Raw genomic sequence first — 56,704 nt, 5'->3', positions numbered from 1 at the left:
CGCGCGAAAGCGACGGCGGCAAAAGCGGCCCGGCCGCGCGCCGGGCGCAGGGCCGGCCATGGACGGCGGTGCACGCGCCCGGCTGGGACTGGATCGAAGAAGCAACCGAAACGTGCCGAAGTCGAAGCGGGGCCGCACCGGCCGAGGTGCATACCCGAGTATAATTGTGCGGGCCGTCGGCGTTATTGGCGGGTTTGGTTTTGACGTGCACGCGAGGTTTCGCGTAATTGTTGGTTATTCACCCATCCATTGGTTCCATGTCTCCCTTGCCCATGATGCCGGACCCCAACCTCGCCGCACTGGCCGCTTCTTTGACCGGAAGTGACGACGGCGTGCCCGCGCCCGACATCCTGCTGCAGGTGATGGAGGCGATGCCGGTGATGGTCGGCCTGTTCGACACGCACCGGCGCCACGTCTATGCCAACCCGGCCTACCGCGCCTTCATGGGCAGCGAGATGGCCGACCTCAGCGGCCGCACCATCGCCGAGGTGCTGGGCGACGACCATTTCCGCCTGACCCAGGCGATGGCCGACCGCGCGCTGCGCGGCGAGGTGGTGCAGACCGAAGGCTGGATGCCGCACCCGAACGGCGGCCAGCACTACGTGATCCGCCTGCACGCGCCGCAGCGCCGGCCGGACGGCTCGGTCGCCGGCTACTTCGCGCTGCTCTATGACATCACCGAGCGGCGCAAGACGCAGGACGACCTGTTCCGCCTCGCCTACTACGACCCGGTGAGCGGGCTGGCGAACCGGTTGCTGCTCCTGAAGCACATGGGCGACTACCAGGCGGTGGGCGAGCCGTTCACGCTGGTGATCGTCGATATCGACCGCTTCGTCGAGATCCGCACCAGCCTGGGCCAGGCTTTCGCCAACGAGTTGCTGATCGACCTCGCCAACCGGCTGGGCCGCGACGGCGGGCCGGTGGACCTGCTGGCCCGCGTCAGCGACCACGCCTTCGCGCTGCTGGTCGCCGGCGAGTGCGATCCCCCCGCGGTCGAGCGCAAGATCGAGCGCGTCGCCGCCGTGGTGCGCGCCGCGCGCTCCTCCTCGGGCGCCGCGGTGTTCCTGTCGGCCAGCATCGGCGTGGCGACCTGGAGCGAGGCGCACGAGCGCGCCGAGGACGTGCTGCGCGACGCCGAGATCGCCACGGGGCGCGTGCGCGAGCAGGGCGGGGCGCGGCATGCCTGGTTCGACCCGGCGATGCACGCCCGCGTGGTCGAGCAGGTCCGCCTGGAGCACGACCTGCGCCGCGCCATGGAACGCGGCGACGAGCTGTGGGTCGCCTACCAGCCGATCATCGACATGGTCACCGGCGGCCTGGCCGGCTTCGAGGCGCTGATGCGCTGGAGCCATCCGGAGCGCGGCTCGATCCCGCCGGGCGTGTTCATCCCGATCGCCGAGAGCACCGGGCTGATCGTGCGCCTGGGCGAATGGGTGCTGCGCGAGGCGTGCCGGCAGGTCGCCGACTGGCAGGAGAAGCGGGTGCCGGGCTCGGCGCCGCTGTTCATGAGCGTCAACCTCTCCACCCGCCAGCTGCGCGAGCCGGACTTCGCCGACCGCGTGCGCACCGTCGTGCGCGAGACCGCGGTGGAGCCCTCGTGGATCAAGCTGGAGCTGACCGAGAGCGCCGTCATGGAGAAGGCGGAGCAGTCGATCCGCCTGCTGGAGACGCTGCGCGGCCTGGGCATCAAGCTGTCGATCGACGACTTCGGCACCGGCTATTCGTCGCTGAGCTACCTGCACAAGCTGCCCATCGACAGCCTGAAGGTGGACCGCTCCTTCGTCTCCGCCATGCACCAGAGCGAGGAGAACCGGGCCATCGTCCGCATCATCGTGGATCTGGCGCGGCTGCTGGGGTTCGACGTGATCGCCGAGGGCATCGAGACGACCGCCGACGCCAACCTGCTGCGGGCGCTGGCCTGCGACTACGGCCAGGGCTACCACTTCGCCAAGCCGCTCCCGGCGCGCGAGGCCGAGCCGCTGGTGGAAGGCAACCTGCCCTGGCGGCAGGAGTTGTAGGCCCCTGGCCCCTCCCCGCGCGGGGGAGGGGTTTTGCGCCGTCGCTACGCCCGCACCTTGGCGATGAAGCCGTCCACCTCGTGCCGCAGCGTCACCGACTGCTGCTGCAGCGCGCGCGATTCGGACAGCACCTGCTCGGCGGCCTTGCCGGCCTCGCCGGCGGCCTGGCTGACCCCGGCGATGTTGGTGGCGACCTCCTGCGTGCCGCGGGCGGCCTGCTCGACGTTGCGGGCGATCTCGTTGGTGGCGGACTGCTGCTGCTCCACCGCCGAGGCGATCGTCGTCGCGGTGCGGCTGATCTCGCCGATGGTCGCCAGGATGTCGTGAATGGCGCCCACCGCCTCCTGGGTGGCGCCCTGGACGCCACCGATCTGCGCGGCGATCTCCTCGGTCGCCTTGGCGGTCTGGGTGGCGAGGTGCTTGACCTCCGACGCCACCACGGCGAAGCCCTTGCCCATCTCGCCGGCGCGCGCCGCCTCGATGGTGGCGTTCAAGGCCAGCAGGTTGGTCTGGCCGGCGATGTCGTTGATGAGGCTGACCACTTCGCCGATCTTCTGCGCCGCCTGATCGAGTCCGCCGACGATCGTGTTGGTCCGTTCCGCCTGTCCGACGGCGCGGCTGGCGACGTCGCTGGACTGGCTGACCTGCCGGGCGATCTCGACGATCGAGGACGACAGCTCCTCCGCCGCCGAGGCCACCGTCTGCACGTTGGCCGAGGCCTCCTCCGCGGCGGCGGCGGCGGCGGCCGACTGGCGGGTCGCCTGCTCGGCGGCGGCCGACATGGCGGCGGCGGTGGAATTCATCTCGGCCGAGGCCGAGGAGACGCTGCCGACCACGGCGTCGACATGACTCTCGAAATCGTCCGCCAGCGCCAGCATCACCGTGCGGCGCTCCTCCTCGGCGCGGGCCTTCTGCGCCGTCTGCTCGGCGCGCATCCGGTCGGCCTCCCCAAGGCTGTTCTTGAAGACCTGGAGCGCGGCGGCGAGCTGGCCGACCTCGTCGCCACGGCCGATGCCCGGCACGGCGACGCCGAGGTCGCCGCCGGCCACCCGCGACATGGCCGAGGCCATCGCGGTCAGCGGCCGCGTGACGCCGAGCACCACCAGCGCGACGGCCAGCCCGCCCGCCAGCAGGATGCCCGCGGCCGACAGCACGATCTGCTGGGTGCGGCTGGAGGCGACGACCTTGTCGATGGCCGCGTCCTCCTTTTCGTACATGGCGTTGCTGCGGTCCTCCTCGGCGCGAAGCTGCGTGCGGATCTCCTCGATGGCCGAGGCGCCCTCGAACGCGGTCTTCGTCGCGCCATCGAGGTCGCCGGCGCGCGCCTGCCGCGCCACCGTGCGGTGGACGTCGCCGTAACGCTGCACCAGGGCGCGCGCCGTGGCGATGTTGCGGCGCCCGTCCTCGGTCAGGCCGGTCGCCTCCAGCTTGTCCAGACGGACGAGGAAGCGCTTCAACTCGTCGTCGGCGCCGTTCTCGAACGCCGTGCGCTGCGCCGGCGTCAGCTCCAGCGGCAGGAATTCCACGTTGCGCGCGTAGGCCAGCAGGTTGGCGGTCGCCCGGTTGGCGTGCTGGATGCGGGAAACCGAGGCGCCCTGCAGGGTGATGGCGTCGTGCACGCGTTCCATGGCGACCAGCGCCATCGCGACGAGCCCGACGGCGACGGTGGCCAGCATGGCGATGGAAATCAGCAACTTCGGAGCGAGCGTCAGGCGGGAGATGACTGTCATGCGTCCATCCTCAGTATGACGGAGCCCTCATTCTGTGTGAGGGTATCCGGCTTACAGAGGGAACTGCAGCCTTACCAACTCGTTAAGAAATCGGCCTTCGCCAAAAATTAGTACGATACCGAACTAATTGGCGCATTCTTGCGCGTTCTGGATTCAATAGAACGACTCGCAACCCTCGGCTGCGTAGACGGCCTGCACGCTGGGCCGCGCCTGGATGCGCGCCAGATAGGGGCCGAGGTGCGGCAGGTCGCGCGCCTTGCGCGGCATGTGGCGGGTCCAGCGCGCCACCATGAACAGGTAGGCGTCGGCCGCCGTGAAGTGGTGGCCCACCAGGAACTCGCGCCCCTCCAACTCATTGTCGAGCAGGCCGAACTGGCCCATCAGGCGGTCGACCGCCATGGCCTTGACGCGCTCCGCCACCTCGGCCGGGGCGAAGCGCTCGGGGTAGAAGTACAGCATCATGTCGGCCTGCACCGTGTTGGTCAGGTAGACGAGCCACTGGGTGAAGCGCGCCCGCTCCGGCGTGCCGGCCGGCGGGGCGAGCCGGGCGTGCCGGTGGGTGTCCACCAGGTGCAGGCAGATCGCCGCCGACTCGAAGATCACCAGGTCGCCGTCCACCAGCGTCGGCACCCGGCCGTTCGGGTTGAGCCTGAGGTATTCCGGCGACTGGTGTTCGCCGCGCGTCTTGTCGAGGACGACCAGCTCGAACGGCGCGCCGATCTCGCGCAGCAGGATGTGCGGCGCCATGGCGGCGCTGCTGGGGATCAGGTAGAGCGTGGGCATGGCCGGGCCTCTCGGATGCGGAGATCGCCATTGGAGCCCGGCCCCCCGTCCGGCGCAAGGCCGTGATGCGGGTGTGGCATCCCTCGCCGGGGGTGTTTAAGATCTCGAACGCTCGGGGACGAACCCCGAAGTCCAATGGGAGGCTCCATGACCACCGGCACCACCGCCATCGGCAACTCGGCCGCCAGCCGCGACAAGGCGCACTTTCTGCACCCGTACACCAACCTGAAGGTCCACGAGACCACCGGGCCGCTGATCGTCGAGCGCGGCAAGGGCGTGTACGTCTATGACGACTCCGGCAAGGAGTACATCGAGGGGCTGGCCAGCCTGTGGTGCGTGTCGCTGGGCTTCGACAACGAGCGTCTGGTCGAGGCGGCGGCGCGGCAGATGCGCAAGCTGCCGACCTACCACGTCTTCGGGCACAAGTCGCACGACCCCGGCATCGACCTCGCCGAGGCGCTGATCGCCCGGGCGCCGGTGCCGATGTCCAAGGTGTTCTTCGCCAACTCGGGCTCCGAGGCGAACGACACGGCGATCAAGCTGATCTGGTACTACAACAACGCGCTGGGCCGGCCGGAGAAGAAGAAGATCCTGTCGCGCAACAAGGCCTACCACGGCGTGACGGTGGCGACCGCCAGCCTGACCGGCCTGCCGAACAACCACCGCGACTTCGACCTGCCGATCGCCCGCATCCTGCACGCCGACTGCCCGCACCATTACCGCTTCGCGGAAGCGGGCGAGAGCGAGGAGGCGTTCGCCACCCGCCTGGCCGAGAGCCTGGAGGCCTTCATCCTGGCCGAGGGGCCGGACACCATCGCCGCCATGTTCGCCGAGCCGATCATGGGTGCCGGCGGCGTCATCGTGCCGCCGGCCACCTACTTCCAGAAGATCCAGCCGGTGTTGAAGAAATACGACATCCTGCTGGTCGCCGACGAGGTGATCTGCGGCTTCATGCGCACCGGCAACTACTGGGGCACGCAGACCTTCGGCATGCAGCCGGACATCCTGACCTGCGCCAAGGCGCTGTCGTCGGGCTACCTGCCGATCTCGGCGGTGATGGTGTCGGAGGCGGTCTACCAGGCCTGCGTCGTGGAGAGCGAGAAGATCGGCACCTTCGGCCACGGCTACACCTACTCCGCCCACCCGGTGTCGGCGGCGGTGGCGCTGGAGACGCTGGCGATCTACGACGAGCAGGACGTGCTGGGTCACGTCCGCTCGGTGGCGCCGGTGTTCCAGCGCCGGCTGCATGCGCTGTCGGACCACCCGCTGGTCGGCGAGACGCGCGGCACCGGCCTGATCGGCGCGCTGGAGCTGGTGGCCGACAAGGCGACCAAGCTGCCGTTCGAGCCGGTCGGCATGGCCGGCGCCCGGGTCAACGGGCTGTGCCAGGAGAACGGCCTGATCTCCCGCGCCATGGGCGACAGCCTGGCGCTCTGCCCGCCGCTGATCATCACCGAGGCGGAGGTCGGCGCCATGTTTGACCGCCTGGAGAAGGCGCTGGACGCCGCGGTGCCGGTGCTGAAGGGGTAGGGGGTGGACGCGGACCCAAAGCGCGACGCCATCCGGGTCGGCGTGGCCGACGCGGATGCGGGGCGTGTGGTTCCGCATGAGGTGGTGCGCCGCTGGCTGCTCGATCTGGCGGCCGGACGGCGCACGCCGCGCCCGCAATGCAGGAATGTGCCGACGCGGACCTGACGCTTTTTTCATTCGTCATGGCCGGGCCCGGACCCGGCCTCCACGCTCGGCGCTTGGCGACGTCTGCGTGGATGCCCGTGTCAAGCACGGGCATGACGGTCTTGGAAGAGTGTCCTTGTCCTGGAATTCCGAGTGCCGCTCCAGGCCTCGCGCGCCCATGATGCTCCGTTCCCCGGACGGTTGATTTCGGTCAATGCCGGGTAGCGTCCGGGAAACAATGATGCCATCCTACATACGGCGCACATCGTTTGGACGATCGCCGTTGGTGGCACCGACGCCCCGGCACTGTGAACGGATCCCGCGAGATGGACTACGAGAGCTTCTTCAAGAGCCAGATCGAGACTCTCAAGCAGGAGGGCCGCTACCGCGTGTTCGCCGACCTGGCGCGGCACGCCGGCACGTTCCCCCGGGCGACCTATCGCGACTCCGCCGGCCGGGAGCGCACCATCACCGTCTGGTGCTCCAACGACTACCTCGGCATGGGCCAGAACCCGGTGGTGCTGGAGGCCATGCACAAGGCGCTCGACGAGGTCGGCGCCGGCGCCGGCGGCACCCGCAACATCTCCGGCACCAACCACTACCACGTGCTGCTGGAGCGCGAGCTGGCCGACCTGCACGGCAAGGAGGGCGCGCTGCTCTTCACCTCGGGCTACGTGTCGAACGACGCGGCGCTGGGCACGCTGGGCAAGCTGCTGCCGAACTGCATCATCTATTCCGACGCGCTGAACCACAACTCGATGATCACCGGCATCCGCAACTCGGGCGCCGAGCGGCACGTCTTCCGCCACAACGACCCCGAGCACCTCGACGAGCTGATGAGCGCCGCCGACCCGCGCCGGCCGAAGCTGGTGGCGTTCGAGAGCGTCTATTCCATGGACGGCGACATCGCCCCGATCCACGCCATCGTCGATGTCGCCCAGAAGCACGGCGCGCTGACCTACATCGACGAGGTGCACGCGGTGGGCATGTACGGCCCGCGCGGCGCCGGCGTGGCGGAGCGCGACGGCGCCATGCAGCGCATCGACATCATCGAGGGCACGCTGGGCAAGGCGTTCGGCGTGCAGGGCGGCTACATCACCGGCTCGGCGGCGCTGATCGACTGCGTGCGCTCCTTCGCGCACGGCTTCATCTTCTCGACCTCGCTGGCCCCGGTGCTGGCGGCCGGCGCGCTCGCCTCGATCCGCCACCTGAAGTCCAGCCAGGCCGAGCGCACCCGCCACCAGGAGCGCGCCGCCACCCTGAAGCGCCTGTTCGCCGAGGCCGGCCTGCCGGTGATGGACAGCGTCAGCCACATCGTGCCGGTCATGGTGGGCGACGCCAAGCGCTGCAAGCGGGCGTCGGACCTGCTGATGGAGCGCCACAACATCTACGTCCAGCCGATCAACTACCCGACCGTGCCGCGCGGTGCCGAGCGGCTGCGCTTCACGCCGACGCCGCTGCACGACGACGCCATGATGGCGCACCTCGTCGCCTCGCTGCGCGACGTGTGGGACGAGCTGGAGCTGAAGCTGGCGGCCTGAACGACGGCCGTTCTCTGAACCGCAAAGGGCCCGGAGGCGATCCTCCGGGCCCTTTCGCGTTCCTACCGCTGCGGCTGGCCGGACGAGCCGGAGCTGCCCGGCGGCGGGGTGCGCCCGCCGGGGGCGACGCTGTACGAGTCGTCGGGGCCGACCGGCCGCTCGGCGGTGGCCGGGCGGCGGCGCTTGTCGCCCGTGTCCTCGCCCATGCTGCCGGCGCCGACGCCGGTCTTGGAACTGGTGGCGGCGGTGTCGCCCTTGCGTGCGGTCGGCGTCGTGCCGTCGGCCGGCGCCGCCGTGTTCGGGTCGGCCGGGCGCGCCAGCGCGTCGCCGGCCGGCCGGCCGTGCTGGTCGCCGATGCTGGTGGTGTCGCCGCGCCCGATGGTGCGGCCACTGGACACGTGCTCATCGGCTTTCGGGCGCTGGTCGTTGGGAAGCTGCGGGCGGGGCTGCGGCTGCGCCTTCCGCGCCTGTCCCTGCTGGTGCTGCTGATCCGGCTGCTGCGCGAGCGCGGTGCCGACGATGCCCAGAAGCAGGGCTGCGGCGAGCGGTGCGAGCTTGGTCACGGTCGTCTCCTCGTCTCCTCGGTGCCTCTTCCGGCAACAGGTCCGGCGCCCGGCCGTTCCGGACGGCACGGGGCGCGGTGACAAAGGGCCGGCTCCCGCTTGACCCCTGGACTTGCGAGGCGATCGCGATTAGCTTAGGCGAGTGGGCGACCCTTCGTCGCCCGCCGACGACCCGTGGAGGCCGCCATGTACCGCGACAATTCGCTGATGCCGAAGGAAGCCGTCCGGCTTGCCGTGCTCGGCACGCTCATCCAGGGCGGGGCGATGCGCTATGCGGACTTGGCCGGCTCGATCCGCCACTTCCTCGACCGCATCGTCGGCCCGTCGCTCGACCTCATGGGCACGTCGCTGGAGATGCTGCGCTACGAGGGCCTGATCGAGGCGCTGGACGGCACCGGCATGGAGGACAACGCGCTGCTCGGCCCCACCGCGGTCGGCCGGGCGGAGTTCGACACGCTGATGCGCGCCAACGTGCGCACGCCTTCGGCCGACGGGCTGAACAAGCTGGTGATCAGCCTGAAGCTGCGCTTCCTGCACCTGCTGGACGCCGAGTCGCAGCGCGAGCAGATCGACAACCTCGTCTCCATGCACGAGATGGAGCTGGCGCGCCTGGGCGACCTGAAGCGCCGCCACGCCGGCGACGACGGCTATCTGCCGGCGTTCCTCGACCACGACATCGCCGTCGCCGAGGCGCGGCTGGCGTGGTTCAACGACCTGCTGGCGCGCGTCTGAGCACTCCTTTCCGCCGTGGGCCGCGTCGTTTGGTCCGGCCAGGGAGCGTTTGTTTCGCTTAACGATTCTGGTGTACCCTCCGGCGGGCAACACAGCCCCGTCCCCCCGACCCGGAACCGTTCCCCATGGCCAAAGGCAAGCTGACCGAGGATCTCGAAGACCAGTTGCGCGTCGAGTTCGTCGACGACGCCCGCGACCGTCTGCAGACCATGTACGACGCGCTCGACGGTCTGGCGAACGGGACCCGCGACGCGGCCGACGTGATCGGCGTGCTCCGGCTGGAGGCGCACAACTTCAAGGGCATGGGCACCTCCTTCGGCTTCCCGACGGTCAGCCTGATCGCGCACCGCCTGGAGGACTACCTGAGCGGCGTCACCCGCCTCGACCCGCGTGAGCGGGTGGACCTGCCGGTCTTCCTCGACCGCATCGCCGAGGTGGTGGACCGCGCCGAACAGCCGGCGATCGGCGAGACCAACCAGATCATCCGTACCCTGCCGGTGCGCTACCGCTTCGACGTGACGGACGTGGAGATCCGCAACGTCGAGGTGATGCTGGTGACGCCGAGCAAGGTGGTGGCCAAGAAGGTCGGCAACGAGCTGGCGGCCTGCGGCTTCCGCACGGTGACGGTGAACGACCCCATCGAATCGATCAGCCACGCGGTGCGCGTGCCGCCCGACATGCTGATCGCGTCGATGGTGATGGACGGGCTGTCCGGCCTCGACCTCATCCGCGGCCTGGGTGCCATGAGCGTGACCAAGGGCGTGCCGATGGCGCTGCTGACCTCCATGAGCCTGGACAACCCGGCGCTCAAGGAGATTCCGCCGGGCGTGGCGGTGATCCGCGTCGGCGAGCACTTCGGCGACGACCTCGCCGCGGCGGTGACGCGCTTCAATCTGGGGTGATTTTCTCCCTCCCCCGCCTCCGGCGGGGGAGGGCAGGCCGGCTCTCAATACAGGTGCTGCCCGCCGGTGATGAAGATCTCCGTCCCCGTCACGTACTGGTAATCAGGCCCGCACAGGCTGAAGATCACCGAGGCGACCTCCTCCGGCGTGCCCATGCGCTTCAGCGGGATGCGCGGGATCAGCACATCGTACTCCGGGCCGGTCATGGAGGTCTCGATCTCGCCCGGCGCCACGGCGTTGACGCGCACGCCGATCTCGGCGAACTCCACCGCCATCTCGCGGGTCAGGCCGGACAGCGCCGCCTTCGACGTCGAATAGGCGGAGCCGGCGAAGGCGTGCACCGAATGGCCGGCGATCGAGGTGACGTTGACGATGGCCCCCTTGCCGCGCGCCAGCGGCGCCGCGAAGCCGCGGGCCAGCACCAGGGGCGCGAAGAAGTTCAGCTCGAACACCCGGTACCAGCCGGCGATGTCGCCGTTCAGGCAGCCCAGGCGCTCCTTGATCGGCGTCTTCGGCGAGACGCCGGCGTTGTTGACCAGCGCGTGCAGCGGATCGCCGTCCAACGCCGCGCTGGCCTCCTTGACGAAGGCGGCGCGGCTCTCCGGATCCGACAGGTCGGCGGTGAGGTGGTGCGTCCAGTTCGGGTCGCGGCGGCAGTGGTCGGGCACGTCCTCGCGCGAGCAGGAGATCACGCGCCAGCCCTCGGCGCTGAACCGCTGCACGGTGGTGTGGCCGATGCCTCGGCTGGCTCCGGTGAGGATCACGGTCTTACGGTGCGGCATGCGGCGCACGATAGCGCGGATCGCCGGGGCGCGCCATGCCCTTCCGGCTCCCCGCCGTTCGGTGGATTGAACGGTGCGGGAGCCAGCCCAACCTAGACAAAAGCCCATTCCGCCCAAGGACGATCCCCGTGCCGCTTCGCCCGTGCGCCCTGCTGCTGCCCCTGTTGCTGCTGGGCGGCTGCGTCGTCTCCGAGTCCCACTCGGCGCCCGCCGCCGCGCCGCCGGTCGAGGCTGCGCCCGCGCCCGCGGAGGCCGCGAAGTGCGTGCCGCCGGGCACCTGGGCCGACGCCGCCGGCAAGCCGATGCCGCGCGACGCGCTGCTGGAGCGGGCGGCGAAGGCGCCGGCCGTGCTGCTGGGCGAGCGGCACGACAGCACCGAGCAGCACCGCTGGCAGCTCCAGACGCTCAACCAGCTCTACGGCCTGAACGCCCGGCTGGCGGTGGCGATGGAGATGGTCCCGCGGTCCAAGCAGGCGGTGCTCGACCGCTGGGTGGACGGCATGCTGGGCGAGGCGGATTTCCTGCGCGAGGTGGACTGGCGCACGGTGTGGGGCTTCGACCCGCAGCTCTACCTGCCGATCCTGCACTTCGCCCGCATGAACCGCGTGCCGCTGGTGGCGCTCAACGTCGAGCAGGACCTCGTCCGCCGCACCAGCAAGGGCGGCTGGGCCTCGATCCCCGAGGCGGACCGCGAAGGGGTCGGCACCGCCGCGCCGCCCACGGCCGAGTACCGCGACTTCCTCGCCACGGTGCTGGGCCAGCACGGGCCGGAGGAGCAGGCGGTGGACCGCGACTCCGCGCGCTTCCGCAACTTCATCGAGGCGCAGTCGGTGTGGGACCGCGCCATGGCCGAACGCATCGCCGAGACCCACCGGAAGACCGGGCGCACCGTGGTGACCATCGTCGGCGCCGGCCACGTGCAGAACCGCTTCGGCATCCCGCACCAGCTGGCCGACCTCGGCATCCCCGATTCGCTGGTGCTGCTGCCGTGGGACGCCGACCGGCCGTGCAAGGACCTGGACGGCAAGATCGCCGACGCGGTGTTCGGCATCGACAGCGGCGGCGAGCCTTCCGGCCCGCCCAAGCCGCGCTTCGGCGTCATGCTGGAACCGGACAAGGCCGGCGTGAAGATCGCCGACGTGCTGCCGGGCAGCGTCGCCGAGGCCAGCGGCCTGAAGCGCGGCGACATCGTCACCGCCGCCGCCGGCAAGCCGGTGCGCGTGGCCGGCGACCTGACCGGAGCGGTGCAGAAGACCGGGCCGGGCACCTGGCTGCCGGTGACGGTGACGCGCGGCGGCAAGACCAAGGATCTGGTGGCGAAGTTCCCGACGGAGTGAGCCCCTACAGCATCGTCTCCCACCGCGCCAGCACGTCCGGAGTCGGGTTCATCGCCGGGGCGAACGCCGTCTGGCCGATCCGCGCGTGGTGCTCGCGCAGGGCCCAGTGCACGGTGGGGAAGGCCAACTCGCGCCAGGGGATCTCGTCCCAGCGGAACAGCGCCACCTCCAGGCTCTCGGGGCCGGCGGAGAATTCGGGCGCGGTCAGGCGGGCGCGGAAGATCATCTGCACCTGGCTGATGCGCGGAATGTCGTAGACGGCGAGCAGCGCGTCGATCTCGATCCGCGCCCGCGCCTCCTCCCACGCCTCGCGCATGGCGCCGGCCTGGGTGGTCTCGTGCTCCTCCATGAAGCCGGCGGGCAGCGTCCAGTAGCCCTTGCGCGGCTCGATGGCGCGCCGGCACAGCAGAATCCCATCATCCCACGTGACGACCGAACCCACCACGATCAGCGGATTCTGGTAGGCGACGTAGCCGCAGTCGGGGCACAGCAGCCGCTCCCGGTCGTCACCGGGCGGCACGGCGCGGACGCGCGGTCCTTGGCTGGGGGGATCCTCCGACATCCGTCGGATATGGCGCATTCCGCGCCGGCCGGCAAGCCGGCTTTGCGTCGCATCCGTTCTTTACCTGTTCTCATCCGGCCGCGGTTTGGTTAGGGTGGACCGGCGGGCACGGGAAGGATGGGGCATGCAGTTCGCGTTCGACGGGATGTCGCTGGCCATCGGCGCGCTGCTCGGCGCCGCCGGAGCGGGGGCGTGGCTGTGGGCCGCGGCGGCGCGCGCCGCCACCCGCGCCGCCGCCGAGCGCGGCGCGCTGGTCGCCCACATCGACCTGCGCGGCCGGATCGAGCGGGAACTGCGCGAGGGCGTGGCCGAGCGCGACCGGCAGGTCGCCCGCCTCCAGGCGGAGCTGGCGGCGTCGCGCGAGAAGCACGCCGAGCTGGTCACCACGCTGGACAAGGAACGCACCGCGGCGCGCGACAAGCTGGCGCTGCTGGAGAGCGCGCAGGCCCAGCTGTCCGACGCCTTCAAGGCGCTGTCGTCGGAGGCGCTGCGGCAGAACAACCAGAGCTTCCTCGCCCTCGCCCGCGAGACCCTGGCCGGCTTCCAGGAGCAGGCCAAGGGCGACCTGGAGAAGCGCCAGCAGGCCATTGACGGCATCGTCGCCCCGGTGCGCGCCACGCTGGAGACCATGGACCGCCAGATCCGCGACATGGAGACCGCCCGTGCCGGCGCCTACGAGGGGCTGCGGCAGCAGGTGCTCTCGCTGCTCGACACCCAGAACCAGCTGCGCGCCGAGACCGGCAACCTGGTGCGCGCGCTGCGCACGCCGGTGGCGCGTGGCCGCTGGGGCGAGATCCAGCTGAAGCGCGTGGTCGAGATGGCCGGCATGCTCGACCACTGCGACTTCTTCGAGCAGGCGAGCGTGAGCGCCGAGGGCGGCCGGCTGCGCCCCGACCTCGTGGTGCGGCTGCCCGGCGGCAAGACCATCGTGGTGGACGCCAAGACGCCGCTGGAGGCCTACCTGGACGGGGTGCAGGCGGCGGACGACGGCGCGCGGCGCGACGCCCTGCTGCGCCACGCCCGCCACGTGCGCGAGCACATGCGGCAACTCGGCGGCAAGGCGTATTGGGACCAGTTCGACGCGACACCGGAGTTCGTCGTGCTGTTCCTGCCCGGCGAGAACTTCTTCTCCGCGGCGCTGGAACACGACCCGGCGCTGATCGAGGCGGGCATGGACCATGGCGTCATCCTGTCCACCCCGACGACGCTGATCGCGCTGCTGCGCGCGGTGGCCTACGGCTGGCGGCAGGAGCGGCTGGCCGACAACGCCCGCGACATCAGCGCGCTGGGCGCCGAGCTGTACAAGCGCCTGTGCGACCTGGGCGGCCACATGGAGCGGCTGGGCAGTCAGCTGGAGAAGGCGGTGGACAGCTACAACGGCGCGGTCGGCAGCCTGGAGTCCCGCGTGCTGGTCAGCGCCCGCCGCTTCCGCGACCTGCACGTGGCGCCGGACGGCGCGGACCTGCCGCTGCTGGAGCCGCTGGACCACGCACCGCGGCAGCTGCAGGCGCCGGAGTTGCGGGCGGGGCCGGTGGCGGCGGAGTGAGGGCTCAGCCGAGCAGCCGGCGTATCACCGCGTCGAGCTGGCGCGGGGTGACCGGCTTCTGGACGATGACGGCCCCGTGGTCGGCCAAGTCGCGTTCGCAGACGGAGCCGTCCTCTCCGGTCAGGATGATGGCGGGGATCGGCCGCCCGGACAGCCGGCGGACCTTCAGGATCGTCTCGGTGCCGATCTCGCCGCCGCGAAGGCGGTAGTCGGCGACGATCAGGTCGGGGGGCTTCCCGGCGGCCCGCACGCGTTCCAACGCATGATCCGTGGAGCCGGCGATCAGCGCCTGATACCCCCGCTGTTCGAACAGCGTGCGCAGAGCCATCAGCACGATGGAGTCGTCGTCCACGAGCAGCACGGTGCGCTTCGCGCCGGAGGCCGCGGTCGGCGTGGCGTCGGCCAGCGGCAATTCGGCCTGCTCCTCGCCGTGCGGCACGGTGAGCGTGAACACCGATCCCTGGCCGGGCGTCGACCGCACGGTGATCTGGTGGCCAAGCAGGCGGCACAGGCGCCGGACGATGGCCAGCCCGATGCCGAGCCCCTGGGTCCGATCGCGCTCCGGGTTGCCCACCTGATGGAACTCCTCGAAGATGCGATCGAGCTGATCGGCGGAAATGCCGATTCCGGTGTCGCGCACCTCGATCCGCAGGTCCTCGCGGGTGGAAACGCAATCAAGCTCGACATGGCCGGCGTCGGTGTAGCGGATGGCGTTCTCCACGAGGTTGCGCAGAATCTGTCCGAGCATCGTGCGGTCGCTGCGCACCGTCGCCCCACAGCCGCCACCAACGCGGAACGCGAGGCGCTTGGCGGCGGCGATCGGGGCATAGGACGCCTCGATTTCCTCGACCAGCGGGCGGAACGGAAAACTGGCCGGCCGCGGGGGCACCGTGCCCGAGTCCAGGCGCGACAGGTTGAACAGGCCTTCGAGCAGGTCGCGCAGCGTGTCGAGGCTCCGCTCCAGCATGGCGTACTTCTCGCGTCCGCCCGGATCGGTGATGTGGTTGTCCAGCGCCGAGGCGAACAGAAGCATCGACTGGATGGGCTGGCGCAGGTCGTGGCTCGCCGCCGCCAGGAATCGGGTCTTGGCGGCGTTGGCCCGCTCGGCGTCCTCGCGCGCGAGATCCGCGGCGAGCCGGGCGGAGCGCGCCTCCAGCTCGTGCATGACGATGCGGGCGAATTCCTCCAGATCACGCTTCTCCTCGGGGCCGAAGTCGGCGCGCGGCCTGGTGTCGATGACGCAGAAGGTGCCGAGCAGCAGCCCCTCCGGGGTCAGCAATGGCGCTCCGGCGTAGAAGCGGATGTTCGGCGGTCCGGTGACGAGGGGGTTGTTTTCGAAGCGTGCGTCCGCCGTCGCGTCGGGAACCACCAAAACGCGGCTTTCCATGATGGTGTAGGCGCAGAACGCGATGCGTCGGCTGGTGTACGGCGCGTCCAGCCCGACCCGCGACTTGAACCACTGCCGGCTTTCGTCCACCAGGGAGATCAGGCAGACCGGTGTGTCGAAGTGGCGGCTGCCCAGGCGCGTGAGGTGGTCGAACAGCGGCTCGGCCGGCGTGTCGAGGATGCAGTAGCCCTTCAGTTTCTCGATGCGGGCTGGCTCGCTGGCCGGCGAGGGCGGATGTGGCAACGGTTCGGGGACGCTCATCGGTCCTCCGGGATTGTTGCTGAAGGCGTGTTCAGCAAACCATGGAATCCGGCGAACCATCGCGTGAGTGATAAGGGTAATACTCTCGTGCGACTTGGCGCGCCGTGATCACCGCCGCCTTCCTTGACCTTCCGCCCCTCCGTCCATATTTTGCAACTTTATAACCCGTCTCCCCGAACGCCCGAGCACCCATGGCCCTCCTGCCGATCCTCGTCGCCCCGCACCCCGTCCTCAAGCAGACCGCGAAGCCCGTCGCCAAGGTCGATGCGCGCATCGCCCGGCTGATGGACGACATGGTGGAAACCATGTACGACGCCCAGGGCATCGGGCTGGCCGCGCCCCAGATCGGCGTGCTGGAGCGCGTCATCGTCGTGGACGTGCACGAGAAGGACGAGCCCGCCAACCCGATCCGCATGGCCAACCCGGAGATCGTCTGGGCGTCGGACGAGCTGGTGCCGTGCGAGGAGGGCTGCCTGTCGGTGCCCGAGCACTACGCCGAGGTGACCCGGCCCAAGGCGGTGCGCGTCCGCTACCTCGACCAGCAGAACGAGATCCGCGAGTTGGACGCCGACGGCATGCTGGCCACCTGCGTCCAGCACGAGATCGACCACCTGAACGGCGTGCTGTTCGTCGACCACCTGTCGATGCTCAAGCGCAACATGATCCTGCGCAAGCTGCAGAAGCAGCAGCGTCAGGGCGCTACGGCCTGATCCACCGATGACGCCGCTCCGCCTCGTCTTCATGGGCACGCCGGACTTCGCCGTGCCCAGCCTCCATGCGCTCATCGACGCGGGGCACGACGTCGTCTGCGTCTACAGCCAGCCGCCGCGCCCGGCCGGGCGCGGGCAGCAGGTGCAGACGTCCCCCGTCCACCGCTTCGCCGAGGAGCGCGGCATCCCGGTTCGCACGCCGAAGACGCTGCGCAACGCCGAGGCGCAGGCGGAGTTCGCCGGCCTGAACGCCGACGCCGCGGTGGTCGCCGCCTACGGCCTGATCCTGCCGCAGCCGGTGCTCGACGCGCCGCGGCTGGGCTGCCTGAACGTGCACGGCTCGCTGCTGCCGCGCTGGCGCGGCGCGGCGCCGATCCAGCGCGCCATCCTGGCCGGCGACGCGGAGACCGGCATCACCATCATGCAGATGGACGCCGGGCTCGACACCGGCGCCATGCTGCTCAAGGGGGCGGTGCCGATCACCGGGGAGACGACCGCGTCCAGCCTGCACGACGCGCTCGCCGACCTCGGCGCGCGGATGATCGCCGAGGCGCTGGGCGGGCTGGCCGCCGGCCGCCTGACCGCCGCGCCGCAGCCGGAGGACGGCGTCACCTACGCCGCCAAGCTGACGCGCGAGGATGGCCGGCTCGACTGGTCGAAGGACGCCGTTTTCGTCGAGCGGCAGGTGCGGGCGCTGACCCCGTGGCCCGGCTGCTGGTTCGATGCCGCAGGCGAGCGCATCAAGGTGCTGAAGGCCGAGCTGGCGCCGAGCGGCCCGGCCGCCGCGCCCGGCACCGTGGTGGACGAGCGGCTGACCATCGCCTGCAACGAGGGCGCGGTGCGCCTGACGCTGGTGCAGCGGCCCGGCAAGGCGCCGGTGAACGGCGCGGCGTTCCTGCGCGGCTTCACGCTGCCGCCCGGCACGGTGCTCGAAACCTCGGTTTCGATCGCGGGCGCCGTGACGACCCCCTGACATGGCACGCTGGAAGCTGACCATCGAGTACGACGGCCGTCCCTTCTCCGGCTGGCAGCGGCAGGACAACGGCCCGTCGGTGCAGCAGGCGCTGGAGGAGGCGGTCCACAAACTGTCCGGCGAGACCGTGCGCGTGCACGCGTCGGGGCGTACGGACGCGGGCGTGCACGCGCTGGGGCAGGTCGTGCACTTCGACCTGGAGAAGCCGTTCCTCGCCGACAAGATCCGCGACGGGCTGAACTTCCACCTGCGCCCCTGGCCGGTGGCGGTGCTGGCCGTGCAGGCGGCGGGCGAGGACTTCCACGCCCGCCTGACCTCCATCGGGCGCTCCTACGTCTACCGCATCCTCAACCGCCGCGCGCCGCCGGCGCTCGACGCCGGGCGGGTGTGGCACGTGCAGCGGCCGCTCGACGCCGAGGCGATGCACGCGGCCGCCCAGGTGCTGGTCGGCCAGCACGACTTCACCAGCTTCCGCGCCGCGCTGTGCCAGGCGAAGTCGCCGCTGAAGACGCTGGACCGGCTGGACGTGGTGCGCGAGGGCGAGGAGGTGCGGGTGTACGCCGCCGCGCGCTCCTTCCTGCACCATCAGGTGCGCAACATGGTCGGCACGCTGGAACTGGTCGGCATCGGCAAGTGGACCGCTGCCGACGTGCGCGCCGCCCTGGAGGCCCGCGACCGCAGCCGCGCCGGCCCGACCGCCCCGCCGGACGGCCTGTACTTCGTCGAGGCGCGCTACCTTCCGTAGTGAAAACGCTTGCCCCCGGCCGCACTTGCGCCGGATGATGCCCGTCCTTTGTGCACATCGGGTGTCGGGAATGGCAACGAAGACCTTTATCCCTGTGGCCGCGGCGCTGGCCGTTCTTCTGGTGTCGCCGGCGTGGGCGCAGACGGCTCCGGCCCAGTCTACTCCGGCGGGGCGCGTGACGCCGATGTTCAAGGCGCTCGACACCAACGGCGACGGCCGGATCTCGCTGGAGGAGTTCCTGGCCGGGTCGCGCGGTGAGGCCACGGCGTCGGCGCCCGAGTCACGCCAGCACCTGGAGACCCGCTTCCGCCAGCTCGACGGCGACGGTGACGGCGCCCTCACCCCCGGCGAGCTGATCGGCGCCGGCCGCGGCTCGGCGCACGCCAAGCACTAGGGGAGGGCGTTCCCTGCTCCGCCGCCTGCTGCTGCTGACGCTTGCCGCGGCGCTGCTGGGCGCCTGCGGCGTCGATGCGCAGCAGTCGGCGCTGTGCCGCCGGCTGATCCCGGCGTTCGAGCCGCACCCGGAGCGCATCCGCGTCCTCGACGAGGCCTACGCCGCCGACGGGCGGACGCTGACCGTGCGTTACATGGCCGAGGCCGAGCAGCACTGGATCGCCTGCCGCTTCGCCGGCCGCCATTTCGACGCCGGCCGCGACGAGGTGGAGCACGTCGCCACCGACCGCGGCGACCTCAGCGAACTGCAGATGGTCATGCTGCGCATCTGGGCCGGCCTCGGCAACCGCTGGGAACTGCCCGACGCGCCGGAGCGCGCCGCCGCACCCCCGCCCTCGCCGTGGACGCCGGTGCTGTTCCTGTTGCAGCAGGTGATCAACGCGGTGACGGTGGCGTGCGTGTACGGGCTGCTCGCCATTGGTTACACGCTGGTCTACGGCATCCTCGGCCAGATCAACCTGGCGATGGGCGAGCTGACCATGATCGGCGCCATGACCACCGCGGTGGCGAGCGCCGGGCTGGTCATGCTGGGCGCGCAGGGGGCGGCGCCGGCGCTGCTGGCGGTGCTGCTGGCGGTGATGGGCTTCACCGCGGTGCAGGGCTGGACCATGGACCGGCTGGTGTTCCGGCCGTTCCGCGGCATGCGCACGCACACGCCGCTGATCGCCGCGGTCGGCCTCGCCATCGCCTACCAGGAGGCGGTGCGGCTGCTGCATGGTGCCCGCGACTGGTGGCCGCCGCCGGTGTTCGCCACCCGCCACGACCTGGCGAGCGCCGGCGGCTTCACGCTGACCGCGCTGACTTCGCAGGCGATCGTGCTGGCGCTGACGGCGGGGCTGTACGCGCTGCTGGCCTGGGTGATGAAGCGCACCGCCTTCGGCCGCGCGCACCGCGCCTGCGCCGACGACGTCGGGGCGGCGGCGCTGATGGGGCTGGACGTCAACCGCACGGTGGCGACCACCTTCGCCATCGGCGGCGCCTACGCGGCGGCGGCGGGCTACGTGATCGCGCTGTACTACGGCGGGATCAACTTCTTCACCGGCTATCTGGTGGGCTTCAAGGCGCTGGCGGCGGCGGTGGTCGGCGGCATCGGCTCGGTGCCCGGCGCCATGCTGGGCGGCGCGCTGCTGGGCATGGTCGAGACCTTCTGGTCCGCCTATTTCGCCATCGAGTACAAGGACATCGTCGCCTTCGGCCTGCTGGCGCTGTTCCTCGTGCTGCGCCCGCAGGGGCTGATGGGGCAGGAGCGGCGGCGGGGCGACTGACCGCTACCCCGTCATCTCCCCCGCCATCACCACGCGCGCCGGCGGGAAGTGCAGGGACACGGTGGTGCCGACGCTGGGCGTGCTGTCGATCAGCAGGTGGCCGTCGTGCAGCTCGGTCAGCGCCTTGGCGATGGGCAGGCCGATGCCGGTGCCCTCGTGCTTGCGGGCGAGGCCGGTCTCGATCTGGCCGAACATGCTGAGCGCCCGCGGGATCTCCTCCGCGCTCATGCCGATGCCGGTGTCGGCGACCGAGATCACCATGCCGCCGCCGTGGCCCAGCTCGGCCCGCACCGTCACCGTGCCGGGGTCGGCGGTGTACTTGATGGCGTTGGACAGCAGGTTGATGAGGATCTGCTTCAGCCGCAGCTCGTCGCCCCACAGCAGCGGCAGGCCGGGCGGCACCGCGGCCTCCAGCCGGATGGCGCGGCCCATGACGCGGCCGCGGGCGATGTCCAGGCAGGCGGTGGCGAGCACCGCGACGTTCACCTCCTGCTCGTGCAGCTCGAACCGCTCGGCGCTGATCTTCGACAGGTCGAGGATGTCGTTGATGATGCTCAGCAGGTGGCTGCCGGACGCGTGGATGGTGTCGAGGTACTGGCGCTGCTTGTCGGTCAGCGGGCCGGGATGGCCGCTGGCCAGCAGGTCGGAGAAGCCGATGACGGCGTTCAGCGGCGTGCGCAGCTCGTGGCTGACGTTGGCCAGGAAGTGCGACTTGGCCTGGCTTTCGCGCTCGGCGTCCTCCTTGGCGGCGGTCAGCTCGGCGGTGCGTTCGGCGACGCGCTGCTCCAGGCTGTTGTTGGCCTGAACCAGGGCGAGGCGCGCCGTCTCCTCGCGGTTGATGGCGCCCAGCGCCAGCGCCACGAAGCCGATCACCGACAGCAGCGCGGCGGTGAACAGCGCGCTGGTCCACAGCACGCGCTCGCGCCATTCGCTCAGCGCGTCGGCGTGCGCCACCGCGGCGGTCACCACCAGCGGCAGGCCGGCGACGTGCCGGTAGGCGACGTGGCGCGGCTCGCCGTTGGGGCCGTCCTCGGTGAACACGCCCGACGCGGCCTGCGGCAGGTGGGTGCGGAACAGCGGGCGGTCGCGCAGGCTGGTGCCGATGTCCGCCGGGCCCATCGGGTGGCGCACCAGCAGCGCGCCGTCGTCGCGCAGGATGGCGAGCTCCGCCTTCGCCGCGCCGTTCCCGAGGTTCAGCGAGCGGTACAGGTCGCGGAAGTAGCCGGCGTCGATGGCCGCCATCACCACCCCGGCGAAGGCGCCGTCGGGCGCGCTCACGCGTCGGCTGACGGTGAAGACGATGCGGCTGGTCACCGGGTTCAGCACCGCCGGGCCGACCACCACGGCCGTCTCGCCGTCACGGTGGGCGCGGAAGTACGCGCGGTCGGCGATGTTGCCCTCGGGTGCCGGACGCTGCAGCGACGACAGGACGTACCGCCCCCCGGCGTCGGCCATGAAGATCCAGCCGACCTGCGGCAGGTGGTCCGCCATCTCCTTGATGTCGATCCACATCCGCTCGGAGGTCGCGACCTCCTCGTACCCATGCTCGCGGATCTGGTCGATGATGTGGATGAGGACGATATTGCTCGCCTCGACCGTGCGCTTGGCGTGCTCCTCCAGCAGCGCCGTCACGTCCTGGGCGATGCGCTGGGCGTCGCGCACGGAGTCCCGGTGGTCGATCCACGCCTCGGCGACCCACAGCACGCCGCCCAGCAGCGCCACCATGAGCGCGAAGGCGACGACGGCGATGCGGGGCTTGGTGTGCATGCGGCGGGAGCGATCCTTGCGCGGCTTCGTCGGAAGAGCAGACTAAACGGTCGCGGCACCGCCACCAAGGGGCATTCGGAGACCGGCGGTTGCGCCGGACGGCGGAAGATCACTCCCGCTTGCGCGCGGCTTTCTCAGTCGCGCTTGCGCGCGCGGGGATGCGCGCCGTTGTAGACGGCGAGCAGTTGCTCGGCCTCGACGTCGGTGTAGCGTTGCGTGGTGGACAGCGAGGCGTGGCCCAGCAGGTCCTGGATGGCGCGCAGGTCGCCGCCGCCGGCCAGCAGGTGGGTGGCGAAGCTGTGGCGCAGCGCGTGCGGCGTCGCCGTCTCCGGCAGGCCCATCAGGTGGCGCAGGTGCTGCATCTGGCGCTGCGCGATCGCCGGCTGCAGCCGCTTGCCGCGGGCGCCGAGGAACAGCGGGCCGTCCGGGCCGGGATCGAACGGGCAGGCGTCGAGATAGGCGCGCACCGCCTCGTTGACCGCCGGCAGGACCGGGACCATGCGCTCCTTGCGGCCCTTGCCGAGCACGCGCAGCGTGTCGTCCAGCGGCGCGTTCCTGCGCGGCAGGTCGAGCGCCTCGGAGATGCGCAGGCCGCAGCCGTACAGCAGGGTGAACAGCGCGCGGTCGCGCCGGCCGATCCACGGCGCGTCCGGCTCGTTGCCCGCGGTGTCGAGCAGGGTGGCGGCGTCGCGCTCGGTCAGCGGGCGCGGCACCGGGCGCTTGGCCTTGGGGGTGCTCAGCGTGCCGATGGCGGCGTTGTGCAGCCGGCCGGAGCGGTCGAGCCAGCGGAACAGGTTGCGCACCGCGGCCAGCGCGCGGGCGCGGCTGGCCGCGATCAGCCCGTCGCCGGCGCGCGCCGCCAGCCAGGCGCGGAAGTCGGTGGCCTTCAGCCCGCCCAGGTCGTTCATCGACGGCGGCCGGCCGTGGTAGCCGGTGAGGAATTTCAGGAACTCCGCCACGTCGCCGGTATAGGCGGACAGCGTGTGCGGGGAGACGGCCTTCTCGCTCACCAGCCAGCGGTGCCAGTGGGCGAGCGCGTCCTGCACGTCCGCCTGGGCGGAGAAGCCGAGGACCGGATCGGGTTGGCTCATGCCGGCCCGATCATGCGGGGAGGTCGAGCCAGGAGCGGATGCAGCGCTCGACCACGCGGGCGAGGAAACAGACCAGCTCGGTGCCCTGGCCGGGGTGGAACATCTCCGGGTCGCGCGAGCCGAAGGCCAGCAGGCCCTCCGGCGTCTCGCTGGAGATCTGCAGGCGGATCAGCGCCTGCGAGCGCACGAGGCCGGCGCCGGGGCCGAACAGCTCCGGATCGCCCGGGGTGTCGGCGGCGAGCACCACGTCGCGCGTGCCCAGCCACTGGTCGATCATTCCCGGCTCGACCACGCGCACGCCGGTGCGGTGGACGTGCGGGATGTCCAGCCCGTTCGATTCGACGACCAGCCCGGCGACGTCGAGGTCGAGCAGCACCGCCAGGTCGGTGGCGATGGTCTGGATCAACTGCTCGAAGTTCTGCGCGTCCAGCAGGAACAGCACCGCCGCGTGGATGCGGTTCTGGCTGTTCAGGTTGGCGCGGGTGGTGGTGATCAGCTCGCGCTGCTGGTCCTTCAGCGCGCGGATGTCGCCGCGCAGCCGGTCCACCATGAAGGCCTGCAGGTCGACCACCCCCCGGCCGCGGTCGTGCGTCGGCGGGGTGAGGTGGTCGACCAGCTCGGGATGCTGGACCAGGAAGTCCGGATGCTCGCGCAGGTAGGCGCAGACGTCCTCGGCAGTGAGGGTCGGCGCCACCTTGGGCGAGGGTCCCGGATCGCGGGCCATGCGGTGCTCCCTACCGATTACAGGATCGCCATCCTTAGAGAATGGATTGCCCGGTCTTCTTCCAGTCCTCGACGAAGGTGGCGAGGCCCTTGTCGGTCAGCGGGTGGGCGAAGAGCTGCTTCAGCACCGACGGCGGCGCGGTGACGACGTGCGCGCCCAGGCGCGCCGCCTTCACGATGTGCACCGGGTTGCGGATCGAGGCGACCAGCACCTCGGTCTTGAAGTAGTCGTAGTTGCGGTAGATCTCGCAGATGTCCTGGATGATCCCCATGCCGTCCTGGCCGATGTCGTCGAGGCGGCCGACGAACGGCGACACGAAGCTGGCGCCGGCCTTGGCGGCGAGGATCGCCTGCGCCGGCGAGAAGCACAGCGTGACGTTGACCATCGTCCCTTCCGACGACAGGATCTTGCAGACCTTGAGACCGGCCGGGGTCAGGGGCACCTTCACGGCGACGCGGTGGGAGATCTTGGCGATCTTGTGCGCCTCGAGCAGCATGGTCTCGAAATCGGTGGAGGCCACCTCGGCGCTCACCGGGCCGTTGACCACCTCGCAGATCTCGGCCACCAGATCGAGGAACTTGCGGCCGCTCTTGGCGACCAGGGAGGGGTTGGTGGTAACGCCGTCCAACAGGCCGGAGTCGGCCAGATCGCGGATCTCGGCGATGTCGGCGGTGTCGACGAAGAACTTCATGATGACGGGTCCATACGTGAGTCGGTGTGGCGGGGTTGCCCGCGAGCGCACCCCCTACCACAACAGCGGCACCGGGCGCATCGTCCGAAAGGCAGTCTAACGTATGCGCGCTTCGCACGCCAGTTCCGCCCCCGCCGACCTCCTCGGCCACACGCCCCCGGTCGCGCCGCGGGTCAGCGTGTTGCTGCCCCTGCCGCTGCGCGAGCCGTACGACTACCGCGTGCCGTCGGGGCTCGACCTGCAGCCCGGTGACTATGTGGAGGTACCGCTGGGGCCGCGCCGGGTGATCGGCGTGGTCTGGGGGCCGGGCGGCGGAACGGTGGAGTCAGGCCGCCTGAAGCCCGTCGTGCGCCGCTTCGACGTGCCGCCGATGCCGGAGGTGGAGCGCCGCTTCATCGACTGGGTCGCCGCCTACACCATGACCATGCCCGGCATGGTGCTGAAGATGGCGGTCAGCGTGCCGGCCGCGCTGGATCCGCCGAAGCCCACCATCGCCTACCACCGCAGCGCCGCCGAGCCGCCGCCCGGCTTCAAGCTGACCGAGGCGAGGAAGCGCGTGCTGGCCCTGCTTGACGACGGGCCGCCGCGCACGGCGCCGGAGCTGGCGGACGAGGCCGGCTGCGGCGTCACCGTGGTGCGCGGGCTGGCCGAGGCCGGGATGCTGGAGCCGGTGCTGCTCCAGCCCGCGTCGGTGTCGCCGCACCCGGAATGGAACCGGCCGGGGCCGACGCTGTCGCCCGACCAGCGGGCGGCGGCCGACTTCCTGCGGCAGAAGGTGGAGGCGCGCGCCTACGCCACCGTGCTGCTGGACGGCGTCACCGGCTCCGGCAAGACCGAGGTCTATTACGAGGCGATTTCCGCCTGCCTGGAGCAGGGCCGGCAGGTGCTGGTGCTGCTGCCGGAGATCGCGCTGTCGGCGCAGTGGCTCGACCGCTTCGCCCGCCGCTTCGGCGCACCGCCGGCCGAGTGGCACTCCGACCTCACCGGGGCGGCGCGGCGCGACACGTGGCGCGCGGTGGCGAAGGGCGAGATCCCGGTGGTGGTCGGCGCCCGCTCGGCGCTGTTCCTGCCGTACCGGGACCTCGGCCTGATCATCGTCGATGAGGAGCACGACGCCGCTTACAAGCAGGAGGAGGGCGCCATCTACCACGCCCGCGACATGGCGGTGGCGCGGGCGCATCTGGGGCAGATCCCCATCGCGCTGGTCTCCGCCACGCCGGCGCTGGAGACGCAGGTCAACGCCGACAGCCGCCGCTACGTCCGCGTCCACCTGCCGGGCCGGCACGGCGGCGCCATGCTGCCGGACGTCAAGCTGATCGACCTGCGCGCCGACCGGCCGCCGCCGCGGCACTGGCTGGCGCCCGGCCTGAAGAAGGCGCTGGCCGAGACGCTGGCGGAGGGGGAGCAGGCCATGCTGTTCCTGAACCGCCGCGGCTACGCGCCGCTGACGCTGTGCCGCGCCTGCGGCCACCGGCTGCAATGCCCGAACTGCACGGCGTGGCTGGTCGAGCACCGGCTCGCCCGCAAGCTGCAATGCCACCACTGCGGGCTGGCGCAGCCGCTGCCCGAGGCCTGCCCGAACTGCGGCGAGCACGGCACCCTGGCGGCCTGCGGCCCCGGTGTCGAGCGCATCGCCGAGGAGGTCGCCGAGCTGTTCCCAGACGCCCGCGCCGCCATCATGGCGTCGGACACGCTGTTCGGCCCGCGCGCCATCCAGGAGATGATCCGCAAGATCGCCGACCACGAACTGGACATCGTCATCGGCACTCAGGTGATGGCGAAGGGCCACCACTTCCCCATGTTGACGCTGGTCGGCGTGGTGGACGCCGACCTCGGGCTGGCCGGCGGCGACCTGCGGGCGGGCGAGCGCACCTATCAATTGCTGCATCAGGTCGCCGGCCGCGCCGGCCGCGGCGAGCGGCCCGGCACCGTCTACCTGCAGACCTACATGCCCGAGCATCCGGTGATGCAGGCGCTGGCCGCCGGCGACCGTGACGGCTTTTATCAATTGGAGGCGGAGATGCGGCTGGAGGCGGCGATGCCGCCGTTCGGCCGGCTGGCGGCGCTGATCGTCTCGGGTGAGGACGCGGCTTTGGTCGACCGCGTGTCCATGGCGCTCGGCCGCGCTGCGCCGCGCTCCGACACGGTGGCGGTGCTGGGGCCGGCGCCGGCGCCGCTCGCCCTGCTGCGCGGCCGCCACCGCCGCCGCCTGCTGCTGAAGGCGCCGCGCAGCACACCCATCCAATCACTCATCGCCAACTGGCTGGAGCAGGTCGAGGTGCCGCCCGCGGTGCGCGTGCAGGTGGACGTGGATCCGTACAGCTTTTTGTGAGGCGATGCAGCGCTTGGCGTGACGCGCACTCTTCTCAACCGTCATCCCCGCGAAGGCGGGGATCCATACCCTCCACAGATACGCGCTTTGGGAGTTGTGGATCCCCGCCTTCGCGGGGATGACGGCCGATCAAACGGAAGACGGCGAGGGGCTTTGCGGTTCACCTGGCCGTCGAGTACCTTACCTAAGGTGGGAGGTCGGGGCAGAACCCCGGCCTCCTCCCTCCAGAATATAATGCAGAGAGCTCCCGCCGGCAACACGCGCCGCGTGCAGCGCACACCGACTCGGGGCGCGGATTTGGCGCTACACCACCGCGTCGGCGCGCACGGCGCGGCTGCGCGGGCGCCAGATCGACAGGCATTCGGCCGCCGTGGCGCCGTTGCCGATGCCGTACCAGCCGGCGCGGTCGTTGAAGGCCAGCGTGTAGCGGCCGGTGCCGTCGCGCTCGAAGCGGAACACCGCGCGCTCGACCCCCGGCAGCATCACCAGCAGCCGGTCGTAGTCGCGTCCGCTCTCACGGATGATCCCCGCCCAGTGGCCGAGGCGCAGCTTGGGCTCCGCCACCGTCCCGAACTCGTCGAGGTCGGCGGGCGTGAAGCGGGCGCAGGAAAAGGCGACGACGGTCATGACGGGGCACACGGATCGCGGAAAACGTGCCGGGACGGTGGCCCCGATTGGTTAACCAGGAGTTAAGGTCTTGCCGAATTCACAGCCCCGGGTGGTGTCCCGGCCGGCCGAAAGTTGCCTTTTTCCGAGGCATTCATACGGCTTCCGTCGGATACCCCCATTCGTTGCACGGAAACTGTCCAGACTCGGTTGCGCATAGGCGATTCCTGTGATATTGGACCGCTCGCTTTCGCGGCCGGGGCCGTCGCAACAAGCACATCACCTCTCCTTAAGGCCCTGAAAATTCACCGTCTACCGAACTCATATTCGAGGGATCAGGTGGCTTCCGAAGGTACAGGCGTTTCCGAGCTCTCCGGCCGCTATTCCACGGCGCTGTTCGAGCTTGCGGATGACAACAAGGCGCTCGATCAGGTCGCAGGCGATCTGACCGCGCTGAAGCAACTCCTTGCCGAGAGCGCCGACCTTCGCCGCCTCGTCCAGAGCCCGGTGATCAGCCGGGGCGAGCAGGGGCGTGCCATGGCCGCGGTTCTGGACCGCGCCGGCGTGTCGGATCTGACCAAGCGCTTCATCGGGCTGGTGGCGAAGAACCGCCGGCTGTTTGCGCTGCCGGGCATGATCAACGGCTATCTGGCCGAGCTGGCGCGGCGTCGCGGCGAGACCACGGCGCACGTGACGGCCGCCAAGCCGCTGTCCGCCGCGCAGGTCGAGGCGGTCACCGACGCCCTCAAGAAGTCGGTCGGCTCCAAGGTGACGGTGAGCGTTACCGTCGATCCGGCGCTGATCGGCGGCATGATCGTGAAATATGGCTCGCGCATGGTCGACACCTCGGTGCGCACCAAGCTCGACAAGTTGCAACTCGCCATGAAGGCCTCAGGGGGACAAGTCTGATGGATATCCGCGCCGCAGAAATCTCTGCGATCCTCAAGCAGCAGATCGCGAATTTCGGGACCGAGGCGGACGTCGCCGAGGTGGGCCAGGTTCTGTCGGTGGGTGACGGCGTCGCCCGCGTGCACGGCCTGGACAACGTGCGCGCCGGCGAGATGGTGGAGTTCCCCGGCGGCCTGAAGGGCATGGCGCTGAACCTCGAGACCGACAACGTCGGCGTCGTGATCTTCGGCAACGACCGCGACATCAAGGAAGGCGACACCGTCAAGCGCACCGGCACCATCGTGGACGTGCCGGTCGGCAAGGGCCTGCTGGGCCGCGTGGTCGACGGCCTCGGCAACCCGATCGACGGCAAGGGCCCGCTGGTCGATGTCGAGCGCAAGCGCGTCGAGGTGAAGGCCCCGGGCATCATTCCGCGCAAGTCGGTGCACGAGCCGATGCAGACCGGCCTGAAGGCCGTGGACAGCCTGGTGCCGATCGGCCGCGGCCAGCGCGAGCTGATCATCGGCGACCGCCAGACCGGCAAGACCGCCGTCGTGCTCGACACCTTCATCAACCAGAAGCCGATCAACCAGGGCGACGACGAGAGCAAGAAGCTCTACTGCATCTACGTCGCCGTCGGTCAGAAGCGCTCGACGGTCGCCCAGATCGTCAAGTCGCTGGAAGACGCCGGCGCCATGGAGTACTCGATCGTGGTCGCCGCGACCGCGTCCGAGCCGGCGCCGATGCAGTTCCTGGCGCCGTACACCGGCTGCACCATGGGCGAGTTCTTCCGTGACAACGGCATGCACGCCGTGATCGTGTACGACGATCTGTCCAAGCAGGCCGTCGCCTACCGCCAGATGTCGCTGCTGCTGCGCCGTCCGCCGGGCCGCGAAGCCTACCCCGGCGACGTGTTCTACCTGCACAGCCGCCTGCTCGAGCGCGCGGCGAAGATGAACGACACGCACGGCGCCGGGTCGCTGACCGCGCTGCCGATCATCGAGACGCAGGCCGGCGACGTGTCGGCGTACATCCCGACCAACGTGATCTCGATCACCGACGGCCAGATCTTCCTCGAGACGACGCTGTTCTACCGCGGCATCCGTCCCGCCATCAACGTCGGCCTGTCGGTGTCGCGCGTCGGCTCCGCCGCGCAGATCAAGGCGATGAAGCAGGTCGCCGGCTCGATCAAGCTGGAACTCGCCCAGTACCGCGAGATGGCCGCCTTCGCGCAGTTCGCCTCGGACCTCGACGCCTCGACCCAGCGCCTGCTGGCCCGCGGCGCCCGCCTGACCGAGCTGCTGAAGCAGGGCCAGTACCAGCCGCTGCCGGTCGAGGAGCAGGTCGTCTCCATCTTCGCCGGCGTGAAGGGCTACCTCGACAAGATCAAGGTCGAGGACGTCACCCGCTTCGAGAAGAAGTACCTGGACGAGATCCGCTCGAAGGGCGCCGACATCCTGAACGCCATCCGCACCGAGAAGGCGATCAGCCCGGCCACCGAGGAGAAGCTCAAGGGCTTCCTCGAGGGCTTCACCAAGGTGTTCGTCTGATCTGAACCAAGAAGTCCGGGGCCGCGAGGCCCCGGACGTTCGGTTGCGGAACTCTCGCGGGATGAAGGGCCGGTATGCCTAGCCTCAAGGACCTCAAGAACCGGATCGCCAGCGTCCAATCGACGCGGAAGATCACTTCGGCCATGAAGATGGTGGCCGCCTCCAAGCTCCGCCGCGCGCAGGAGCAGGCCGAGGCGTCCCGCCCCTACGCCGAGCGCATGGGCCGCATGCTGGCGTCGCTCGCCGCCAACATCCAGAGCGGGGCCGGCGGCCCCAAGCTGATGACGGGCACGGGCTCCGACCAGGTGCAGCTTCTCGTTGTCATTTCCTCCGACCGTGGCCTGTGCGGCGGCTTCAACGGCTCCATCGTCCGCGAGGCGCGCCGTCAGATCCAGCGCCTTCAGGGCGAGGGCAAGACGGTGAAGGTGATGACCGTCGGCCGCAAGGCCCGCGACCAGCTGCGCCGCGACTACGCCTCGCTGATCATCGAGACCTACGAGGACGTCGGCCGCCGCAAGCTGTCCTTCGCCGACGCCGACGGGATCGCCAAGAAGGTCAACGAGATGTACGAGGCGGGCGAGTTCGACGTCTGCTCGGTCATCTACAACAAGTTCAAGTCGGTGATCACGCAGATCGTCACCGTCCAGCAGCTCATTCCGCTCGCGGTGCCGGACACGGCCGCCGACGACGAGGCTTCGGGCGAGGCGAAGGCAATCTACGAGTTCGAGCCGGACGAGGAGCAGATCCTCGCCGAACTGCTGCCGCGCAACCTGTCGATCCAGGTCTACCGCGCTCTCCAGGAGAGCGCCGCGTCCGAGCAGGGCGCGCGGATGACCGCGATGGACAACGCCACCCGCAACGCCGGCGACATGATCAACCGCCTGACGCTGACCTACAACCGGACGCGCCAGGCGTACATCACCAAGGAGCTGATCGAGATCATCTCCGGCGCCGAGGCGATCTGAGGCACTGCGTGATCCGCGGTTTCGTTTGACACATTCGAGTTCCGAGGGAGCTTTACCCCATGGCTAAGAACACCGAGGCCCAGGCCGCCACCAACACCAGCGGCCGGATCACCCAGGTCACGGGCGCCGTCGTCGACGTGCAGTTCGACGGCGACCTGCCGGCGATCCTGAACGCGCTGCACACCCAGAACGAGGGCAAGACCCTGGTTCTCGAGGTCGCGCAGCACCTGGGCGAGAGCACCGTGCGCACCATCGCGATGGACAGCACGGACGGCCTCGTCCGCGGTCAGGAAGTGGTCGACACCGGCGCCCCGATCGCCGTGCCGGTCGGCCCCGAGACGCTCGGCCGCATCATCAACGTCATCGGCGAGCCGATCGACGAGCGCGGCCCGGTCGGCAACAAGGCCGTGTCGCCGATCCACCGCGCGGCCCCGGAGTTCGTCGAGCAGTCCACCGAAGCCGAAGTGCTGGTCACCGGCATCAAGGTCGTGGACCTGCTGGCCCCGTACGCCAAGGGCGGCAAGATCGGCCTGTTCGGCGGCGCCGGCGTGGGCAAGACCGTGCTCATCATGGAGCTGATCAACAACGTCGCGAAGGCGCACGGCGGTTACTCCGTGTTCGCCGGCGTCGGTGAGCGCACCCGCGAGGGCAACGACCTCTACCACGAGATGATCGAGTCGGGCGTCATCAAGCTCGACGGCCCGGGCTCCAAGGTGGCCCTGGTGTACGGCCAGATGAACGAGCCGCCGGGCGCCCGCGCCCGCGTCGCGCTGACCGGCCTGACGGTCGCGGAGTACTTCCGCGACGAGGAAGGCCAGGACGTGCTGTTCTTCGTGGACAACATCTTCCGCTTCACGCAGGCGGGCTCCGAGGTGTCGGCGCTGCTCGGCCGCATTCCGTCGGCGGTGGGTTACCAGCCGACGCTGGCGACCGACATGGGCACGCTGCAGGAGCGCATCACCACCACCAAGAAGGGCTCGATCACCTCGGTGCAGGCCATCTACGTGCCCGCCGACGACCTGACCGACCCGGCCCCGGCCACCTCGTTCGCCCATCTGGACGCCACGACGGTGCTGTCGCGCCAGATCGCCGAGCTGGGCATCTACCCGGCCGTGGATCCGCTCGACTCCACCTCGCGCATCCTCGACCCGCGCGTCGTCGGCGACGAGCACTACAAGGTCGCCCGTGACGTGCAGCGCGTCCTGCAGACCTACAAGTCGCTGCAGGACATCATCGCGATCCTGGGCATGGACGAGCTGTCGGAAGACGACAAGCTGGTCGTCGCCCGCGCCCGCAAGATCCAGCGCTTCCTGTCGCAGCCCTTCCACGTCGCCGAGGTGTTCACCGGCACCCCGGGCGTGCTGGTGTCCATCGAGGAGACCATCAAGGGCTTCCGGGGCATCGTGAACGGCGACTACGACCACCTGCCGGAGGCCGCCTTCTACATGGTCGGCACCATCGACGAGGCCGTCGCCAAGGCCAAGAAGATGGCCGCCGAGGCCGCCTAAGGCCTCCTCTGGTCCTCTAAGTTGAAACGGCAACCCCCTCCCGTCCGGCAACGGCGGGAGGGCGGGTCGAGGGAGCCCCTGTCGCATGGCCGATAAAGTCGAATTCGAACTGGTGTCGCCGGAGAAGCTGCTGACCTCGCAGCCGGTGGACATGGTCGTGGTCCCGGGCACCGAAGGCGACTTCGGCGTGCTGGCCGGTCACGCGCCGATGATCTCCACCGTGCGTCCGGGCGTCATCGACGTCTACGAGGGCGACCGCATCATCGACCGCGTCTTCGTCGCCGGCGGCTTCGCCGAGGTGACCGAGACCCGCTGCACGGTGCTGGCCGAGCAGGCGCTGCCGCTCGCCGACATCGACCGCGGCAAGGTCGAGCAGGAGGTCAAGGACCTCTCGGAAGACCTGGACGACGCCAAGTCCGACGCCGAGCGCGCCGAGGTGGAGGCCAAGCTGGCCGTCGCCCGCGCCAAGCTCGACGCCGCCAGCGCCGGCAGCACGGCGCACTGACCGGGAAAACGTTTCCGGCCTGCGGCAACGTGGACCGGAGCGCTCCCGTTGCATTGCGGAATCAAGCCCATACATAGTTTTGTGGGTTGCGACGCCCTCCGACGTGGTCGGGGGGCGCTTTCGTTTCGGGACCCGGAATCCGGGGCCCGGATCTTGGGGAAGGGGAGCGGTCATGGCGGCGTTGCACTGGCGGTACGAGGACCTTCCCTGGGACAGCCTGGACCGCAGCCGGATCGATCCCGAACTGGTGCCGCTGATCAAGGCGGCGGCGCTGGTCGAGTTCAACGCCGACGACTACACCGCCTATCTCTGCAACGTCTTCAAGGACGACCCCGACTTCCAGCAGGCCGCCCACGACTGGGCGGTGGAGGAGGTGCAGCACGGCCGCGCGCTCGGCCGCTGGGCCGAGCTGGTGGACCCGTCCTTCGACTTCGAGCGCGCCGTCCGGCGCTTCCGCGACGGCTACCGCGTGCCGATCGACCTGACCGCGTCGATCCGCGGCTCGCGCAGCGGCGAGTTGATCGCCCGCTGCATGGTGGAGACCGGCACCAGCTCCTACTACACGGCCATCGCCGATTCGACCGACGAGCCGCTGCTGAAGCTGATCTGCCGCAACGTCGCCGCCGACGAGCTGCGCCACTACAAGCTGTTCTACGGCTATGCCAAGCGCTACCTGGAGACCGAGCGTCTCAGCACGTGGCAGCGCCTGAAGGTGGCGCTCGCCCGCATCGGCGAGACCGAGGACGACGAGCTGGCCTACGCCTACTACGCCGCCAACGCCGCCGAGGGGGTGCCCTACGAACGCAAGACCTTCAACGCGGCCTATGCCAAGCGCGCCTGGGGCCGCTACCAGGAACCGCACGTGGAGCGCGCCATCGCCATGGTCTTCAAGGCCTGCGGGCTGAAGCCGCACACCACGCCATTCAAGATGGCGACCAAGGTGGCGTGGTGGCTGATCGCCGGGAAGGCGCGGGCGTCGGCGAAGGCGGCGTAAACCTACCCGCCCCACGCGCTCAGGAGCGCCAGCGCGCTGAGCACCACCACCAGCGCCACGGCGATGTCGACGAAGATCTCGCCGTCGGGATCGGGGCGGCGGCGCATCTCAGCTCCCGCCGCGTAGGAAGAAGGCGGCGGTGATCGCCACGTTCAGCAGCGTGATGCCGACGCGGACGTGCGCCGGGTTCAGGCGCCGGCCGACCCGCGCGCCGGCGTAGCCGCCGGCCACCGCGCCGGCCAGCATCGCCAGCGTCTCCGGCCAGTGCACCGCGCCGGCCGCCACGAAGCACAGGACCGCCACGCTGTTGGTGACGCCGACCAGCAGCGTCTTGGCCGCGTTCATCGCCCGCACGTCGTCGATGCCGAAGACGCTCCACGCCGCCATCATCATGATGCCGACCGCGCCGCCGAAATAGCCGCCGTAGATGGCGATGAGGAACTGCACGGCCAGCAGCGGCCCGCGCCCCAGGCGGACCACCCGCCGCAGCGCCGCGCCGGCCCGGCGGCCGAACGCGAAGGCGAGGGTGGCCGTCAGCAGCAGCCAGGGAACCACCCCGTTGAAGGTCGCCGAGGAGGTCGCCAGCAGCAGCAGCGCGCCGAGGATGCCGCCGGCCAGGCTGACCGCCGACAGCGCACCGGTGCCGACGCCCTCGAACGGGCGGAACTCGGCGCGGTAGCCGACCGCGCTGGCGAGGCTGCCGGGGAACAGCGCGACGGTGCTCGATGCATTCGCCGCCACCGAAGGCACGCCGGCGCCGATGAGCGCCGGCAGGGTGACGAAGGAGCCGCCGCCGGCGATGGCGTTCATGGTGCCGGCGATAAAGCCGGCTGACGTCAGGAGGATGAGGCTGTTCATGCCGCGGAGCTTGATCCGCGACCGGCCGCGGCACAATGTGGGACATCCGCAGCCAGCCTTCGGAGAAACCGAAGCCTAGAGGAGGCCCCCGCGTGCGCTTCGACCTTGCCGATCTGCGCCTGTTCCTGCACATCGCCGAGTGCGGCAGCATCACCGCGGGTGCCGGACGGGCGCATCTGGCGCTCGCCTCGGCCAGTGCCCGGGTGCGCGGGATGGAGGAGGCGCTGGGCGTGGCGTTGCTGGAGCGGGGGCGCCGCGGCGTCGAGCCGACGCCGGCGGGACGGGCGCTGGTCCACCACGCGACGCTGGTGCTGCACCAGATCGAACGCATGCGCGGCGAGTTGGGCGATTACGCCAAGGGGCTGAAGGGGCGCGTGCGGCTGCTGTCCAACACCGCCGCGGCGGCGGAATTCCTGCCCGACCCGCTGGCGCGCTTCCTGACCGCCCACCCGAACGTCGACGTGGACCTGGAGGAGCGGCCGAGCCACGCCATCGTCGAGGCGGTGGCGGGTGGCCTCGCGGATCTCGGCATCGTCGCCGACACGGTGGCGCTGGGGGATCTGGAGACGCTGCCGTTCCGCGAGGACCAGCTGGTGGTGGTGACGTCGCGCGAGCACCCGCTGGCGTCGCGGCGCACGGTGACCTTCCGCGAGGTGATGGGCGAGCCGTTCGTCGGGCTCAACCCCGGCAGCGCGCTGCAGGAACACCTGAATCAGCATGCCGCGCGGGCCGGGCGCTTCCTGGCCTTCCGCGTCCGGGTGGGCGGTTTCGACGCGCTGTGCCGGCTGGTGGAGCGCGGCGTGGGCATCGGCATCGGCCCGGAGGCCGCGGCACGGCGGCATCGCCGCACCATGGCCATCCGCGTCGTGCGCCTGACCGATCCCTGGGCGCCGCGGCGGCTGACGCTGTGCGCCCGCCGCTTCGACGACCTGCCGCTGCACGCCCGCCGGCTGGTGGAGGAACTGCGGGCGTGAGCGCGCGGGTGATTACAGCGCCTTCTCCGCCGCGGCGTGCGCCGCCGCGAACTGCTCGTTGAGGAAGGGGCTGACCTCGCGGCAGGTGTCGGCGACGTGCCGGGTGCCCTCGACGTAGCCGATGCTGCGCTCCAGCGACCAGGAGCGCGGACGCTCCTTGGTGAGGGCGCGCAGGATGGAGATCTGCTCGGCCATCTTGATGCGCTTGGCGCCGGCCGGGGCGCCGGCGAGGCGCCTGGCCTGCGCCGCCTTGCGCTCCTGGATGGTGGCGGCGCCCAGGATGTCGTCGGGGTCGGTGACGCCGGCCACCAGCGCGGCGACCGCGTCGCCGAAGCGCTCGCGGATGGCGTCGAGGCTGACGTGCCCGTCCTCGACCATGTCGTGCAGCCACGCGGCGGCGACCTCGTCCAGCGAACCGCCGGCCTTGGCGACCAGATCGGCCGTCTCGCTGAGGTGCGTCACGAACGGGCTGGCGTCCGGACGGAAGCTGCCCTCGTAGGTCTCCGCCGCGAAGCGCAGGGCGGACGTGACGATGGAGGTGTCGGTCATTCGGGATCTCCCGTGTCCTCTTGGTCGGACCAGCTTACCGCGTTGATGTTGCCGGGAGATTGCGGCGGATCAACTGCGGCGATCCGCCCCAGGCGCGCAAACGAAAAGGGCGCCCTCGCGGGCGCCCTTCGTAGTTTGGCCGGAGCCTGGGATCAGACGTCCAGCAGCAGGCGGCGCGGATCCTCGATGCACTCCTTGATGCGCACCAGGAAGGTCACCGCTTCCTTGCCGTCGATGATGCGGTGGTCGTAGGAGAGCGCCAGGTACATCATAGGGCGCACCTCGACCTTGCCGTTGATCACGACCGCGCGGTCCATGGTCTTGTGCATGCCGAGGATGGCCGACTGCGGCGGGTTGATGATCGGCGTCGACATCAGCGAGCCGTACACGCCGCCGTTCGAGATGGTGAAGGTGCCGCCGGTCAGCTCGTCCATCGACAGCTTGCCGTCGCGGCCCTTCTTGCCCAGCTCGCCGATCTTCCCCTCGATCTGGGCGAAGCTCATCTTGTCGGCGTCGCGCACGATGGGAACCACCAGACCCTGCGGCGTGCCGACGGCGACGCCGATGTCGTAGTAGTTCTTGTAGACGAGGTCGGTGCCGTCGATCTCGGCGTTCACCGCCGGGATCTCCTTCAGCGCCTGGATCGCGGCGCGCACGAAGAAGGACATGAAGCCGAGGCGCACCTTGTGGCGCTTCTCGAAGTAGTCCTTGTACTCGTTGCGCAGCGCCATCGCCGCCGACATGTCCACCTCGTTGAAGGTGGTCAGCATGGCGGCGGTGTTCTGCGCCTCCTTCAGGCGTTCGGCGATGCGCTGGCGCAGACGGGTCATGCGGACCCGCTCCTCCTGCGCGGCGCGCGGACGCTCGCCCTGGGTGCCCGGCGCCCAGACGACCTTCGGCGCCGGGGCGGCGGCCGGAGCCGCGGCGGGAGCCGCAGCCTTAGGAGCCTGGGGCTTCTCCAGCGTGTCGATGACGTCGCCCTTGGTGACGCGCCCGTCCTTGCCGGTGCCGGCGATCTGCGAAGCGTCGAGGCCCTTCTCCTCGATCATCTTGCGGGCGGCCGGCAGCGGCTCGACGCCGGCCTTGGCGGCGGGAGCCGGAGCCGGCGCGGCGGCCGGGGCCGCAGCCTTCGCCGGGGCCGGGGCGGCCGCGGCGGCGGTGGCGACCGCGCCCTCGGTGATGATGCCGAGCAGCGCGGCGACGCCGACGTTGGCGCCTTCCGGAGCGACGATCTCGGCCAGCGTGCCGGCGACCGGCGCGTTGACCTCCAGCGTCACCTTGTCCGTCTCGAGCTCGACCAGCGGCTCGTCGGCGTTGAACGACGCGCCGACCGGCTTCAGCCAGCGGGCGACGGTGGCCTCGGAGACCGACTCGCCCAGGGTGGGGACCTTGATTTCGGTAGCCATGGTTCCTCTTGCGTCCTCTTTTTTTATGTCCTGGGGGTCAGCGAACCGTCAGCGCGGCGTCGATCAGCTTGGCCTGTTCGAGGTTGTGCCGCTTCAGCAGACCGGTGGCCGGCGCCGCGGCGGCCTCGCGGCCGACGTAGCTCGGGCGGGCCGCCTTGTGCTCGATCGACTTCAGGGTGCCCTCGATGCGGCGGTCCATGAAGTGCCAGTAGCCCTGGTTCTCCGGCTCCTCCTGGCACCACACCACGTCGGCGTTCGGGTACTTGGCAAACTCCTCGGTCAGGGTCGAGCGCGGGAACGGGTACAGCTGCTCGACGCGGACGATCGCCACGTCCTTGATGCCCCGCGCGGTGCGCTCGGCCAGCAGGTCGTAATAGACCTTGCCGGTGCACAGCACGACGCGGCGGATCTTGTCGTTGGCGGCCAGATCGGTCGCGGCCTCGCCCAGCACGCGGCGGAAGTGGCTGCTGCCGGTGAACTCCGACAGCGGCGAGACGCACAGCTTGTGGCGCAGCAGCGACTTCGGCGACAGCAGCACCATCGGCTTGCGGAAGTTGCGGCGGACCTGCCGGCGGAACGCGTGGAACAGGTTGGCCGGCGTGGTGATGTTGCAAATCTGCCAGTTGTCCTCGGCGCACATCTGCAGGAAGCGCTCGGGACGCGCCGAGGAGTGCTCGGGGCCCTGGCCCTCGTAGCCGTGCGGCAGCAGCATGACCAGGCCGGACATGCGCAGCCACTTCGACTCGCCGGACGAGATGAACTGGTCGATGATGGTCTGCGCGGTGTTGGCGAAGTCGCCGAACTGCGCCTCCCACAGAACCAGCTCGTTCGGCTCGGCCAGCGAGTAGCCGTACTCGAAGCCGAGCACCGCGGCTTCCGACAGCGGGCTGTCGTGCACCTCGAACGGCGCCTGATCCTTACGGATGTGGTTGAGCGCGATGTACTTCTCTTCGGTGTTCTGGTCGTAGACCACCGCGTGGCGGTGCGAGAAGGTGCCGCGGCCCGAATCCTGGCCGGACAGGCGCACCGGCGTGCCCTCGGCCAGCAGCGTGCCGTAGGCGAGGCCCTCGGCGGTCGCCCAGTCGATGTTCTCGCCGGACTCGACGGACTTCTTCTTGGCGTCGAGCTGGCGGGCGATCTTGGAGTTGAGCGCGAAGCCCTGCGGGATCTCGCACAGCTTCAGGCCGACCTCCTTGAGGACGTCGAGCGGCACGGCGGTGTTGCCGCGGTGCTCCTCGTCCAGCTTGGCGGCCTCCAGGCCGGACCACTTGCCCTCCAGCCAGTCGGCCTTGTTGGGCTTGTAGGTGTTGGCGGCCTCGTAGTCGTTCTCCAGGCGCTTCATGAAGTCGGTGACCATGTGGTCCGCTTCTTCCTGGGTGACGACGTTCTCGGCCACCAGCTGCTTGGCGTACAGCTCGCGGGCGGTCGGGTGCGAGCGGATCACCTTGTACATGATCGGCTGGGTGAAGCCCGGCTCGTCGCCCTCGTTGTGGCCGTGCCGGCGGTAGCAGACCATGTCGATGACCACGTCGCGCTTGAAGCGCTGGCGGAACTCCACGGCGATGCGCGACACGTGCACCACCGCCTCGGGGTCGTCGCCGTTCACGTGGAAGATCGGCGCCATCACCATCTTCGCCATCTCGGAGCAGTAGATGCCCGAGCGCGAGTACTGCGGGTTGGTGGTGAAGCCGATCTGGTTGTTGATGATGACGTGCACGGTGCCGCCGGTGCGGTAGCCGCGCAGCTCCGACAGGCCCAGCGATTCCGCGACGATGCCCTGGCCGGCGAACGCCGCGTCGCCGTGCAGCAGAATGCCCATGACCTCGTTGCGCTCGAAGTCCTTGCGCTGCTGCTGCTTGGCGCGGACGCGGCCGAGCACGACCGGGTTCACCCACTCCAGGTGCGACGGGTTGGCGTTCAGCGTCAGGTGGACGATGTTGCCGTTGAAGTCGCGGTCGGACGAGGTGCCCAGGTGGTACTTCACGTCACCGGAGCCCTGCACGTCCTCAGGGCTCGACGGGTTGCCCTGGAACTCCGAGAACACGGCGGAGAACGGCTTGCCCATGAAGTTGGTCAGCACGTTCAGGCGGCCGCGGTGGGCCATGCCGACGACCACTTCCTTCATGCCGAGCTGGCCGCCGCGCTTCAGGATCTGCTCCAGCGCCGGGATCATCGACTCGCCGCCGTCCAGGCCGAAGCGCTTGGTGCCGGTGTACTTGACCTGCAGGAACTTCTCGAAGCCCTCGGCCGCGGTCAGGCGCTCCAGGATGGCGCGCTTGCCGTTGACGGTGAAGTCGGTGTGGTTGCGGCCGCTCTCGATGCGCTCCTGGATCCAGGCCTTCTCTTCCGGGTCCTGGATGTGCATGAACTCGACACCGATGGTGCCGCAGTAGGTCTTGTTCAGGATGTCGAGGATCTGGCGCAGCGTGGCGCTTTCCAGGCCCAGCGAGTAGTTCAGGAAGATCGGCCGGTCCATGTCGGCCGGGCCGAAGCCGTAGGTCGCCGGGTCCAGCTCGGGGTGCGGCTCGCGCTTCTCCAGGCCCAGCGGGTCGAAGTGCGCGTTCATGTGGCCGCGCACGCGGTAGACGCGGATCAGCATCAGCGCGCGGATCGAGTCGAGCACCGCCTGACGCATCTGCTCGTGCGTGACGCCGCCGAACACCTGCTGGACGTGCTGCACCAGGCCGCCGTTGCCGGGGCCCGTCAGCGCCGTCGTGGCGGCCGCCGCGGTCTCATCGGCCGCGCCCAGGAGGATCTCCTCCGGCAGCGACCAGGACGCGCCGCGCAGTTCGTCGAGGACGGCGCGCGAATCGTCGTCCATCTCCTTGAAGAAACCGTTCCAGCTCGGATCCACCGAGGCCGGGTCCTTCAGGAAGCGGGCGTAGAGTTCGGCCACGTACTGTGCGTTCCCGCCGAACAGGAACGAGGACTTCTCCAGATTCACCGACATGGTTTTCGCCTCGGGCTGAGCGCCCGGTTCCCTAGAGTTTGTTCTTTTTCAAAGAGGCCCCCACCGGCGGCCGAAAGGCCCCTGGATCCCGTTTCCGGGTTCCAGGAGCCTCCCAAGTCAGGCCGATGAGGTGTGCGGTCGGGGCATGTCCGTATACCCCGCCGTCACCTTAGCCCTTCATAACCTTCAGCATGGTCGAGCCGAGGCTCGCCGGGCTGTCGGCCACCGCGATGCCGACCGACTTCATGAAGTCGATCTTGAAGTCCGCGGTGTCGTTGCCGCCCGACACGACCGCGCCGGCGTGGCCCATGCGGCGGCCCGGAGGCGCGGTGCGGCCGGCGATGAAGCCGACGACCGGCTTCTTCGTGCCCGAGTCCTTGATGAACTGCGCGCCCTTCACCTCGGCGTCACCACCGATCTCGCCGATCATGATGATGCCTTCGGTCTCCGGATCCTTGATGAACAGGTCCAGGGAGTCGATGAAGTTGGTGCCGTTCACCGGATCGCCGCCGATGCCGATGCAGGTGGTCTGGCCGAGGCCGGCCGCCGTGGTCTGCGCGACGGCTTCGTAGGTCAGCGTGCCCGAGCGCGACACGATGCCGATCTTGCCGCGCTTGTGGATGTGGCCCGGCATGATGCCGATCTTGCACTCGTCCGGGGTGATGATGCCCGGGCAGTTCGGACCGATCAGGCGGGTCTTGGAGTTCGCCAGGGCGCGCTTCACCCGCACCATGTCCAGCACCGGGATGCCCTCGGTGATGCAGACCACCAGCGGGATCTCGGCGTCGATGGCCTCCAGGATCGCGTCGGCCGCGAAGGGCGGCGGGACGTAGATCACGGACGCGTTGGCGCCGGTCTTCTCGACGGCGTCGGCGACGGTGTCGAACACCGGCAGGTCGAGGTGGGTGGTGCCGCCCTTACCCGGGGTGACGCCGCCGACCATCTTGGTGCCGTAGGCGATCGCCTGCTCGGAGTGGAAGGTGCCCTGCGCGCCGGTGAAGCCCTGGCAGATGACCTTCGTGTCGGAATTAACGAGAACAGCCATCTTACTTGGCCTCCTTCACGGCCTTGACCACCTTCTCGGCGGCGTCGGCGAGGTTGTCGGCCGACAGGATCGGCAGGCCGGACTCGGACAGGATCTTCTTGCCCAGCTCGACGTTGGTGCCTTCCAGGCGGACGACGAGCGGAACGTGCAGGTGGACCTCACGGGCCGCGGCGACGACGCCCTCGGCGATGACGTCGCAGCGCATGATGCCGCCGAAGATGTTGACCAGGATGCCCTCGACGTTCGGATCCGACAGGATCAGCTTGAAGGCCGCGGTCACGCGCTCACGCGTGGCGCCGCCGCCGACGTCCAGGAAGTTGGCCGGCTCGCCGCCGTACAGCTTGATGATGTCCATGGTGGCCATCGCCAGGCCGGCGCCGTTCACCATGCAGCCGATCGAGCCGTCGAGCTTGACGTAGTTGAGGCTGTGCTTCGCCGCCTCGATCTCCGCCGGGTCCTCTTCCGACTCGTCGCGCAGCTCTTCGATGTCCTTGTGACGGAAGAGCGCGTTGTCGTCGAAGTTCATCTTGGCGTCGAGCGCCAGGATCTCGCCCGAACCGGTGACGATCAGCGGGTTGATCTCGACGATCGAGCAGTCCAGCTCCACGAACGCCTGGTACATGGCGGTCAGGAACTTGGCGGCGGCACCGACCTGCTTGCCTTCCAGGCCGAGGCCGAAGGCAACCTTGCGGGTGTGGTAGCCCTGGATGCCGCTGACCGGGTCGATGGCGACCTTCAGGATCTTTTCGGGGTGGTCGTGGGCGACCTCCTCGATCTCCATGCCGCCCTCGGTCGAGGCGATGATGGTCACCGTGCCGGAGGCGCGGTCGACCAGCATGCCGAGGTACAGCTCGCGCTTGATGTCGGCGCCTTCCTCGACGTAGATGCGCTTGACTTCCTTGCCCTCGGGGCCGGTCTGCTTGGTGACGAGCACCTTGCCGAGCATCTCGCCGGCGTTCTTGCCGACCTCCTCGACGGACTTGACGACGCGGACGCCGCCCTTGCCCTGCTCGTTGCCCTTGAAGCGGCCGGCGCCGCGGCCACCGGCGTGGATCTGCGACTTCACGACCCAGACCGGGCCGCCCAGCTCGCGGGCGACGGTCTCGGCTTCCTGCGGGGTGTAGGCGACGCCGCCGCGGGGAACCGCGACGCCGTACTTCTTCAACAGGCCCTTAGCCTGGTACTCATGGATGTTCATCGGGCGTCCATCTTTTTTGTAGGTCGGCTGACGATGATGGGCGGACGCGGGAAAGGCGCCGTGCGTTTCGGCAATACATCCGGAGGCGTATGCGCTCCGGATGATTGACCGCCGCTACTGTAGCACCTGGGACGGACTCTTCAACCGTCCGTCCCGCGGTGCAGCGCGTGTTTCCGCCTGCTGGCAAAAAGGCCGCCTCTTAGGAGGCGGCCTTCTCAGCCTGCTGCTTCTTGACGACGTCGACCAGCGTCTGCACCGCAGCCACCGAGTGGTCGAACATCTTCTTCTCGTCCGCGTTCAGCTCGATCTCGATGATCTTCTCGACGCCGCCGGCGCCGATGATCGTCGGGACGCCGACGTACATGTCGTTGACGCCGTACTGGCCGGTCAGCTGCGCGGCGCAGGGCAGGACGCGCTTCTGATCCTTGAGGTAGCTCTCGGCCATCTGGATGGCGGAGGCGGCCGGGGCGTAGAAGGCCGAGCCGGTCTTCAGCAGCTTGACGATCTCGGCGCCGCCGTCACGGGTGCGCTGGACGATCTGGTCGAGCTTCTCCTGCGAGGTCCAGCCCATCTTGATCAGGTCCGGCAGCGGGATGCCGGCGACGGTCGAGTAACGCACCAGCGGGACCATGGTGTCGCCGTGGCCGCCCAGCACGAAGGCGGTGACGTCTTCCACCGAAACCTTGAACTCGTCGGCCAGGAAGTAGCGGAAACGCGCCGAGTCCAGCACGCCGGCCATGCCGACCACCTTGTGCGCGGGCAGACCCGAGGCCTGCTGCAGCACCCACACCATCACGTCCAGCGGGTTGGTGATGACGATGACGAAGGCGTTCGGGCAGTACTTCTTGATGGCCTCGCCGACCGTCTGGCAGACGCCGGTGTTGATGCCGATCAGATCGTCACGGCTCATGCCGGGCTTGCGCGGCACGCCGGCGGTGACGATGACGACGTCGGCGTCCTTGATCACCGAGTAGTCGTTGCCGCCGCTGAGAGCGGCATTGAAGCCCTCGACCGGGGCGGTCTCGGCGAGGTCGAGCGCCTTGCCGGCCGGCATGTCCTCGGCGATGTCGAACAGGACGATGTCGCCCAGTTCCTTGAGGCCGGCGAGGAGGGCCAGCGTGCCGCCGATCTGGCCGGAGCCGACGAGGGCGATCTTGTTGCGTGCCATGGAGCGTTCCCTGCGCTTAAAGCGTCCCCCCTTCAGCGGAGGACCGAACCAATGGATGGGTCTTTCTTTAGGGATCCAGCGCCCTTAGAATTCGAGGCGGGTTCCTAGCGCGAATCCACTCGAAGGGCAAGCGTGACGGGAGGCACGGAACCGGAACGGTCCGAGGAATCCGGTGAAACCGTGCTGATGGATCGCCTGCCCACGTATCAAAGGACTGAATTTTCTCCTTGGGAGGTCATGATGATGCGCTTTGCGCCCGCTGCGACATTGGCGATCGCCGTCGCGTTCCTGGCGGGCCCGGTGTCGGCCCAGACCGTGCCGGACTACGAGGCGGCGCTGGCCGCGGTGCCCGGCTCGCCGGCGGCGGCCGTCGCCTCGGCGTGCCGGCCGCTGCAGAACTACGTGGTCACGGCGATGGAGCCGGGCGAGCGCAAGGGCCCCTGGCTGCTGTCGTGGCTGCCCTTCACGCCGTGGGCCGACGACACCGCCGCCGGTGCGCGGCGCGATTGCACCAGCGTGCGCGAGGTGGGGGTGATCGCCTTCAACGCCGGCAGCTCCGAGGAGATCGTCACCCCGCCGAAGCTGGACGACACCGACGTGCTGGTCCGCCCGACCGACCCGGCGACGTCGACGCAGCCGCTGCCCGGCTACGACACGCCGAGCCGGCGGACCCCGCGGACGCGCTGAGCGGCGTGGAGCGGGCCGGGCGCCTGTCCGGCCCGCCCTACAGCCACGCCGGCGTCCAGGGGAAGTCGGCCGGGAACATCCTGAGGTAGTGGACGAGGCGCGGCCGGTCGGCATGGTTCGGCGTGGGGCCGTGCGCCAGCGCGTGGTGCCACAGGATGAGGTCGCCGGCCCGCCCCGCGATGGGCGTCATCGTCAGGTGCCGCTCGGCGTGCGTGCGCGGCGACACGCCCGGCGGCAGCGAGTCCATCCAGGCGTCGAGCGTGCGGTGCATGCCCGGCACCACGGCGAACGCCCCCTGGTTCGCGGCGGTGTCGGTCAGGTAGATCAGGCCCTGGATGCCCAGGGGGACCGGCCGGACGAGGCTGACGTCCCAATGGATGCCAGGGCCGGGAAAGGCGCAGTTGGGCGTCACCGGCGGGTTGAAGCCGACGCGGTCGGTGCTCACCCACAGGTCGGCGCTTCCCCAGAGCTGGGCGAACGCCTTGTGGATGCGCCGCGACCGCCGGTTGGCGTCGAGCGCCGGATGGCGGAACAGCTGGGTGAACACGCATTGCTGCCGGTCGGTCCATTCCTCCCAGGAGGCGGGGTCGTCCGGCGACTTGCCCAGCTCGTCCCACACCGCCTGCGCGGTGGCCCGGCAGGCCTCGGGGCCGATCGAGTCGTGCAGGACGACCCAGCCGTGCTCCTCCCAGTGGGCGAGGTCGTCCGCGTCGAGCACCGGCTCCATGGCGTCGATGTCGCCGGCCAAGGCGCGGGCGGCGGGCGGCGGCGATTGGCCGGTCAGCGCGGCGTTGACGCGTTCCACCGCCCCGGGGGCGAGGGCGCCGCCGTTGTGCCGGACGATCCAGTCCTCGAACTCCGCAAAGCCGGGCCGGGCGCCGCCGAGATGGCGGTAAAACTCCTCCAGACCGACTTGCAGGCCGCTGCACAGCACGTGGACGGTGCGCCACTCGCGCACCGCCTCGTCGCCCTCGGGCACGGTGCCGGAGAGAAGCCGCGACCAGATGCGCTTGAGGCCGACGACCCCCAGTGCACCGACGTCGGTGAAGTCGGCGAGGGGAGGTGCGCTGAGGGTCTTTGCCATGGTGGCCGTGTCCGGATTGCGGTGTGGTGGCGGGAACGAACACCACCTGTTTGCCGCAGCGGAGGCGTCACTGCAACCCGTACAGCTCAAGCTGGCGCGCCATTTCGGCCGGAGGCAGCGGGAAGTCGGTGCCCTGGCGGGCGTTCAGCATGGCGTGCGGCGCGATGCCCGCGGCGCGCGCCTGCACCTGCATGGCGCAGCGCATCGAGAAGCCGGCGCGCCAGACCAGCGCGGTGACGGCGCGCGGGTTGCCGGAGTCCAGCACCAGCCCGACCGCCTGCACCGGCGCCCCGGCGCGCAGCGCCAGCGCGGCGCGCACGAAGCCGGTCTCGTTCCACGACAGCGCGTCGCCGATGGCGGTCTCGCCCAGCGCGCCGGTGCGGTGCAGGCGCAGCGCGCGGCGCTCCGGCGTCTCTGAGGGCGCGCGCTCGATCCACTCGACGCGGCGGCGGACGGCGGCGGCGATCTCGGCGACGGTGGCCTCGTCGAAGTCGGGGCGCGAGCGCAGCACCGCGACCACCGAGCGGTCGACGAAGTCGGCCAGCCGCAGCGCGAGGCGCGGCGGCAGCGCCGGCCGGGCCGCCAGCTTGGATTGCAGCGCGCGGTGGCGGGTCGAGTCCTCGACGGCGCGCTCCAGCGCCGGTTCGGGGATGATGGCGCCGGTGTTGTCGAGCAGCACGCCGGTCGCCTCGGCGTCGCCGGCCTCGACGATGGCGGTGGAGACCGGAGCGCTGACGCTGGCGCGGCCGGCGATGGCCGACAGCGCCCAGGGCGCCGGCTGCGCCGCGATCACCGTCAGCAGGTCGGAATCCGTGAGCGTGGCGCAGCAGTGCAGGATCGGTTCGGCCACCGAGCGCTCGACGTCGCGCGCCAGCTTCTGCACCACCGGCGGCGGGGCGCAGGCGATGTCCTTGATGGCTGTCGCCAGCGCCGCGCGCACGAAGGTGACGTGGTCGCGGGCCAGCTGCTCCAGCGCGCGCAACGCCACGTTGGCGACGGTGTCGCGGCCGTCCGGCGGCAGGTCGGGCAGCAGGCGGCAGAGCTGGCGCGCCAGCGCCGCCCGCACCGCCTCGTCGCCCCAGCCGGACAGGCGGGACTGCGCCAGCAGCGCGCCCAGCGCGCGGGCCGGCGTCGGTTCCGGCGCGGCGGGCTCGTCGAACAGGTAGTCGAGCTGCTCCGGCGCCACGCCTTGTGCGGGGCCGGGGCTGTCGTGGGTGGCCGGTGGGCGCGGCCGGAGGAGGTGCGGTTTGCCGGTCACGGTTTTCGATCCCGGGTTGAGGCGGCGAGGAGCGAACCAGTTTGATCCATCGGAACGCCGCCTCGGTTAACGGGTGGCTAATTCGGCATTTCGCTAAAATACATTTTATCGCCGCTCCCTATCTCCGGCGGGCGAGCGCCACGGTGGCCGGCGGTTTCACGGCGCCGCCCATGGTGCGCACCGGCACCGCGCGCTGTTTGCGCAGCGTGTCGAAGGCGTCGAAGATGCGCAGCAGGTGGCCCGAGGTCTCGTCGCCGTAGCGCACGTCCATGCGGGCGCGGCCCAGCTCGGTGCGGATCTCCTCGCGCAGGTGGCCGAACAGCGCCTCGAAGATCAGCTCGAAATGCTCGTCGGCGAAGCTGAAGGTGCGGGCGTTGACGGCGGTCGTCATGCGGCGCATGAAGCTCTGGCGCTGGAAGTGGAACTGCTTGAAGCGCAGCATGACGCGCACGAACAGCGCATGCGTCAGCACCGGCAGGGTGGGGTGGCGGGACACCCGGGGCCACACCTCCTCCTCGCGTTCGGCGCGGGTGAGCTGGAAGATCGAGCGGGCGTCGGCGTTCATCGCCTCCCACTCCTTGTCGTAGAACAGCGCGGTGAGGTTGGCCTGCAGGCCGGGCACGATGACGCGCGGGAAGACGTTGCCGGTCACGGGATCGGCGATCTCCGGCACCTTCTGGGTGACGGAGGAGTACATCAGCCGCGTGACGAAGTCGCGCCGCCGCCCCTCCTCGGTCCCCGGCGGCAGTTCCAGCGTGACGGACTCGGCCGGGTCGGTGCGGCCGTCCTGGCAGCCGCGGCAGGTGCGCGCGAACAGCGGCAGCGTGCGCGGCCAGTTGTCCATCATCAGGTCGAAGGCGCGGGTGAACTCCTCCTGGGTCAGCGCGCCGCGCAGGGCGATCTGCGCGCCGATGGCTTCCTGGAAGGTCTGCACCAACGCGCGGGCGATGCCGTGATGCTGCACGAAGGACGGGACGCCCATGCCCATGTTCGGGGCCGCGGCCGCCGGGGCCTCGGACAGCGCGCGGGGGCGCGTGGGGTGCAGGTCGTGGTCGCTCATGGCCGTCGGGATGCGAGATGATTGGATTTATCTCGCATTTTATCAATTGACGGAGGCGTGGCTGTGACGGCGGTCACTCGCGATCCGAAACGCGGCCCAAAAATCAGCCGGCCAAAGTCAGCCGGCGGTGCGGGATACGTACGCCTTCAGCATGGCGGGCGCGATGGCCCGGTGGAAAGGCTTGACCACGAGCATGTAGAACCGGCCCAGAGCGTTCTTCGTCCGAACCACGGTGGTGATGACCGCCCACTGGCCGGTGCCGTCGTCGGGAAGCTTGCAGACCGACAGCCAGACGTCGAGATGCCTGTCCTGGTCGCCCACGATGATCTCGGGCTCGGTGATGTCCTGAACCGTGAAGATGCCCAGCCGGTCGCCGGGCCGGTAGTCGGCCGCGGCCTTCTCCGGGGTGACGGCCGCCAGCGCGCCGAGGTCCTTCAGGCCCGCCAGACGGACCAGCTTGTTCCGCAGCCACATCAACCGGTCGATCCAGGCCGGGGGGCGGTTCATGGTGCACCGGAAGATGTCCAGCGCCGACAGGCCGGGATCGGACACGGGGAAGCGGTAGGCGTCGTGGAAGTCGGCTCCCGCGAGGTGCCGGCGGATGGCGGCGTGTGCCGGGATCTCCGAAGGTTCGACGCGGGGCATCGGAACACTCTCCGTGGAATGGATCTCCGCCCACGGTCGGCAGCCGCGCTCGCGCTGTCAAGCGCCTCGCGCCCAAGAAAAAAGGCCGCCGTCAAGCGACGGCGGCCCGAAGTCTAGGGAGGAAACGCACGGCACGAGTGCCGTAGTCGTGCGGAACCTACCCGGGTATGCCGCAAAGTGGTAGTACCAAGTGCGTATGTGTGCGCTGCACAACGCGCATGGCTCCGCCCAAGGTGTGTTCCGTCAGCCCAGCTTCCCGCGGATCAGCGCCTTGGTCTCCTCGATGCCGTACAGCTCGATGAACGAGCCCATGCGCGGCCCCGTGGTCTGGCCCAGCAGCACCTCGTAGAGCGCCTGGAACCACGCGCGCAGCTCGGTGAAGCCGTGCGCCTTGCCCACCTCGAACACCTCGTTCTGGATGGTCTCGGCCTTGGCGTCGGCGGCCAGGATGGTCAGGCGGTTCAGCAGGTCATCCAGCGCCACGCGCTCGGCGTCGGTGGGGGCGCGGTACTGCTTGGTCGGCTTCACGAAGTCCTGGTAGTAGCGCACCGCGTAGCCGGCCATGCGGTCGAGCAGCGGGTTGCTCTCCGCCGACACGCCGGGGGCGTAGCGGCTGATGAAGCCCCACATCACGTCCTTGGTCTCGGCGTTGGCGACGCCGGCCAGGTTCAGCAACAGGCCGAAGCTGAGGTCGGAGCGGACCGCCGGCGGCTTGCCGTCGTGGATGTGCCAGGCCGGGTTCTCCAGCTGCTTCGCCGGGTCCTCCTGCGGCAGCTTGGCGGCGAAGGCGACGTACTCGTCCACCGCGCGCGGGATGACGTCGAAGTACAGGCGCTTGGCCGTCTTCGGCTTCTGGAACATGTAGAGCGACAGGCTCTCCGGCGGGGCGTAGGTCAGCCACTCCTCGATGGTCAGGCCGTTGCCCTTGGACTTGGAGATCTTCTGCCCCCGGTCGTCCAGGAAGAGTTCATAGTTGAAGCCCTCCGGCGGCGTGCCGCCGAGGATCTTCGCGATCTTGCCGGCCAGCTCGACCGAGGGGATCAGGTCCTTGCCGGCCATCTCGTAATCCACGCCCAGCGCGTACCAGCGCATGCCCCAGTCGGGCTTCCACTGCAGCTTGACGTGGCCGCCGGTGACCGGGACCTCGACCTTCTTCCCGTCCTCGTCCTCGAAGACGATGGTGCCGGCGTCCACGTCGCGCTCCAGCACCGGGACCTGCAGGACGCGGCCGGTGGACGGCGAGACGGGAAGGAACGGGCTGTAGGTCTGCTGCCGCTCCTCGCCGAGCGTCGGCAGCATCACCGCCATGATCTCGTCGTAGTTGGCCAGGACCTTCAGCAGCGCGTCGTCGAAGCGGCCGGACTTGTACCATTCCGTGGAGGACTGGAAGTCGTAGTCGAAGCCGAACTGGTCGAGGAAGGCGCGCAGCCGCGCGTTGTTGTGCGCGCCGAAGCTGTCGTGCGTGCCGAACGGGTCGGGCACCTGGGTCAGCGGCTTGCCGAGGTGCTGGGCCACCATCTCCTTGTTGGGGATGTTGTCGGGCACCTTGCGCAGGCCGTCCATGTCGTCGGAGAAGGCGAACAGCTTGGTCGGCAGGTCCGACATGCGCTGGAACGCCTGGCGCACCATGGTGGTGCGCGCCACCTCGCCGAAGGTGCCGATGTGCGGCAGGCCCGACGGGCCGTAGCCGGTCTCGAACAGGACGTAGCCCTTGGCGGGCGGCGCTTTGGCGAAGCGCGCCACCAGCTTGCGCGCTTCCTCGAACGGCCACGCCTTCGCCTGCAACGCCAGTTCCCGCTCGCCCGTCATAGCCCGAGTTCCTTCGCCACACTTCCGTAAAGGGGAAGGCGGACCCTAGGGCGGAAGCGGGGTTGCGTCAACGGCCGAGCCTTGCCACCCTCTCGGCATCGCCGCAGCCGGGGAAGCACCTCCATGGGTTGGGTCTATCTGTCGGTCGCCATCGGCTTCGAGATCGCCGGCACCACCGCCATGAAGCTGTCGGACGGGATGACGCGGCTGTGGCCGGCGCTGGCCGTGGTGCTGTGCTACAGCGTGTCGTTCACGCTGCTGGCCTGGGCTCTGCGTAGCCTGGAGGTGGGGGTGGCCTACGCGGTGTGGTCGGCGGTCGGCACCATGGCCATCGCCGCCATCGGCATCCTGGTGTTCGGCGAGGGCGTCGGGACGATGAAGCTGCTGGGCCTCGCGCTGATCGTCGCCGGGGTGGTCAGCCTGCGGCTCGCCGGACCGGGGGCGTGAGCATGGGCTGGATCGTCCTGGGGGTGATCGTCGGCGCGGTGATGATCCTGCTGTCCAAGCGACGTCGGACGGGCGAGCCCGAGGGCACGGCCGACGCCGGGGTGGCGGTTCCCCCGATCGGCGGGCCGGAGGGTGGTCCGGACGGCGGCGACTGTGGTGATGGCGACGGTGGCGACGGCGGGGAATGACGGCCGGCGTTCCCGATTTCCCTAAAATTCGCGATAAGCGTGGCAAGAGTGTGAGGTAAGTTTACGTTAACCATAACGGGCGCTTCCTCCCCGGGCACACAGCACGGAGGCAAGCGATCCATGACGACCGCCCTTTACGTTTCGACCCAAGGCAAGGACACGTGGTCGGGCAAGCTGGCCGCGCCCAACGCCGAGGGGACGGACGGGCCGCTCGCCAGCCTTGCCGCGGCGCGTGACGCCATGCGCGCCGGGGAGGCGGACACCACCTACGTCCGCGGCGGCACCTACCATTTGACGCAGACGCTGGAGCTGGACGCCCGCGACGCCGGCCACACCTTCACCGCCTATCAGGGCGAAAAGCCGGTGATCAGCGGCGGCGAGGTGGTGCACGGCTTCCGCGACGAGGGCAACGGCCTGTACTCCGCCGAACTCGCCCAGCGCAGCGACCTCGACCTGACCGTCGGCGGCGTGCGCCAGCACGTGGCGCAGACCGGCGTGCGCGATCCGGCCAATCCCGCCACCTCCGGCTGGCAGGTGATCGGCGACGCGCCGGGGGGCGCCGCCAAGGGTGTCTTCACCGCCCGCGGCACGGTGCCGGAGGGCATCGTCGCGCACGACGGCCTGAAGGTGCAGGCGCTGGACTACGAGCGCCTGTCCGACCGCATCGCCGACGTCACCGCCATCGACCGCGGCGCCCACACCATCGCGCTGGGGCAGGAGTCGCAGTACGACCTGCGCGCCGGCGGCACCTACCGGCTGCTCAACGACCCGGCGCTGATCCGCGATGCGGGGGATTTCGCCTGGCGCGAGTCCGACCACCGTCTGGTGCTCAAGCCGCAGGATGCGGCGCACTTCGAGGAACAGGGCGTGGTGGTGCCGCGCCTGGGCACGCTGGTGACGCTGAACAAGACCCACGACGTGACGCTGAGCGGGCTGACCTTCACCGACGGCCGCTGGGACGGCGCCGCGGTGGTGCTGTCGGGCGGGCACAGCAACGAGCTGGGCGGCAACACGTTCAGCAACGTCGGCACCGGCGTGGCGGCGTACGCCTCGACCGGCAACCGCATCGCCGGCAACACGCTGCACGACCTCGCCGACAGCGGCATCACCCTGGAGCAGGCCTCCGACGGCAACCGCGTCTACGCCAACGTGATCGAGCACGTTGGCACCCTGGTGAAGGGTGGCGGCGGCATTACCTCGGTGGGCAGCAGCCACCTCACCATCAGCCACAACGACATCAGCGACACCGCCCGCTACGGCATCTCGCTGAAGGAGTGGGGCGACGGCCAGCTGAACGAGGACAACCTCGTGGAAGGCAACCGCGTCCGCCACGCCGGACAGGAGACCGCCGACGGCGGCGGCATCGAGATGCTGGGACGCTCCGGGCACGACACCCATTCGGTGATCCGCGGCAACGTGGTGGAGGACAGCGGCGGGCTGGCCACCGCGCGCGGTTCCGGCGAGTGGCTGACCGACCACAAGGGCTGGGGCATCTCGCTGGACGACCTGACCAGCGGCGTGACGGTGGACGGCAACCGGGTGACCGGCACCTCGTGGGCCAACATCTACGTGCACGGCGGCCACGACAACGCGGTGACCAACAACGCCGGGGTGATCGACAACCCAAGCGACTCCTTCATCCGCGTCGAGTGGGTGCCGAAGGCCGGCGACCTCGGCCGGCCGGCCGACAACGTGGTCACCGGCAACGTCATCGAGGGCGCGCAGCCGATGGACCACTACGCGACCCTGCTGACCGCCGGCACGCTGACGCTGGACCACAACACCGTGCACAACGCGCCGGCCAAGGGTGCGGCCGACGTGGTCGCCGACCACGTGGTGGTGACGGCGGCCGGCGACGGCACCCACGACGCGGACTGGGCCGCGGCAGGGGCCGGCGGCTTCGCCGCGGGGGCGGAGCTGACGCACTTCTGGTGAGCGGCTTGTGAGGCCCTCCCCCTGCTTCGCAGGGGGAGGGAGGGGACCCGCGAAGCGGGGAGGGTGGGGGCTACGGCTTTCCCGTGGAGCCGCTGCCCCCACCCAACCCTCCCCCTGCGGAGCAGGGGGAGGGCACCGTTCGCCCTTTACCGCACGCAGTCGTCCAGACGTTCCCGTTCCACCACCGCCATCCGCCGCTCGATGACTCCCGCCCGCCGCTGCACGTAGGGCGTGGCGGGCGTCCAGTTGCGCGGGCTGGGCAGCAGCACCGCCAGCACCGCGGCCTCCCGGCGCGTCAAGGACGAGGTCGGCTTGCCGAAGTGGTGCCGCGCGGCGGCCTCGGCGCCGTACACGCCATCGGCCCACTCGACGATGTTGAGATAGACCTCCATGATCCGGCGCTTCGGCCACAGCGCCTCGATCAGCAGGGTGAAGCCGGTCTCCAGCCCCTTGCGGGTCCAGGTGCGGTCGGGCCAGAGGAAGGCGTTCTTCGCGGTCTGCTGGCTGATCGTCGAGCCGCCCTTGAGGCGGCGGCCTTCCTCGTTGTCCTCGAACGCGTCCTCGATGGCTGCCCAGTCGAAGCCGCCGTGGCCGCAGAACTTGGTGTCCTCGGACGCGATCACCGCCCGCGCCAGCACCGGCGCGATGCGCGCCAGCGGCACCCAGTCGTGCCGCATCGCCGACCCGTCGGCGGCGCGGATCAGCATCAGCGGCGTCGCCGGTACCGGCGCCACCCGGTACAGCAGCACCCAGCCGACGCTCAGCGCCGCCAGACCCAGCGCCAGCGCGACCAGGACGCGGATCAGCCGGCGCACCAAGACCGTCCGAACGGGGTAGGGACCGCGAATTCCATCGTGTCGGCCGAAAAAATACCTATAAGAAGGCGCAACGCGGGTGCTCGTACCGGCGCTGCCGGCCCCTTATACTGCACGCCGCATGCACACGTCCCACCCGACCTCCCATCCCCTGTCGCTCGACACCGCGCCGGTCATCGTCGCCGGGGCGCGGCAGGTCGTGTGGATGAGTGCCGACGGCGAGGTGGAGACCCTCAGCCCCGCCGCCGCCGCCAAGCGGGCGCGGCGCGAGACGCCGGTGGTCTGCCACGCCCGCACGGTGGCGCGGCGGCTGGGCGCCGATCCGTTCCCGATGCTGGACGTGCTGGAGCTGTTCGCCTTCGTCAAGCCGGCCGCCTTCTGCGTGCCCACCCCGCGCGGGCTGGCCGAGGCGCTGCAGCTGCCCCGGCCCGAGGGGCTGGAGGCGGAAGCGGTGGCGCTGCAGCGCGCCGCGTGGCTGCTGCTGAAGATCATCGCCGCCCCGGCCCGCTCGGAGGCGTCCGACCCCGTCGCCATCGCCTGGGAGATGGGCCGCGCCGGCTGGCCGTGGGCACCGATGGTGCTGGGTGCGCTGGGCGCGCCGAACGGGCCGGAGCGCGGGCGCGCCCTGCACGGCTTCCGCATCTGGACCCGGCTGAAGGAGGTCGACCAGGAAGCACCCCCGCCGCCGCCCGCCCATCATCCCGTCGAGCCGGAGGAGGCGCGCCGCCGGCTGGCCGAGATGCTCTCCGCCCAGGTCGCCGGCAAGGTGGCCGAGCCGCGGCCGCAGCAGGCCGACTACGCCAGCGCGGTGTCCGGCGCCTTCGCGCCGCGCCCGGCGCCGGACACGCCGAACCTCGTGCTGGCCGAGGCCGGCACCGGCGTCGGCAAGACGCTGGGCTACCTCGCCCCGTCCACGGTGTGGGCGGAGAAGAACCGCGGCACGGTGTGGATCTCCACCTACACCCGCAACCTCCAGCACCAGATCGACGGCGAGCTGGACCGCCTGTTCGACGACCCCGCCACCAAGGCGCGCAAGGTCGTGGTGCGCAAGGGGCGCGAGAACTACCTGTGCCTGCTGAACCTGGAGGACGCGGTGCGCGGCCTGCCGACGCAGCCTCACAATGCGGTGGCGGTCGGGCTGATGGCGCGCTGGGCGGCGGCGACGCGCGACGGCGACCTCAACGGCGGCGACTTCCCGGGCTGGCTGGTCGATCTGCTGGGGCGAGCGCGCACCATGACGCTGGCCGACCGGCGCGGCGAGTGCGTCTATTCCGCCTGCGACCACTACGCCAAGTGCTTCATCGAAAAGAGCGTGCGCCGTGCGCGCCGCGCCGACGTGGTGATCGCCAACCACGCGCTGGTGATGGTGCAGGCGGCGCTGGGCGGCGGCGACGACATCGGCCTGCCGACCCGCTACGTCTTCGACGAGGGCCACCACGTCTTCGACGCCGCCGACAATGCCTTCGCCGGCCATCTCACCGGGCGCGAGGCGCAGGAGCTGCGCCGCTGGCTGCTCGGCGCCGAGGAGAGCCGCGGCCGGGCGCGCGGGCTGAAGCGCCGGCTGGAGGACCTCGTGGCCGGCGACGACAAGGCGCAGGAGCAGCTCGACGCCGTGCTGATGGCGGCGTTCCGCCTGCCGGGCGACGGCTGGGCGGCGCGGCTGTCCGCCGACAACCCGAACGGCCCGACCGAGCGCTTCCTGCTGCTGGCCCGCCAGCAGGTCTACGCCCGCACCGACGGCGCCGCCGGGCCGTACAGCCTGGAGGCCGACACCGCCTACCCGGTGGACGGCCTGACGGAGGCCGCCGACGAGCTGCGCGCCGCGCTGGGCGAGCTGTCGAAGCCGCTGGAGGCGCTGTCGCAGCGCCTCGCCAGCCGGCTGGACGACGAGGCCGCGGAGCTGGACGCCGATCAGCGCCGGCGCATCGACGCGATGTCCAGGAGCCTGCACCGCCGCGGCACGCTGACGGTGGAGGCGTGGCGGGCCATGCTGGCCTCGCTGAAGGAGGCGACGCCGCCGCAGTTCGTCGACTGGTTCGCGGTGGAGCGGCAGGAGGGGCGCGACGTCGATGTCGGCCTGTACCGCCACTGGGTGGACCCGACCATCCCCTTCGTCGAGGCGGTCAGCGCCCAGGCGCACGGCATGGTGGTCACCTCGGCGACGCTGACCGACGGCACCGGCGACACGGCGCTCGACTGGGAGGCGGCGGAGGCGCGCACCGGGGCGCTGCACCTGCCGCGGCCGGCGGTGCGGGCGCAGGTGCCCTCGCCCTTCGACTACAAGGCGCAGACCCGCGTGCTGGTGGTCACCGACGTGCGCAAGGACGATCTGGGGCAGGTGGCGGCGGCCTACCGCGAGCTGTTCCTGGCCGCCAAGGGCGGCGGCCTCGGGCTGTTCACTGCGATCAGCCGCCTGCGCGCGGTGCACGAGAAGCTGGCCGAGCCGCTGGACCGTGCCGGCCTGCCGCTCTACGCCCAGCACGTCGATCCGCTCGACGTCTCCACGCTTATCGACATCTTCCGCGGCGAGGAGCACGCCTGCCTGCTCGGCACCGACGCGGTGCGTGACGGCGTGGACGTGCCGGGGCGGTCGTTGCGCCTGATCGTCTTCGACCGCGTGCCCTGGCCGCGGCCGGACATCCTGCACCGGGCACGCCGCGAGGCGTTCGGCCGGCGCCGCTACGAGGACATGCTGACGCGCCTGCGCCTGAAGCAGGCGTTCGGCCGGCTGGTGCGCCGGGCCGACGACGTCGGCGTGTTCGTGCTGCTCGACCCGATGATGCCGTCGCGGCTGTTCGGCGCGTTCCCGGAGGGCGTCGAGGTGCAGCGCGTCGGGCTGAAGGACGCGGTGGCGATCACGCGGGAGTTTTTGGGAGAAGACCCCGGTCCCTCCCCCAGCCCCGCTGGGGGAGGTTAGGAGGGGGCCAGTTGTTCCCTCGAAGCCGTTGCCCCCACCCAACCACCGGTCGCCCGCAAGTCGGGCGACCGCGCTCCGCCTACGATCGCCTTCGGCGCTCGTTGCCTACGGCACCGGCTCCACGCC

49 protein-coding genes are annotated in these 56,704 nt (G+C 70.3%); 25 read left to right on the top strand and 24 right to left on the bottom strand.

Translation table 11 applies throughout. The annotated features are described in order from the left end of the window. Positions 1-332 precede the first annotated feature (332 nt). Positions 333-2,018 (top strand): GGDEF domain-containing phosphodiesterase, encoded by a 1,686-nt coding sequence (locus TSO221_RS06905; protein WP_247877942.1) that lies wholly within the window; start codon positions 333-335, stop codon positions 2,016-2,018. 44 nt (positions 2,019-2,062) lie between these two features. Here TSO221_RS06905 and TSO221_RS06900 read toward each other — a convergent pair whose 3' ends face one another. Further along, positions 2,063-3,748 (bottom strand): methyl-accepting chemotaxis protein, encoded by a 1,686-nt coding sequence (locus TSO221_RS06900; protein WP_109117742.1) that lies wholly within the window; start codon positions 3,746-3,748, stop codon positions 2,063-2,065. Between the two features lie 153 nt (positions 3,749-3,901). Beyond that, positions 3,902-4,531, bottom strand: a complete 630-nt coding sequence (locus TSO221_RS06895) for a glutathione S-transferase N-terminal domain-containing protein (RefSeq protein ID WP_109117741.1) — start codon at positions 4,529-4,531, stop codon at positions 3,902-3,904. Positions 4,532-4,678: 147 nt separating this feature from the next. Between TSO221_RS06895 and TSO221_RS06890 the strand changes: the two genes are divergently transcribed. Both TSO221_RS06890 and hemA read left to right on the top strand, forming a co-directional pair. Continuing rightward, entirely contained in the window at positions 4,679-6,061 is a 1,383-nt protein-coding gene (locus tag TSO221_RS06890) for an aspartate aminotransferase family protein (RefSeq protein WP_109117740.1), read from the top strand. Between the two features lie 470 nt (positions 6,062-6,531). Continuing rightward, positions 6,532-7,746, top strand: a complete 1,215-nt coding sequence (gene hemA, locus TSO221_RS06880; protein WP_109117739.1) for a 5-aminolevulinate synthase — start codon at positions 6,532-6,534, stop codon at positions 7,744-7,746. A gap of 62 nt (positions 7,747-7,808) precedes the next feature. Here hemA and TSO221_RS06875 read toward each other — a convergent pair whose 3' ends face one another. Then, a complete protein-coding gene (locus tag TSO221_RS06875) occupies positions 7,809-8,309 on the bottom strand; it encodes a hypothetical protein (protein WP_109117738.1) in 501 nt (166 codons plus the stop codon). Positions 8,310-8,495: 186 nt separating this feature from the next. Between TSO221_RS06875 and TSO221_RS06870 the strand changes: the two genes are divergently transcribed. After that, entirely contained in the window at positions 8,496-9,041 is a 546-nt protein-coding gene (locus TSO221_RS06870; RefSeq protein WP_109117737.1) for a hypothetical protein, read from the top strand. Between the two features lie 125 nt (positions 9,042-9,166). After that, positions 9,167-9,943: an Hpt domain-containing protein gene (locus TSO221_RS06865; RefSeq protein WP_109117736.1), complete on the top strand. Its 777-nt coding sequence runs from the start codon at positions 9,167-9,169 to the stop codon at positions 9,941-9,943. Between the two features lie 44 nt (positions 9,944-9,987). Here TSO221_RS06865 and TSO221_RS06860 read toward each other — a convergent pair whose 3' ends face one another. Continuing rightward, positions 9,988-10,725 carry an SDR family oxidoreductase gene (locus TSO221_RS06860; protein WP_109117754.1) on the bottom strand — a complete coding sequence of 246 codons (738 nt, stop codon included), beginning with the start codon at positions 10,723-10,725 and terminating at the stop codon, positions 9,988-9,990. A gap of 128 nt (positions 10,726-10,853) precedes the next feature. Here TSO221_RS06860 and TSO221_RS06855 point away from each other — a divergent pair, with 128 nt between their 5' ends. After that, positions 10,854-12,062 (top strand): ChaN family lipoprotein, encoded by a 1,209-nt coding sequence (locus TSO221_RS06855; protein ID WP_247877941.1) that lies wholly within the window; start codon positions 10,854-10,856, stop codon positions 12,060-12,062. A gap of 4 nt (positions 12,063-12,066) precedes the next feature. Here TSO221_RS06855 and TSO221_RS06850 read toward each other — a convergent pair whose 3' ends face one another. Then, on the bottom strand, positions 12,067-12,624 hold the full coding sequence (locus TSO221_RS06850) for an NUDIX hydrolase (protein WP_109117734.1): 558 nt from the start codon (positions 12,622-12,624) through the stop codon (positions 12,067-12,069). Positions 12,625-12,748: 124 nt separating this feature from the next. On the opposite strand from TSO221_RS06850, the gene rmuC reads away from it, so the two are divergent. Beyond that, complete coding sequence (rmuC, locus tag TSO221_RS06845; RefSeq protein WP_109117733.1) at positions 12,749-14,170, top strand: DNA recombination protein RmuC; 1,422 nt, start codon at positions 12,749-12,751, stop codon at positions 14,168-14,170. 4 nt (positions 14,171-14,174) lie between these two features. Here the strand turns inward: rmuC and TSO221_RS06840 are convergent, their stop codons facing one another. After that, positions 14,175-15,818, bottom strand: coding sequence for an ATP-binding protein (locus TSO221_RS06840; protein ID WP_109117732.1), 1,644 nt, complete (start codon positions 15,816-15,818; stop codon positions 14,175-14,177). 191 nt (positions 15,819-16,009) lie between these two features. Here TSO221_RS06840 and def point away from each other — a divergent pair, with 191 nt between their 5' ends. The 5 genes from def to TSO221_RS06815 all read left to right on the top strand — a co-directional run bounded on the left by def (position 16,010) and on the right by TSO221_RS06815 (position 19,964). Further along, positions 16,010-16,528, top strand: coding sequence for a peptide deformylase (def, locus tag TSO221_RS06835; protein ID WP_109117731.1), 519 nt, complete (start codon positions 16,010-16,012; stop codon positions 16,526-16,528). A gap of 7 nt (positions 16,529-16,535) precedes the next feature. Continuing rightward, positions 16,536-17,501: a methionyl-tRNA formyltransferase gene (fmt, locus tag TSO221_RS06830; protein ID WP_109117730.1), complete on the top strand. Its 966-nt coding sequence runs from the start codon at positions 16,536-16,538 to the stop codon at positions 17,499-17,501. A gap of 1 nt (position 17,502) precedes the next feature. Next, entirely contained in the window at positions 17,503-18,246 is a 744-nt protein-coding gene (gene truA, locus TSO221_RS06825) for a tRNA pseudouridine(38-40) synthase TruA (RefSeq protein WP_109117729.1), read from the top strand. Positions 18,247-18,316: 70 nt separating this feature from the next. Next, entirely contained in the window at positions 18,317-18,640 is a 324-nt protein-coding gene (locus TSO221_RS06820) for an EF-hand domain-containing protein (RefSeq protein ID WP_158284015.1), read from the top strand. A gap of 193 nt (positions 18,641-18,833) precedes the next feature. Beyond that, on the top strand, positions 18,834-19,964 hold the full coding sequence (locus TSO221_RS06815; protein WP_247877943.1) for a branched-chain amino acid ABC transporter permease: 1,131 nt from the start codon (positions 18,834-18,836) through the stop codon (positions 19,962-19,964). 3 nt (positions 19,965-19,967) lie between these two features. Here TSO221_RS06815 and TSO221_RS06810 read toward each other — a convergent pair whose 3' ends face one another. The 4 genes from TSO221_RS06810 to fsa form a co-directional block, all read right to left on the bottom strand. Further along, positions 19,968-21,731: a hybrid sensor histidine kinase/response regulator gene (locus tag TSO221_RS06810; protein ID WP_109117728.1), complete on the bottom strand. Its 1,764-nt coding sequence runs from the start codon at positions 21,729-21,731 to the stop codon at positions 19,968-19,970. 134 nt (positions 21,732-21,865) lie between these two features. Beyond that, positions 21,866-22,822 carry a tyrosine recombinase XerC gene (locus TSO221_RS06805; protein ID WP_109117727.1) on the bottom strand — a complete coding sequence of 319 codons (957 nt, stop codon included), beginning with the start codon at positions 22,820-22,822 and terminating at the stop codon, positions 21,866-21,868. A 10-nt stretch (positions 22,823-22,832) separates the two neighbouring features. Further along, positions 22,833-23,546 carry a DUF484 family protein gene (locus TSO221_RS06800; RefSeq protein WP_109117726.1) on the bottom strand — a complete coding sequence of 238 codons (714 nt, stop codon included), beginning with the start codon at positions 23,544-23,546 and terminating at the stop codon, positions 22,833-22,835. 34 nt (positions 23,547-23,580) lie between these two features. Then, positions 23,581-24,237, bottom strand: a complete 657-nt coding sequence (gene fsa / locus TSO221_RS06795; protein WP_109117725.1) for a fructose-6-phosphate aldolase — start codon at positions 24,235-24,237, stop codon at positions 23,581-23,583. Positions 24,238-24,340: 103 nt separating this feature from the next. Here fsa and TSO221_RS06790 point away from each other — a divergent pair, with 103 nt between their 5' ends. Further along, on the top strand, positions 24,341-26,569 hold the full coding sequence (locus tag TSO221_RS06790) for a primosomal protein N' (protein WP_109117724.1): 2,229 nt from the start codon (positions 24,341-24,343) through the stop codon (positions 26,567-26,569). A 303-nt stretch (positions 26,570-26,872) separates the two neighbouring features. Here TSO221_RS06790 and TSO221_RS06785 read toward each other — a convergent pair whose 3' ends face one another. Beyond that, positions 26,873-27,196 carry a hypothetical protein gene (locus tag TSO221_RS06785; protein WP_109117723.1) on the bottom strand — a complete coding sequence of 108 codons (324 nt, stop codon included), beginning with the start codon at positions 27,194-27,196 and terminating at the stop codon, positions 26,873-26,875. Between the two features lie 318 nt (positions 27,197-27,514). Between TSO221_RS06785 and TSO221_RS06780 the strand changes: the two genes are divergently transcribed. From TSO221_RS06780 to TSO221_RS06755, 6 genes are all read left to right on the top strand, one after another. Further along, complete coding sequence (locus tag TSO221_RS06780) at positions 27,515-28,084, top strand: F0F1 ATP synthase subunit delta (protein WP_109117722.1); 570 nt, start codon at positions 27,515-27,517, stop codon at positions 28,082-28,084. Then, a complete protein-coding gene (gene atpA, locus TSO221_RS06775; RefSeq protein WP_109117721.1) occupies positions 28,084-29,613 on the top strand; it encodes a F0F1 ATP synthase subunit alpha in 1,530 nt (509 codons plus the stop codon). Before TSO221_RS06780 ends, atpA begins: the two co-directional genes overlap by 1 nt. A gap of 74 nt (positions 29,614-29,687) precedes the next feature. Continuing rightward, positions 29,688-30,578 (top strand): F0F1 ATP synthase subunit gamma, encoded by an 891-nt coding sequence (locus tag TSO221_RS06770; RefSeq protein ID WP_109117720.1) that lies wholly within the window; start codon positions 29,688-29,690, stop codon positions 30,576-30,578. Between the two features lie 59 nt (positions 30,579-30,637). Further along, a complete protein-coding gene (atpD, locus tag TSO221_RS06765) occupies positions 30,638-32,086 on the top strand; it encodes a F0F1 ATP synthase subunit beta (RefSeq protein ID WP_109117719.1) in 1,449 nt (482 codons plus the stop codon). An 85-nt stretch (positions 32,087-32,171) separates the two neighbouring features. Then, the gene (locus tag TSO221_RS06760) at positions 32,172-32,591 is read left to right on the top strand and encodes a F0F1 ATP synthase subunit epsilon (RefSeq protein WP_109117718.1); all 420 of its coding nucleotides are present in this window, start codon (positions 32,172-32,174) and stop codon (positions 32,589-32,591) included. Positions 32,592-32,763: 172 nt separating this feature from the next. Further along, complete coding sequence (locus TSO221_RS06755) at positions 32,764-33,585, top strand: ferritin-like domain-containing protein (protein ID WP_109117717.1); 822 nt, start codon at positions 32,764-32,766, stop codon at positions 33,583-33,585. 108 nt (positions 33,586-33,693) lie between these two features. On the opposite strand, the gene TSO221_RS06750 is transcribed toward TSO221_RS06755, so the two are convergent. Beyond that, positions 33,694-34,443: a sulfite exporter TauE/SafE family protein gene (locus TSO221_RS06750; protein ID WP_109117751.1), complete on the bottom strand. Its 750-nt coding sequence runs from the start codon at positions 34,441-34,443 to the stop codon at positions 33,694-33,696. Between the two features lie 92 nt (positions 34,444-34,535). Here TSO221_RS06750 and TSO221_RS06745 point away from each other — a divergent pair, with 92 nt between their 5' ends. Continuing rightward, complete coding sequence (locus TSO221_RS06745) at positions 34,536-35,417, top strand: LysR substrate-binding domain-containing protein (protein ID WP_109117716.1); 882 nt, start codon at positions 34,536-34,538, stop codon at positions 35,415-35,417. A gap of 12 nt (positions 35,418-35,429) precedes the next feature. Here the strand turns inward: TSO221_RS06745 and TSO221_RS06740 are convergent, their stop codons facing one another. From TSO221_RS06740 to mdh, 6 genes are all read right to left on the bottom strand, one after another. Then, positions 35,430-35,966 (bottom strand): HD domain-containing protein, encoded by a 537-nt coding sequence (locus TSO221_RS06740; RefSeq protein WP_109117715.1) that lies wholly within the window; start codon positions 35,964-35,966, stop codon positions 35,430-35,432. Between the two features lie 152 nt (positions 35,967-36,118). Further along, on the bottom strand, positions 36,119-37,372 hold the full coding sequence (gene odhB, locus TSO221_RS06735; protein WP_109117714.1) for a 2-oxoglutarate dehydrogenase complex dihydrolipoyllysine-residue succinyltransferase: 1,254 nt from the start codon (positions 37,370-37,372) through the stop codon (positions 36,119-36,121). Positions 37,373-37,409: 37 nt separating this feature from the next. After that, positions 37,410-40,322: a 2-oxoglutarate dehydrogenase E1 component gene (locus tag TSO221_RS06730; RefSeq protein ID WP_109117713.1), complete on the bottom strand. Its 2,913-nt coding sequence runs from the start codon at positions 40,320-40,322 to the stop codon at positions 37,410-37,412. Positions 40,323-40,491: 169 nt separating this feature from the next. Continuing rightward, entirely contained in the window at positions 40,492-41,367 is an 876-nt protein-coding gene (sucD, locus tag TSO221_RS06725; RefSeq protein ID WP_109117712.1) for a succinate--CoA ligase subunit alpha, read from the bottom strand. A gap of 1 nt (position 41,368) precedes the next feature. Continuing rightward, positions 41,369-42,565 carry an ADP-forming succinate--CoA ligase subunit beta gene (gene sucC / locus TSO221_RS06720; protein WP_109117711.1) on the bottom strand — a complete coding sequence of 399 codons (1,197 nt, stop codon included), beginning with the start codon at positions 42,563-42,565 and terminating at the stop codon, positions 41,369-41,371. 199 nt (positions 42,566-42,764) lie between these two features. After that, complete coding sequence (gene mdh / locus TSO221_RS06715; protein WP_109117710.1) at positions 42,765-43,733, bottom strand: malate dehydrogenase; 969 nt, start codon at positions 43,731-43,733, stop codon at positions 42,765-42,767. A gap of 237 nt (positions 43,734-43,970) precedes the next feature. On the opposite strand from mdh, the gene TSO221_RS06710 reads away from it, so the two are divergent. Continuing rightward, positions 43,971-44,420 (top strand): hypothetical protein, encoded by a 450-nt coding sequence (locus TSO221_RS06710; protein ID WP_158284014.1) that lies wholly within the window; start codon positions 43,971-43,973, stop codon positions 44,418-44,420. A gap of 37 nt (positions 44,421-44,457) precedes the next feature. On the opposite strand, the gene TSO221_RS06705 is transcribed toward TSO221_RS06710, so the two are convergent. From TSO221_RS06705 to TSO221_RS06685, 5 genes are all read right to left on the bottom strand, one after another. Further along, positions 44,458-45,504 carry a phytanoyl-CoA dioxygenase family protein gene (locus TSO221_RS06705; RefSeq protein ID WP_109117708.1) on the bottom strand — a complete coding sequence of 349 codons (1,047 nt, stop codon included), beginning with the start codon at positions 45,502-45,504 and terminating at the stop codon, positions 44,458-44,460. Positions 45,505-45,571: 67 nt separating this feature from the next. Further along, the gene (locus TSO221_RS06700; RefSeq protein ID WP_109117707.1) at positions 45,572-46,762 is read right to left on the bottom strand and encodes a DUF2336 domain-containing protein; all 1,191 of its coding nucleotides are present in this window, start codon (positions 46,760-46,762) and stop codon (positions 45,572-45,574) included. Between the two features lie 118 nt (positions 46,763-46,880). Continuing rightward, positions 46,881-47,822, bottom strand: coding sequence for a hypothetical protein (locus TSO221_RS06695; RefSeq protein WP_109117706.1), 942 nt, complete (start codon positions 47,820-47,822; stop codon positions 46,881-46,883). 117 nt (positions 47,823-47,939) lie between these two features. Further along, positions 47,940-48,467, bottom strand: coding sequence for a DUF2867 domain-containing protein (locus TSO221_RS06690; protein ID WP_109117705.1), 528 nt, complete (start codon positions 48,465-48,467; stop codon positions 47,940-47,942). A gap of 243 nt (positions 48,468-48,710) precedes the next feature. Continuing rightward, positions 48,711-50,276 carry a lysine--tRNA ligase gene (locus TSO221_RS06685; RefSeq protein ID WP_109117704.1) on the bottom strand — a complete coding sequence of 522 codons (1,566 nt, stop codon included), beginning with the start codon at positions 50,274-50,276 and terminating at the stop codon, positions 48,711-48,713. A gap of 123 nt (positions 50,277-50,399) precedes the next feature. Between TSO221_RS06685 and TSO221_RS06680 the strand changes: the two genes are divergently transcribed. From TSO221_RS06680 to TSO221_RS06670, 3 genes are all read left to right on the top strand, one after another. Further along, complete coding sequence (locus TSO221_RS06680) at positions 50,400-50,723, top strand: multidrug efflux SMR transporter (RefSeq protein ID WP_109117703.1); 324 nt, start codon at positions 50,400-50,402, stop codon at positions 50,721-50,723. Then, positions 50,720-50,911 carry a hypothetical protein gene (locus tag TSO221_RS06675; protein WP_158284013.1) on the top strand — a complete coding sequence of 64 codons (192 nt, stop codon included), beginning with the start codon at positions 50,720-50,722 and terminating at the stop codon, positions 50,909-50,911. The genes TSO221_RS06680 and TSO221_RS06675 overlap by 4 nt, the downstream gene beginning before the upstream one ends. Before the next feature lie 120 nt (positions 50,912-51,031). Next, positions 51,032-52,846 carry a right-handed parallel beta-helix repeat-containing protein gene (locus TSO221_RS06670; protein ID WP_109117701.1) on the top strand — a complete coding sequence of 605 codons (1,815 nt, stop codon included), beginning with the start codon at positions 51,032-51,034 and terminating at the stop codon, positions 52,844-52,846. A gap of 146 nt (positions 52,847-52,992) precedes the next feature. On the opposite strand, the gene mtgA is transcribed toward TSO221_RS06670, so the two are convergent. Beyond that, positions 52,993-53,661 carry a monofunctional biosynthetic peptidoglycan transglycosylase gene (gene mtgA / locus TSO221_RS06665; protein ID WP_109117750.1) on the bottom strand — a complete coding sequence of 223 codons (669 nt, stop codon included), beginning with the start codon at positions 53,659-53,661 and terminating at the stop codon, positions 52,993-52,995. A 121-nt stretch (positions 53,662-53,782) separates the two neighbouring features. Here mtgA and TSO221_RS06660 point away from each other — a divergent pair, with 121 nt between their 5' ends. Further along, complete coding sequence (locus TSO221_RS06660) at positions 53,783-56,578, top strand: ATP-dependent DNA helicase (protein ID WP_109117700.1); 2,796 nt, start codon at positions 53,783-53,785, stop codon at positions 56,576-56,578. The last annotated feature ends 126 nt before the right edge of the window (positions 56,579-56,704 follow it).

Origin of the sequence: Azospirillum sp. TSO22-1, from assembly GCF_003116015.1 — a bacterium.
Taxonomy (GTDB): domain Bacteria; phylum Pseudomonadota; class Alphaproteobacteria; order Azospirillales; family Azospirillaceae; genus Azospirillum.
Note: the sequence above shows the minus strand (reverse complement) of the source record. Positions and strands in the feature narration are given on the sequence as shown.

Coding starts and splice junctions, on each gene's coding strand:
- TSO221_RS06900 (WP_109117742.1), bottom strand. CDS start 3,748: ATGACAGTCATCTCCCGCCTGACGCTCGCTCCGAAGTTGCTGATTTCC.
- TSO221_RS06895 (WP_109117741.1), bottom strand. CDS start 4,531: ATGCCCACGCTCTACCTGATCCCCAGCAGCGCCGCCATGGCGCCGCAC.
- TSO221_RS06890 (WP_109117740.1), top strand. CDS start 4,679: ATGACCACCGGCACCACCGCCATCGGCAACTCGGCCGCCAGCCGCGAC.
- hemA (WP_109117739.1), top strand. CDS start 6,532: ATGGACTACGAGAGCTTCTTCAAGAGCCAGATCGAGACTCTCAAGCAG.
- TSO221_RS06870 (WP_109117737.1), top strand. CDS start 8,496: ATGTACCGCGACAATTCGCTGATGCCGAAGGAAGCCGTCCGGCTTGCC.
- TSO221_RS06865 (WP_109117736.1), top strand. CDS start 9,167: ATGGCCAAAGGCAAGCTGACCGAGGATCTCGAAGACCAGTTGCGCGTC.
- TSO221_RS06860 (WP_109117754.1), bottom strand. CDS start 10,725: ATGCCGCACCGTAAGACCGTGATCCTCACCGGAGCCAGCCGAGGCATC.
- TSO221_RS06850 (WP_109117734.1), bottom strand. CDS start 12,624: ATGTCGGAGGATCCCCCCAGCCAAGGACCGCGCGTCCGCGCCGTGCCG.
- rmuC (WP_109117733.1), top strand. CDS start 12,749: ATGCAGTTCGCGTTCGACGGGATGTCGCTGGCCATCGGCGCGCTGCTC.
- TSO221_RS06840 (WP_109117732.1), bottom strand. CDS start 15,818: ATGAGCGTCCCCGAACCGTTGCCACATCCGCCCTCGCCGGCCAGCGAG.
- def (WP_109117731.1), top strand. CDS start 16,010: ATGGCCCTCCTGCCGATCCTCGTCGCCCCGCACCCCGTCCTCAAGCAG.
- fmt (WP_109117730.1), top strand. CDS start 16,536: ATGACGCCGCTCCGCCTCGTCTTCATGGGCACGCCGGACTTCGCCGTG.
- truA (WP_109117729.1), top strand. CDS start 17,503: ATGGCACGCTGGAAGCTGACCATCGAGTACGACGGCCGTCCCTTCTCC.
- TSO221_RS06820 (WP_158284015.1), top strand. CDS start 18,317: ATGGCAACGAAGACCTTTATCCCTGTGGCCGCGGCGCTGGCCGTTCTT.
- TSO221_RS06815 (WP_247877943.1), top strand. CDS start 18,834: ATGGCCGAGGCCGAGCAGCACTGGATCGCCTGCCGCTTCGCCGGCCGC.
- TSO221_RS06810 (WP_109117728.1), bottom strand. CDS start 21,731: ATGCACACCAAGCCCCGCATCGCCGTCGTCGCCTTCGCGCTCATGGTG.
- TSO221_RS06805 (WP_109117727.1), bottom strand. CDS start 22,822: ATGAGCCAACCCGATCCGGTCCTCGGCTTCTCCGCCCAGGCGGACGTG.
- TSO221_RS06800 (WP_109117726.1), bottom strand. CDS start 23,546: ATGGCCCGCGATCCGGGACCCTCGCCCAAGGTGGCGCCGACCCTCACT.
- fsa (WP_109117725.1), bottom strand. CDS start 24,237: ATGAAGTTCTTCGTCGACACCGCCGACATCGCCGAGATCCGCGATCTG.
- TSO221_RS06790 (WP_109117724.1), top strand. CDS start 24,341: ATGCGCGCTTCGCACGCCAGTTCCGCCCCCGCCGACCTCCTCGGCCAC.
- TSO221_RS06785 (WP_109117723.1), bottom strand. CDS start 27,196: ATGACCGTCGTCGCCTTTTCCTGCGCCCGCTTCACGCCCGCCGACCTC.
- atpA (WP_109117721.1), top strand. CDS start 28,084: ATGGATATCCGCGCCGCAGAAATCTCTGCGATCCTCAAGCAGCAGATC.
- TSO221_RS06770 (WP_109117720.1), top strand. CDS start 29,688: ATGCCTAGCCTCAAGGACCTCAAGAACCGGATCGCCAGCGTCCAATCG.
- atpD (WP_109117719.1), top strand. CDS start 30,638: ATGGCTAAGAACACCGAGGCCCAGGCCGCCACCAACACCAGCGGCCGG.
- TSO221_RS06760 (WP_109117718.1), top strand. CDS start 32,172: ATGGCCGATAAAGTCGAATTCGAACTGGTGTCGCCGGAGAAGCTGCTG.
- TSO221_RS06755 (WP_109117717.1), top strand. CDS start 32,764: ATGGCGGCGTTGCACTGGCGGTACGAGGACCTTCCCTGGGACAGCCTG.
- TSO221_RS06750 (WP_109117751.1), bottom strand. CDS start 34,443: ATGAACAGCCTCATCCTCCTGACGTCAGCCGGCTTTATCGCCGGCACC.
- TSO221_RS06740 (WP_109117715.1), bottom strand. CDS start 35,966: ATGACCGACACCTCCATCGTCACGTCCGCCCTGCGCTTCGCGGCGGAG.
- odhB (WP_109117714.1), bottom strand. CDS start 37,372: ATGGCTACCGAAATCAAGGTCCCCACCCTGGGCGAGTCGGTCTCCGAG.
- TSO221_RS06730 (WP_109117713.1), bottom strand. CDS start 40,322: ATGTCGGTGAATCTGGAGAAGTCCTCGTTCCTGTTCGGCGGGAACGCA.
- sucD (WP_109117712.1), bottom strand. CDS start 41,367: ATGGCTGTTCTCGTTAATTCCGACACGAAGGTCATCTGCCAGGGCTTC.
- sucC (WP_109117711.1), bottom strand. CDS start 42,565: ATGAACATCCATGAGTACCAGGCTAAGGGCCTGTTGAAGAAGTACGGC.
- mdh (WP_109117710.1), bottom strand. CDS start 43,733: ATGGCACGCAACAAGATCGCCCTCGTCGGCTCCGGCCAGATCGGCGGC.
- TSO221_RS06710 (WP_158284014.1), top strand. CDS start 43,971: ATGATGATGCGCTTTGCGCCCGCTGCGACATTGGCGATCGCCGTCGCG.
- TSO221_RS06705 (WP_109117708.1), bottom strand. CDS start 45,504: ATGGCAAAGACCCTCAGCGCACCTCCCCTCGCCGACTTCACCGACGTC.
- TSO221_RS06695 (WP_109117706.1), bottom strand. CDS start 47,822: ATGAGCGACCACGACCTGCACCCCACGCGCCCCCGCGCGCTGTCCGAG.
- TSO221_RS06690 (WP_109117705.1), bottom strand. CDS start 48,467: ATGCCCCGCGTCGAACCTTCGGAGATCCCGGCACACGCCGCCATCCGC.
- TSO221_RS06685 (WP_109117704.1), bottom strand. CDS start 50,276: ATGACGGGCGAGCGGGAACTGGCGTTGCAGGCGAAGGCGTGGCCGTTC.
- TSO221_RS06680 (WP_109117703.1), top strand. CDS start 50,400: ATGGGTTGGGTCTATCTGTCGGTCGCCATCGGCTTCGAGATCGCCGGC.
- TSO221_RS06670 (WP_109117701.1), top strand. CDS start 51,032: ATGACGACCGCCCTTTACGTTTCGACCCAAGGCAAGGACACGTGGTCG.
- TSO221_RS06660 (WP_109117700.1), top strand. CDS start 53,783: ATGCACACGTCCCACCCGACCTCCCATCCCCTGTCGCTCGACACCGCG.